The organism is Streptomyces sp. NPDC048171, from assembly GCF_043202655.1.
Lineage (GTDB): Bacteria > Actinomycetota > Actinomycetes > Streptomycetales > Streptomycetaceae > Streptomyces.
Genome location: NZ_JBIDAU010000017.1, coordinates 1 through 56892, shown reverse-complemented (window position 1 = coordinate 56892; position 56892 = coordinate 1). Strand labels below are relative to the sequence as shown.

Annotated in this window: 49 protein-coding genes, 2 pseudogenes and 1 CRISPR repeat array (1 of these 52 only partly in view); of the genes and pseudogenes, 26 read left to right on the top strand and 25 right to left on the bottom strand. The window is 71.0% G+C overall.

What is annotated here, in order from left to right; genetic code table 11:
• The 4 genes from ACGF3J_RS35590 to ACGF3J_RS35575 all read left to right on the top strand — a co-directional run.
• On the top strand, positions 1 to 557 hold the 3' portion of the coding sequence (locus tag ACGF3J_RS35590) for a methyltransferase (protein ID WP_393855668.1). Its footprint begins 472 nt before the window's first position; only the last 557 of its 1029 coding nucleotides appear in the window; its start codon lies beyond the left edge, outside the window; its stop codon occupies positions 555 to 557.
• A gap of 64 nt (positions 558 to 621) precedes the next feature.
• A complete protein-coding gene (locus ACGF3J_RS35585; RefSeq protein ID WP_393855667.1) occupies positions 622 to 1056 on the top strand; it encodes a carboxymuconolactone decarboxylase family protein in 435 nt (144 codons plus the stop codon).
• Positions 1057 to 1072: 16 nt separating this feature from the next.
• Positions 1073 to 1735: a sulfotransferase family protein gene (locus ACGF3J_RS35580; RefSeq protein ID WP_393855666.1), complete on the top strand. Its 663-nt coding sequence runs from the start codon at positions 1073 to 1075 to the stop codon at positions 1733 to 1735.
• 32 nt (positions 1736 to 1767) lie between these two features.
• Positions 1768 to 2361, top strand: coding sequence for a dTDP-4-dehydrorhamnose 3,5-epimerase family protein (locus ACGF3J_RS35575; protein ID WP_393855713.1), 594 nt, complete (start codon positions 1768 to 1770; stop codon positions 2359 to 2361).
• Positions 2362 to 2446: 85 nt separating this feature from the next.
• Here ACGF3J_RS35575 and ACGF3J_RS35570 read toward each other — a convergent pair whose 3' ends face one another.
• Positions 2447 to 3460 carry a Gfo/Idh/MocA family protein gene (locus tag ACGF3J_RS35570; RefSeq protein WP_393855665.1) on the bottom strand — a complete coding sequence of 338 codons (1014 nt, stop codon included), beginning with the start codon at positions 3458 to 3460 and terminating at the stop codon, positions 2447 to 2449.
• A 195-nt stretch (positions 3461 to 3655) separates the two neighbouring features.
• Here ACGF3J_RS35570 and rfbA point away from each other — a divergent pair, with 195 nt between their 5' ends.
• Both rfbA and ACGF3J_RS35560 read left to right on the top strand, forming a co-directional pair.
• Positions 3656 to 4525 (top strand): glucose-1-phosphate thymidylyltransferase RfbA, encoded by an 870-nt coding sequence (gene rfbA, locus ACGF3J_RS35565; protein ID WP_393855664.1) that lies wholly within the window; start codon positions 3656 to 3658, stop codon positions 4523 to 4525.
• A 57-nt stretch (positions 4526 to 4582) separates the two neighbouring features.
• Positions 4583 to 5659: a nucleotide disphospho-sugar-binding domain-containing protein gene (locus tag ACGF3J_RS35560; RefSeq protein WP_393855663.1), complete on the top strand. Its 1077-nt coding sequence runs from the start codon at positions 4583 to 4585 to the stop codon at positions 5657 to 5659.
• 117 nt (positions 5660 to 5776) lie between these two features.
• On the opposite strand, the gene ACGF3J_RS35555 is transcribed toward ACGF3J_RS35560, so the two are convergent.
• Positions 5777 to 6952, bottom strand: a complete 1176-nt coding sequence (locus ACGF3J_RS35555; protein WP_386934166.1) for a glycosyltransferase — start codon at positions 6950 to 6952, stop codon at positions 5777 to 5779.
• A 267-nt stretch (positions 6953 to 7219) separates the two neighbouring features.
• On the opposite strand from ACGF3J_RS35555, the gene ACGF3J_RS35550 reads away from it, so the two are divergent.
• Positions 7220 to 7456: a hypothetical protein gene (locus ACGF3J_RS35550; protein ID WP_237552600.1), complete on the top strand. Its 237-nt coding sequence runs from the start codon at positions 7220 to 7222 to the stop codon at positions 7454 to 7456.
• Positions 7457 to 7531: 75 nt separating this feature from the next.
• Here the strand turns inward: ACGF3J_RS35550 and ACGF3J_RS35545 are convergent, their stop codons facing one another.
• The 11 genes from ACGF3J_RS35545 to ACGF3J_RS35495 all read right to left on the bottom strand — a co-directional run bounded on the left by ACGF3J_RS35545 (position 7532) and on the right by ACGF3J_RS35495 (position 19963).
• Positions 7532 to 9469, bottom strand: coding sequence for a multicopper oxidase family protein (locus tag ACGF3J_RS35545; RefSeq protein WP_393855662.1), 1938 nt, complete (start codon positions 9467 to 9469; stop codon positions 7532 to 7534).
• 72 nt (positions 9470 to 9541) lie between these two features.
• On the bottom strand, positions 9542 to 11320 hold the full coding sequence (locus ACGF3J_RS35540; protein ID WP_393855661.1) for an ABC transporter ATP-binding protein: 1779 nt from the start codon (positions 11318 to 11320) through the stop codon (positions 9542 to 9544).
• Between the two features lie 61 nt (positions 11321 to 11381).
• On the bottom strand, positions 11382 to 11609 hold the full coding sequence (locus tag ACGF3J_RS35535) for a hypothetical protein (protein ID WP_393855660.1): 228 nt from the start codon (positions 11607 to 11609) through the stop codon (positions 11382 to 11384).
• A gap of 4 nt (positions 11610 to 11613) precedes the next feature.
• Positions 11614 to 13116 (bottom strand): FAD/NAD(P)-binding protein, encoded by a 1503-nt coding sequence (locus tag ACGF3J_RS35530; RefSeq protein ID WP_393855659.1) that lies wholly within the window; start codon positions 13114 to 13116, stop codon positions 11614 to 11616.
• A gap of 268 nt (positions 13117 to 13384) precedes the next feature.
• The gene (locus ACGF3J_RS35525) at positions 13385 to 14275 is read right to left on the bottom strand and encodes an ABC transporter permease (protein WP_393855658.1); all 891 of its coding nucleotides are present in this window, start codon (positions 14273 to 14275) and stop codon (positions 13385 to 13387) included.
• On the bottom strand, positions 14262 to 15086 hold the full coding sequence (locus ACGF3J_RS35520; protein WP_393855657.1) for an ABC transporter ATP-binding protein: 825 nt from the start codon (positions 15084 to 15086) through the stop codon (positions 14262 to 14264). Before ACGF3J_RS35520 ends, ACGF3J_RS35525 begins: the two co-directional genes overlap by 14 nt.
• 58 nt (positions 15087 to 15144) lie before the next feature.
• Positions 15145 to 16251 (bottom strand): aliphatic sulfonate ABC transporter substrate-binding protein, encoded by a 1107-nt coding sequence (locus tag ACGF3J_RS35515; protein ID WP_393855656.1) that lies wholly within the window; start codon positions 16249 to 16251, stop codon positions 15145 to 15147.
• A gap of 29 nt (positions 16252 to 16280) precedes the next feature.
• Positions 16281 to 17606 (bottom strand): sulfate adenylyltransferase subunit 1, encoded by a 1326-nt coding sequence (locus tag ACGF3J_RS35510; protein ID WP_393855655.1) that lies wholly within the window; start codon positions 17604 to 17606, stop codon positions 16281 to 16283.
• Positions 17607 to 17608: 2 nt separating this feature from the next.
• On the bottom strand, positions 17609 to 18547 hold the full coding sequence (gene cysD / locus ACGF3J_RS35505) for a sulfate adenylyltransferase subunit CysD (RefSeq protein WP_393855654.1): 939 nt from the start codon (positions 18545 to 18547) through the stop codon (positions 17609 to 17611).
• The gene (gene cysC, locus ACGF3J_RS35500) at positions 18544 to 19134 is read right to left on the bottom strand and encodes an adenylyl-sulfate kinase (protein WP_393855653.1); all 591 of its coding nucleotides are present in this window, start codon (positions 19132 to 19134) and stop codon (positions 18544 to 18546) included. Before cysC ends, cysD begins: the two co-directional genes overlap by 4 nt.
• Before the next feature lie 52 nt (positions 19135 to 19186).
• Positions 19187 to 19963: an alpha/beta fold hydrolase gene (locus ACGF3J_RS35495; protein WP_393855652.1), complete on the bottom strand. Its 777-nt coding sequence runs from the start codon at positions 19961 to 19963 to the stop codon at positions 19187 to 19189.
• Between the two features lie 350 nt (positions 19964 to 20313).
• Here ACGF3J_RS35495 and ACGF3J_RS35490 point away from each other — a divergent pair, with 350 nt between their 5' ends.
• From ACGF3J_RS35490 to ACGF3J_RS35460, 7 genes are all read left to right on the top strand, one after another.
• Positions 20314 to 22281, top strand: coding sequence for a condensation domain-containing protein (locus tag ACGF3J_RS35490; RefSeq protein ID WP_393855651.1), 1968 nt, complete (start codon positions 20314 to 20316; stop codon positions 22279 to 22281).
• Complete coding sequence (locus tag ACGF3J_RS35485) at positions 22278 to 22430, top strand: hypothetical protein (RefSeq protein WP_393855650.1); 153 nt, start codon at positions 22278 to 22280, stop codon at positions 22428 to 22430. Before ACGF3J_RS35490 ends, ACGF3J_RS35485 begins: the two co-directional genes overlap by 4 nt.
• Complete coding sequence (locus tag ACGF3J_RS35480; protein WP_393855649.1) at positions 22430 to 24403, top strand: FAD/NAD(P)-binding protein; 1974 nt, start codon at positions 22430 to 22432, stop codon at positions 24401 to 24403. The genes ACGF3J_RS35485 and ACGF3J_RS35480 overlap by 1 nt, the downstream gene beginning before the upstream one ends.
• Positions 24400 to 25863, top strand: a complete 1464-nt coding sequence (pcaB, locus tag ACGF3J_RS35475; RefSeq protein ID WP_393855648.1) for a 3-carboxy-cis,cis-muconate cycloisomerase — start codon at positions 24400 to 24402, stop codon at positions 25861 to 25863. The genes ACGF3J_RS35480 and pcaB overlap by 4 nt, the downstream gene beginning before the upstream one ends.
• 151 nt (positions 25864 to 26014) lie before the next feature.
• On the top strand, positions 26015 to 26785 hold the full coding sequence (locus ACGF3J_RS35470; protein ID WP_393855647.1) for a thioesterase II family protein: 771 nt from the start codon (positions 26015 to 26017) through the stop codon (positions 26783 to 26785).
• A gap of 10 nt (positions 26786 to 26795) precedes the next feature.
• Positions 26796 to 28061 (top strand): beta-ketoacyl-[acyl-carrier-protein] synthase family protein, encoded by a 1266-nt coding sequence (locus tag ACGF3J_RS35465; protein WP_393855646.1) that lies wholly within the window; start codon positions 26796 to 26798, stop codon positions 28059 to 28061.
• A complete protein-coding gene (locus tag ACGF3J_RS35460) occupies positions 28058 to 29305 on the top strand; it encodes a ketosynthase chain-length factor (protein ID WP_393855645.1) in 1248 nt (415 codons plus the stop codon). The genes ACGF3J_RS35465 and ACGF3J_RS35460 overlap by 4 nt, the downstream gene beginning before the upstream one ends.
• Before the next feature lie 71 nt (positions 29306 to 29376).
• On the opposite strand, the gene ACGF3J_RS35455 is transcribed toward ACGF3J_RS35460, so the two are convergent.
• Entirely contained in the window at positions 29377 to 30795 is a 1419-nt protein-coding gene (locus ACGF3J_RS35455; RefSeq protein ID WP_393855644.1) for a helix-turn-helix domain-containing protein, read from the bottom strand.
• 193 nt (positions 30796 to 30988) lie between these two features.
• On the opposite strand from ACGF3J_RS35455, the gene ACGF3J_RS35450 reads away from it, so the two are divergent.
• Both ACGF3J_RS35450 and ACGF3J_RS35445 read left to right on the top strand, forming a co-directional pair.
• Positions 30989 to 31612 carry a hypothetical protein gene (locus tag ACGF3J_RS35450; RefSeq protein WP_393855643.1) on the top strand — a complete coding sequence of 208 codons (624 nt, stop codon included), beginning with the start codon at positions 30989 to 30991 and terminating at the stop codon, positions 31610 to 31612.
• A 436-nt stretch (positions 31613 to 32048) separates the two neighbouring features.
• Entirely contained in the window at positions 32049 to 32918 is an 870-nt protein-coding gene (locus ACGF3J_RS35445) for an NAD(P)H-binding protein (RefSeq protein ID WP_393855642.1), read from the top strand.
• Positions 32919 to 33531: 613 nt separating this feature from the next.
• Here the strand turns inward: ACGF3J_RS35445 and ACGF3J_RS35440 are convergent.
• From ACGF3J_RS35440 to ACGF3J_RS35420, 5 genes are all read right to left on the bottom strand, one after another.
• Positions 33532 to 34671, bottom strand: a complete 1140-nt coding sequence (locus ACGF3J_RS35440; protein ID WP_393855641.1) for a protein-L-isoaspartate O-methyltransferase — start codon at positions 34669 to 34671, stop codon at positions 33532 to 33534.
• A 21-nt stretch (positions 34672 to 34692) separates the two neighbouring features.
• Positions 34693 to 35556, bottom strand: coding sequence for a radical SAM/SPASM domain-containing protein (locus ACGF3J_RS35435; protein WP_393855640.1), 864 nt, complete (start codon positions 35554 to 35556; stop codon positions 34693 to 34695).
• A 126-nt stretch (positions 35557 to 35682) separates the two neighbouring features.
• The gene (locus tag ACGF3J_RS35430; RefSeq protein ID WP_393855639.1) at positions 35683 to 36126 is read right to left on the bottom strand and encodes an ATP-binding protein; all 444 of its coding nucleotides are present in this window, start codon (positions 36124 to 36126) and stop codon (positions 35683 to 35685) included.
• Between the two features lie 278 nt (positions 36127 to 36404).
• The gene (locus ACGF3J_RS35425; RefSeq protein ID WP_393855638.1) at positions 36405 to 37154 is read right to left on the bottom strand and encodes a hypothetical protein; all 750 of its coding nucleotides are present in this window, start codon (positions 37152 to 37154) and stop codon (positions 36405 to 36407) included.
• Positions 37151 to 37399 carry a DUF6415 family natural product biosynthesis protein gene (locus tag ACGF3J_RS35420; protein WP_393855712.1) on the bottom strand — a complete coding sequence of 83 codons (249 nt, stop codon included), beginning with the start codon at positions 37397 to 37399 and terminating at the stop codon, positions 37151 to 37153. The genes ACGF3J_RS35425 and ACGF3J_RS35420 overlap by 4 nt, the downstream gene beginning before the upstream one ends.
• Here ACGF3J_RS35420 and ACGF3J_RS35415 point away from each other — a divergent pair.
• The gene (locus ACGF3J_RS35415) at positions 37364 to 37510 is read left to right on the top strand and encodes a hypothetical protein (protein WP_393855715.1); all 147 of its coding nucleotides are present in this window, start codon (positions 37364 to 37366) and stop codon (positions 37508 to 37510) included. The genes ACGF3J_RS35420 and ACGF3J_RS35415 overlap by 36 nt on opposite strands.
• A gap of 41 nt (positions 37511 to 37551) precedes the next feature.
• On the opposite strand, the gene ACGF3J_RS35410 is transcribed toward ACGF3J_RS35415, so the two are convergent.
• Together ACGF3J_RS35410 and ACGF3J_RS35405 are read right to left on the bottom strand one after the other, a co-directional pair.
• Positions 37552 to 38067 carry an ATP-binding protein gene (locus ACGF3J_RS35410; RefSeq protein ID WP_393855711.1) on the bottom strand — a complete coding sequence of 172 codons (516 nt, stop codon included), beginning with the start codon at positions 38065 to 38067 and terminating at the stop codon, positions 37552 to 37554.
• 362 nt (positions 38068 to 38429) lie between these two features.
• Positions 38430 to 39617, bottom strand: a complete 1188-nt coding sequence (locus tag ACGF3J_RS35405; RefSeq protein ID WP_393855637.1) for a helix-turn-helix domain-containing protein — start codon at positions 39615 to 39617, stop codon at positions 38430 to 38432.
• 119 nt (positions 39618 to 39736) lie between these two features.
• On the opposite strand from ACGF3J_RS35405, the gene ACGF3J_RS35400 reads away from it, so the two are divergent.
• Complete coding sequence (locus ACGF3J_RS35400) at positions 39737 to 40285, top strand: flavoprotein (protein ID WP_393855636.1); 549 nt, start codon at positions 39737 to 39739, stop codon at positions 40283 to 40285.
• A 72-nt stretch (positions 40286 to 40357) separates the two neighbouring features.
• Here the strand turns inward: ACGF3J_RS35400 and ACGF3J_RS35395 are convergent.
• Positions 40358 to 42019 (bottom strand): annotated as a pseudogene (locus ACGF3J_RS35395) (ISAzo13 family transposase).
• Positions 42020 to 42227: 208 nt separating this feature from the next.
• On the opposite strand from ACGF3J_RS35395, the gene ACGF3J_RS35390 reads away from it, so the two are divergent.
• The 3 genes from ACGF3J_RS35390 to ACGF3J_RS35380 all read left to right on the top strand — a co-directional run bounded on the left by ACGF3J_RS35390 (position 42228) and on the right by ACGF3J_RS35380 (position 43941).
• Positions 42228 to 42758, top strand: coding sequence for a GNAT family N-acetyltransferase (locus ACGF3J_RS35390; protein ID WP_393855635.1), 531 nt, complete (start codon positions 42228 to 42230; stop codon positions 42756 to 42758).
• 393 nt (positions 42759 to 43151) lie between these two features.
• Positions 43152 to 43478, top strand: coding sequence for a DUF4913 domain-containing protein (locus ACGF3J_RS35385; protein WP_393855634.1), 327 nt, complete (start codon positions 43152 to 43154; stop codon positions 43476 to 43478).
• A 229-nt stretch (positions 43479 to 43707) separates the two neighbouring features.
• Complete coding sequence (locus ACGF3J_RS35380) at positions 43708 to 43941, top strand: hypothetical protein (RefSeq protein WP_393855633.1); 234 nt, start codon at positions 43708 to 43710, stop codon at positions 43939 to 43941.
• Between the two features lie 122 nt (positions 43942 to 44063).
• On the opposite strand, the gene ACGF3J_RS35375 is transcribed toward ACGF3J_RS35380, so the two are convergent.
• On the bottom strand, positions 44064 to 45131 hold the full coding sequence (locus tag ACGF3J_RS35375) for a multiprotein-bridging factor 1 family protein (protein WP_393855632.1): 1068 nt from the start codon (positions 45129 to 45131) through the stop codon (positions 44064 to 44066).
• Positions 45132 to 45141: 10 nt separating this feature from the next.
• Positions 45142 to 45426 (bottom strand): hypothetical protein, encoded by a 285-nt coding sequence (locus ACGF3J_RS35370; protein ID WP_393855631.1) that lies wholly within the window; start codon positions 45424 to 45426, stop codon positions 45142 to 45144.
• A 714-nt stretch (positions 45427 to 46140) separates the two neighbouring features.
• Here ACGF3J_RS35370 and ACGF3J_RS35365 point away from each other — a divergent pair.
• From ACGF3J_RS35365 to ACGF3J_RS35355, 3 genes and pseudogenes are all read left to right on the top strand, one after another.
• Complete coding sequence (locus tag ACGF3J_RS35365) at positions 46141 to 46590, top strand: hypothetical protein (RefSeq protein WP_393855630.1); 450 nt, start codon at positions 46141 to 46143, stop codon at positions 46588 to 46590.
• A 10-nt stretch (positions 46591 to 46600) separates the two neighbouring features.
• The gene (locus ACGF3J_RS35360) at positions 46601 to 46798 is read left to right on the top strand and encodes a hypothetical protein (RefSeq protein WP_393855629.1); all 198 of its coding nucleotides are present in this window, start codon (positions 46601 to 46603) and stop codon (positions 46796 to 46798) included.
• A 224-nt stretch (positions 46799 to 47022) separates the two neighbouring features.
• A pseudogene (locus ACGF3J_RS35355) lies at positions 47023 to 47415 on the top strand (transposase family protein); the annotation flags it as partial.
• Positions 47416 to 47434: 19 nt separating this feature from the next.
• On the opposite strand, the gene ACGF3J_RS35350 reads toward ACGF3J_RS35355, so the two are convergent.
• The gene (locus ACGF3J_RS35350) at positions 47435 to 47803 is read right to left on the bottom strand and encodes a hypothetical protein (RefSeq protein ID WP_393855628.1); all 369 of its coding nucleotides are present in this window, start codon (positions 47801 to 47803) and stop codon (positions 47435 to 47437) included.
• A gap of 2316 nt (positions 47804 to 50119) precedes the next feature.
• Positions 50120 to 52822: a CRISPR direct-repeat array (repeat unit 25 nt; unit sequence CGGAACACCCCCGCGTCGGCGGGGA).
• 484 nt (positions 52823 to 53306) lie between these two features.
• Between ACGF3J_RS35350 and ACGF3J_RS35345 the strand changes: the two genes are divergently transcribed.
• Together ACGF3J_RS35345 and casA are read left to right on the top strand one after the other, a co-directional pair.
• Entirely contained in the window at positions 53307 to 56102 is a 2796-nt protein-coding gene (locus ACGF3J_RS35345; protein ID WP_393855627.1) for a CRISPR-associated endonuclease Cas3'', read from the top strand.
• A 65-nt stretch (positions 56103 to 56167) separates the two neighbouring features.
• The coding region (gene casA / locus ACGF3J_RS35340) for a type I-E CRISPR-associated protein Cse1/CasA (RefSeq protein WP_393855626.1) at positions 56168 to 56892 on the top strand (725 nt) is incomplete at its 3' end.

Below are 56892 nucleotides of genomic sequence, written 5' to 3'. Positions count from 1 at the left end.
AGCTGTCGGCGTCGGAGACCGCCCCGATCCTCGACGCGTACGACTTCTCCCGGTTCGGCACCGTCGTGGACGTCATAGCCGGCCGGGGCAACCTCCTGGCGGGCATCCTCCAGCAGGCGCCGGACACCAAGGGCGTGCTGTACGACTCCGAGATCGCGACCGTGGACTCGCCGGCGCTCTTCGAGGAGGCCGAAGTCGCGGACCGGCTCACCATCGAGCACGGCGGCTACCTCGGCAAGCTGCCCTCGGGCGGTGACGCCTACGTGTTCAAGCACATCATCCACGACTTCTCCGAGGCCGACGCCGTCACGGCCCTGCGCAACGCGCGCGAGGCGATCGCCCCCGGCGGCAGGCTGCTCGTCATCGAGTACGCGCTCCCGGAGAACAACGAGAAGCACATCGGCCACACCATCGACCTCTGGCTGATGCTGATGCTGGGCGCCCGCGAGCGCACCCGGGCCGAGTACGGCGAGCTGTTCGCCAAGGCCGGCTTCGAACTCACCAGGGTCGTTCCCACCAGCGCGCCGATCTCGGTCATCGAGGGCATCCCGGTCTGAGGCCGCCGCAAGCAACCGACTCATCCACGCATACCGCACAGGAGAAGACCCGATGACTCCACGGATGGAAAATCCCTCCCTGGTCGTTCCCGGCGCCCTGCAGCCCCTGCTCGACCTGACCGAGGTCATCGGCAAGGTGGGCGTGCCGCAGACCACGCTCGACCTGGTCCGGCTGCGCGTCAGCGAGATCAACGGCCGCGTCTACACGTTCCCGGACAACCCGGAGCAGGCCGCCGGGACGGACCAGCGGCTGCCCCGGGTCGCCGGCTGGCGCACCGAGACCTGCTTCGACGACGCCGAGCGCGCGGCGCTGGAAATGGCCGAGGCCATCACGCTGATGACCGACCCGCAGGACATGGCCTCCGACGAGGTCTGGGAGAAGTCCGCCCAGTACTACACCGACGAGCAGCTCGGTGCGCTGGTCATGCACATCGGCCTGGTCAACTTCTGGAACCGGGTGAACGTCGCCACCCGCCAGGAAGACGCGGCCTGGCGCTGAGAAGGGAGACGGCACCGTGCTGAAACTCGTCAACGCCGGTCTGGGCAGGACCGGCACGACCTCACTGAAGGTGGCCCTGGACCGGCTGGGTCTCGGCCCCTCCTTCCACATGTTCGACATCGTCGGCGACACGGAGCGCCTCCAGCGGTGGGAGCGGATCGTCTGCGACGGCGAGAGCCCCGACTGGGCGGCCGTCTTCGACGGCTACGGCGCCGCGGTGGACGGCCCCTGCGCCGTGTACTACCGGCAGATCGGCGAGGCGTTCCCCGACGCCAGGATGATCCTGACGGTCCGTGACGCCGAGAGCTGGTACCGCAGCACCCACGACACGCTGTACCAGTTCGCCCTGCGCAGCATGGCGAACCCGCCGGAGCCCGGCAGCCCGCAGGCCCGGCTGTTCCGCGTGACCACCACCATGGTCTGGGACGGTCTGTTCGGGGGCCGGTTCTCCGACAAGGACCACGCGATCGAGGTCTACCACCGGCACAACGAGGAGGTCGTGCGCACGCTGGGCGCGGACAACGTCCTCGTCTACGACGTCCAGCAGGGCTGGGAGCCGCTGTGCGACTTCCTGGGGGTCGACGTACCGCCCGAGGAGTTCCCGCGGACCAACGACACCGCGTCCATGCGCCGGCGGGTCGCCCGGGCGGCCGGCGCCGCCGCGGCGGCCACCGGCTGAGCCGGCGAGGAGCCACGGTGCTGATAACGGAAATGACGGTCCCCGGCGCGTACCGCGTCGAGCCCGAACCCCTGAGCGACCGGCGGGGCCACTTCTTCGAGTCCGTGCGGGCCAGCTCCCTGCTGGCCGGCAGCGGCTGGCAGTTCGCGGTCCGCCAGGTCAACTACTCGGTGTCCCGGCGCAACACCCTGCGCGGCATCCACGGCACCAAGGTGCCCCCCGGCCAGGCGAAGTTCGTCACCTGCGTGCGGGGCAGCGCCCTGGACATCGCCGTCGACCTGCGGGTGGGTTCACCGACGTTCGGCCACTACGACGTCACCCACCAGAGCCCGGAGACGGGGACGGCCGTGTACCTGCCCGACGGTGTGGGGCACGCCTTCCTCGCCCTCACCGACGACACGTGCATGAGCTACCTTTGCTCACAGGAGTACGTGCCGGGGACGATGATCGACGTGGACGCCCTCGACCCGGCCCTCGCCCTGCCCTGGGACCTGACCGGGCCGCCGGTCCGCTCCGACAAGGACGCCGCGGCGCCCACGCTCGCCCAGGCGGCGGCCGCGGGACTGCTCCCCACCTGGGAGCAGTGCCCGCCGCGCCGGCTCACCGCGGCTCAGACCGGACGATAGAACGCGCGCGACGGCGGTCGGCGCCCACGGGCGCCGACCGCCGTTCGTCTTCTCCCGGATGCCCGCGCACCTCACGGGCAGCCGCTCACCAAGGCGCCCGGCCGAGGGCGTGCGCGCGGATGCGGGCCATCAGCCCCGCCTGCCGCACCAGGTCGCGGTGGTGCGCCGCCCGCGCCGCGGGGTCGCGCACCGCGTCGTGGAAGGCGGTGAACACGCCGAGGAACTGGTCCGAGGCCGGGGCGAGGAGACGCGTCTCGCGGTCCTTCTGCTCCAGGCGCAGAACCGGACGGGCGCTGTGCGAGGGCGTGAACGCCCATTCCAGGACCAGGCGCCCCTCGCTGCCCCACAGGTCGTACGTCGACCGGTAGCCGTGGGACAGACCGAAGGAACAGTGGGCGGTGACCCCGTCGTCGTCGCCCAGGAGTGCCACCCCGGAGACGTCCACGCCCAGGTCCGCGTCGAACTTCAGGCCGGCTCCCAGGACCCGTGCCGACGGGCCGAGGTACTCCTGGGCCGCACGCACCGGGTAGCAGCCGACCTCCCACAGCGCCCCGCCGCCGAGGTCCGCCTGGTACTTGATCCCCCGCGGGTCGGTCGGCGGAATCCCGAACGCACCGTTGTAGGAGCGCAGTTCACCGATGGCGCCGTCGGCCACCAGGGACCGGGCCTGCTCGTGCTGGGGGTGCCGGAGGAACGCGAAGTTCTCCATGACGACCAGTCCGCGCTCCTCGGCGAGCGCCACGAGGTCCCGGGCACTGTCCTCCGCGGGCACGGCGGGCTTCTCCAGCAGCACGTGCTTCCCCGCCTCCAGCGCCCGCTGCGCCCACTTGGCGTGCTCGCTGTTGGGCAGCGGGACGTAGACCGCGTCGACGCCGGGCAGCTCCAGCAGCCGCTCGTAGCCCTCGACGGCCCGGCACCCCGCGGTGGCCGCGACACCCTCCGCCTTCTCCCGGGAACGGCTCGCCACCGCGGCCAGCCGGAACGGCGACCGGCCGATCGCCGGGAGGGCCCGCCGCACGGCGATGTCGGCGCACCCGATGATGCCGATACCGGCCCTCTGCTCGGATTCGAGATCGGACGCCAGATCTTGGATTTCCACAGGTCCACCTAAACGACGACGAAAATGCGAATGCCTGAACCGGTATGCCGTCAGCCTGAGTAAGCGGGCCCCCGCCTGTCAACAAGAACGCCATTCGGGGCGGTGGTGGTCCGGGAGAGACTTCCGGGCGGACGCCGGCCCCCGATAAAGTGCGGGCACGCCTAATTGGCACGAAGTTACTGAGGAGGCGCCACGGTGAAGGGCATCATCCTGGCCGGCGGCAATGGCACGAGGCTCCATCCGATCACTCTCGGAGTTTCGAAGCAAATGCTCCCGGTCTACGACAAGCCGATGATTTACTACCCGCTGTCCGCACTGATGCTGGCGGGGATCAGAGAAATCGAGATCATCACCACGCCCGAGGACTCGGAGATGTTCCGACGACTGCTGGGCGACGGTTCCTGGCTGGGCATCACCCTGACCTACGCGGAGCAGGACAAGCCCCGGGGGCTCGCCGACGCGTTCCTGGTCTCCGCGGACCACATCGGAGACGACTCCGTGGCCCTGGTGCTGGGCGACAACATCTTCCACGGATACGAGTTCGGCCCCATGCTGCAGAGGGCCGCGCAGGACCTCAAGGGCTGCGTCCTGTTCGGCTACCCGGTGCGCGACCCCGAGCGCTACGGCGTCGGCACCCTCGACGAGCAGGGCAGGCTCGTCGCCCTCGAGGAGAAGCCCGCACATCCGCAGACCAACTTGGCGATCACGGGGCTGTACCTCTACGACAACCAGGTCGTGGACATCGCCCGCCGACTGCGGCCCTCGGAGCGCGGCGAACTGGAGATCACCGACCTCAACCGCGTCTACCTGGAACGCGGCGAGGCCAGGCTCGTCCCGCTCGGCCGCGGTTTCGTCTGGCTCGACACCGGAACGCACGACGCGCTCATGGAGGCCGGGGACTACGTCCAGGTCCTGGAACACCGCCAGGGCGTCCGCATCGCCTGCCTCGAGGAGATCGCCTGGCGCATGGGCTACATCGACCAGGAGTCCTGCTACCGGCTCGGCAGCCGCCTCTCGAACTCCTCCTACGGCCGGTACGTCATGGAGATGGCCAAGGCCGGCTGACCCCCCATCAGATCCCGCGCAGTCCCTGCGCCTCCCAACGGAAGAAGTGCGACAGCCATGAAAATGCTTTTCACCGTCGGAGGCAGCCAGGCGGCAGTCTTCGGCGTCGCCCCGCTCGCCGCCGCCGCCCGCAACGCGGGCCACGAGATCCTGCTGGCGGCCGACGAACCGCTGATGGCGGCCGCACAGTCCGTCGGACTCCCCGCGGTCTGCATCACCCCCGAGCGCATGCGCTACGGCCAGGACGCGATGACGGCCACCGTCCGGATCGACGCCCTGCTGGAACTGACCCGGCAGTGGTCCCCGGACGTGGTCGTCGGCGGCCTCTCCCACGTCCCGCGGGTGCTCGCCGCCCGGCTCAAGGTCCCCTTCGTCCGGCACATCTGGTACATCGCCCCGATGGCACGCCGGGACCGCACGGCGGTGGCCGAACTCCAGCCGCAGCTGGAACGCCTCGGGCTGGCCGAACTCCCGGAGCCCGACCTCTTCGTCGACCTGTGCCCGCCGTCCCTGCGCCCGCCGGGCGCCCCCGCCGGACGGGCGATGCGCTGGGTCCCCCGGGTGAGCCAGCGCCGGGTCGAGCCGTGGATGTACACCCGCCCCGAGGGCCGCCGCCGGGTGCTGATCACCGCGGGCACCCGCAACCTGATGCTCGACACCCCCGGCAGCTCGCTGCGCCGGCTGGTGGACGGGCTGACCGGGACGGGAGCCGAGGTGCTGATCGCGGCGCTGCCCGAGGCCGCCGAGCGCTACGGCGCGGAACTGGGCGACGTGCGCATCGGCTGGATCCCCCTGGACGTCGTCGCCCCCACCTGTGACCTGGCGGTCCACCACGGCGGCGCGACCACCGCGATGACGCTGATCAACGCCGGCGTGCCGCAGCTGATCGTCCCCGACAACGGCTACGGCAAGGCCGTCGCGGAGGCCGTCAGCGGCTTCGGCGCCGCCGTGATGGTCGACCGGCACCGGCCGGAGGCCGGCCAGGACCCGGACGAGGTGACCGTCACGGCCTGCCGGTCGATCCTCGACAACCCGCGGTACGCCGAGCGGACCCGCATCCTCGCCGCGGAGAGCGCCGCGCTGCCCACGCCGGACGAGGTGCTGCGCGACATCGAGGCCCTGGCCGCCCGCTGACCGGCGTCGCCGGCGTCCCGGCCACCGCGCGGGCAACGCGAATCGCCCTGGAACCGGCGGAGAACCTCTCCGCGGTCCCAGGGCGACTCGCGTTGCCTAAGGACGACGCGCCTGCCGTCAGACCAGGGCCTCCAGCTTGGGCACGATCTCGGACGGCGTGGGCAGCGTCGAGATCTCCTTGGCGATGAACTGCGTCCGCTCGGTGTAGCCGGGGTTCTCCAGCAGTTCCCGGCAGGCCGCGGCGATCACTTCGCCCGGCGCCTTGTCGGGCTCCTGGGCCTGCGGCCACAGGGTCTTGCCGGCGCCGAAGCCGGTGATGGCCTTGGCGATGGCCTCCCGGTGGTAGTTCGGCGGGAACTCCGGCGGGTTCTCCGGGATGACCAGCTGCGGCACGCCGTTGGCCATCAGCGTCGTGGCGGTGGTGGCGCCGCCGTGATGGACCGCCAGGTCGCAGGTGGCGGCGGTGACGTCGATCGGGATCCACCCGACGCGGGCGTCGCCCAGCTCGGTGCCGAACCGCTCCACGGCGCCGGGGTTCGCCGCGATCAGTGCCTCGGCACCCAGCTTGTCCAGCTCCTTGACGAGCAGCGGCATGGACCAGCCCGGGTCGCGGAACATCAGGCTGCGGAAGCCGGAGGTGATCACCACCCGCTTGCGGCCCTCGGGGCGGGTGTACATCCAGCGCTCCAGCCGGCGCTGCGGGTTGCTGGGGATCCAGCGCATCGGCTGCGCCGCCGGGTCGTGGACGGGCCGCAGCGACGGGGGCGTCGAGTCGAGCAGCAGGTCGGGCTTGAGCAGCCCGTCGACGCCCAGCCGCTCCATCTCGGGCCGCAGCTCCTCCTCGGCGCCCGGGTCGATACCGGTGAGCGGAATGCCCAGGTACTCGATGTGGCGCACGTACGGGACCTTCAGGTGGGCGGCGAGCAGCATCGCCGCGTAGCTCTGCGAGCTGCCCACGACCACGTCCGGGGTCCAGTCCTTGGCCAGTTCCAGCAGGGACTCGACGCCGGCCAGGCCCATCTTCGCGAAGCCGCGGCCCTGCCCGTGCATCTCCTCGTCGCCCAGCTCCCGGGGGAAGCGCAGCCCCTTGCCCGGGTTGGTGATCCGCATGAAGTGCCGGATCGGGTCCACGGTGAAGCAGAAGGTGGGAAGACCGATGGCCTCCGCGGTCTCCACCCACGGCTCGTGGGCGGCCAGCATGACGTGGTGGCCCGCGTTGCGCGCGGCCGTCGCCAACGGAGCAGCGGCATAGTAGGTGGCCTGGCTGCCTGTGGTGATGAACAGGATTTTCATGGCACTCCGGATGCTTTTCGTGGGACGCGGCCTACAGCATTTGCGAACAGTACCGATGGTCCGCAGGACGGCCTTTTTCTGTCAAACACCGCCAATTGGCAAGCCCGTTCAATCGCGGATTTCCCGCAGTTGAACAGGTAATCTCCGGACGTCGTTGCGCGCCCTTCGCCCGCTGACCATCATGAGATCGGTACGTGTGGCCAGGAAGTCTCAGAAACGGATACCGAAAGTCGGTGGCACATGAACAATCTGATCTACGAAGCCCGGATGGCTCTCCGTGACGTCATGGAAGTGAACATCTACAGCCAGGGAAACGACAAGGTCTACCTGACGGTTTTCCCGGAGCTGGTCTGGGAGGGCACCGAGAAGACGCAGCCGGAAAAGGTCGTCCGGAACGTCATCGGCCGTCTCCACGACATGTCCCTGGACGTCGCCGGCGGCGAGGGGGCCGTCCGGACCCTCCTGGACGCCGGTCCGGTGGAGATCGTCCGCAAGGCTGCCTGACCGCACTGCCGCCAACTCCCGCGGATTCGCCGCACCGAGTGCCCGCGCCGTCCACCGCCGCGGGCACTCCTCGTGTCAGTGGTGGTGGCCGCTCGCGTGCCGGTGGGCGGCCGGGCCGACCACCAGCGGGCGCACCATGTGCTGCTCGTGCTCCAGCATGTGGCAGTGGTGCACGCCCCTGCCGACGACGGGGAACCGCACCGCCACGGTGACCATCTCGCCCGGTGTCCCGTCCGGGCCGGGGACGATCTGGCCGGCCGTGCCCACCCGGACGGTGTCCTTCTCCCCGAGCTCGTGCGCCTCCAGCTGTGCCGCTCCCAGGAACGAGACCGGCCTGGCCGAGCCCCGCACGACCCGGTCGAAGCCGGTCACGTCGTAGTTCTCGCGGGACAGCACGTGGAAGTGGGCCAGGTGGATGTGCATGGGGTGGGGCGAGGCGGCGAGGTTGAGGTACTTCCAGATCTCCACGCCGTGGTGCGCCACGGTGAAGGCGTTGCCGTCGTCGTAGTGCATGGCCGTGCGGCGCAGGGTCGTGACCGTTCCCTCGGCGTCCTCGACCTGGACGATCCCGGCGGACGGCAACGTGATCCCCTCCGCCTCGGACTGCTCCATCTCCTCCATCTCCCACAGCTCGGGCACGTTGGCCGTGCCCGGACCGACCAGCACCACCCACCGGGGCCGGCCGCCGTGCGGCAGGTCGTGGTGCGTGGGCCGCTGGAAGGTGGGCGAGAGGGTCTCGGGCAGCGTGAACCGTCCGGTGGACCCCCGGCCTGCGACGCGGAACTGCATCACGTCGGGTTCCAGCAGGTCGTGGCGGGTGCTGGAATCGCCGGGGGAGACGCCCTCCATCGTGTTGACCAGTTTGACGGACCGGCCGCGCAACGGGCTGAAGTCGACCAGCACGTCGGCGCGCTCGCCGGAGGAGAGGTTGAGCGCTCCCTCGACCGGCAGCGGCCTGTCGATCAGCCCCTGGTCGGTGCCGATCACCTGCAAGGCCCCGGGGACGGGCCGGCCGTCGGCCAGCAGCATCAGCCGGTACATCCGGGAGTTGGCCGTGTTGACGATCCGGAACCGGTACCAGCGCGGCTGAACCTCGAGATAGGGCCAGACCACGCCGTTGACCAGGGTGTACGGGGCGGCGTGGGCCCGCATGAGCTTGGTGCCGACCATCTCCACCTTGTGCACCAGACGCCCGGTGAGGGCCCCCGAGTCGTCCAGGGCGAAGTTGCGGTCGCTGAGCACCAGCGGCACCTCGTGTCTGCCCCGGGGCAGGTCCAGGGCCCGTTCCTCCTCGTTGCGGGAGACGAACAGGCCCGCGAGACCGGCGTACACGCTGAAGCGGCTGACGTGGTGGGTGTGGTCGTGGTACCAGAGGGTCGTGGCGGCCTGGTCGTTCGGGTACGCCGACAACTGCACCTCGCCCGGAGCGACGAGATTCTCCATCCAGCCGTCGTTGCCGCCGCCGGTCAGCATCCCGTGCAGGTGCACGGCGGCCCACGGCTCCAGGCCGGCCACCGCGGCCACATCCTGACAGCCCTGTGTGCCGGGGTAGTTGGACAGCGGGTCCGGCATGGGGGCACCGGGCCGGCCGAACTCCACAGCGGTGACCGGGATGCTCCCGGTCAGACCGTTCTCCCAGGTGACGCGCAGCCGGCGGCCGCGGACCGTCTCGATCGTCGGGCCCGGGTAACTTCCCTCGTACGTCCACATCCGCACCGCGGGCAGTTCCGAGTGCACGGTGACGTCGGCGGTGCGCATGCGCACGGTCAGCGCGTCGTGCCCCCCGCGGTCGCGCGGGCGGAGCACCGGCGGCGTACGCAGCGGGTCCCGGAACTTGGTCAGCAGCAGTCCGTCCGCCGACGGCTCGGGACCGCCGGGCGACGCCGGGTCGGCCGCGGCGAAGACGGACGACGAGGACACGAACGCCCCCAGGCCGGCGACGGCGCTGCCCCTCAGCAGGGTGCGCCGGGCGACTGAGGGCGGGTCCGGTATTTCGGCAGACGCGGTCTCCATGCGCGGATCGTAGGCAATGCCCCCTCCAGATCCGCTCGAGATCCGCTGCACGGCCCCCCGCCCGGCGCCGGCCTACACGACGGCCATCTCGCCGTCCCGGCGCACCAGCGTGGCGTAGTGACCGTCCAGGGCGAGGAGCTCGTCGTGGGTGCCGCGCTCGGCGACCCGGCCGCGCTCCAGGACGAGGATCTCGTCGGCATTGCGTACGGTCGACAGCCGGTGCGCGACCGTGATGGTGGTGCGTCCGGCACTCGCCGCGTCGATGGCCTGCTGGACGGCCCGTTCCGTCTGGGTGTCCAGCGCGCTGGTGGCCTCGTCGAGCACCAGGACGGGCGGATCGCGCAGGATGGCACGGGCGATGGCCAGGCGCTGCTTCTCCCCGCCGGAGAAGCGGTACCCGCGCTCGCCCACCACCGTGTCGTAGCCGTCGGGCAGGGACATCAGGTAGTCGTGGATGTGCGCCACCCGCGCCGCGGCGACCAGCTCCTCGTCACTCGCGTCGGGTTTGGCGAACCGGAGGTTGTCGGCGACCGAGGCGTGGAAGAGATACGTCTCCTGGGACACGACGCCGACGGCGGCGGCGAGCGTGTCGAACGACAGGTCGCGCACGTCGATGCCGTCGATCGTGACGGTGCCGGACGTCGCGTCGTACAGGCGCGGGATGAGGTAGCTCAGGGTCGTCTTGCCCGAGCCGGTCTCACCGACGACGGCGAGGCTGTGCCCGGCGGCGACCGTCACGTCGACGCCGTCCAGCGTCGGCCGCTCGGCGCCCGCGTAGCTGAAGCCGACCCCGCGCAGCCGCACCTCGCCCCGCAGGCTCGCCGGCACCACCGGGTGCTCGGGCTCGGCGACGTCGACGGGCAGGTCGAGGTACTCGAAGATACGCCCGAACAACTCCAGGGAACTCTGGATGTCCAGCCCGATGGTGAGCAGCCGCTGCGCCGGCCGGAACAGGATCTGCTGGAGCGTGGCGAAGGCGACCAGCGCGCCGATGGAGATGGACATGTGGCCGCCGCTGCCGGTCAGGCCCGCCACCCAGTAGATCACCGCGGGCATGGCGGCCATGACGATCCAGATCGTGGACTGGTACCACAGGCCCGCCGTGCTGGCGCGCACCTCGATGTCGGTGAGTTTGCGGGACTGTCCCGCGAAGGCGTCGCTCAGCGAGCGCGAACGGCCCATGGTGTGGCCGAGCATGATGCCGCTGACCGACAGCGACTCCTGGACGTTCGACGACAGGTCGGCGAACTGGCGCTGCCGGGCCCGGGTGAGGCCGCGCAACTCGTCCCCGACATGGCGGCTGACCCAGACGAAGCCGGGCAGGACGACCAGCGACGCGAGCGTGAGCCGCCAGTCGAGCAGGGCCATCGCGGTGACCGTGGTGATGACGGTGGTCACGTCCGACACCAGTGCCGTCGCGGTGGTCGTCACGGTCACCTGCATCCCGCCGATGTCGTTGGCGATCCGCGACTGGACCTCACCGGTGCGGGTCCGGGTGAAGAAGGCCAGCGACATGCGCTGGAGGTGGGAGTAGACGGCGGTGCGCAGGTCGTGCATGACGAGCTGGCCCACCTTGGCGGACAGATAGGTCTGCCACACGTTGAACGAGCTGTTGGCGATCGCGACGACGACCATGCCCAGAGCCAGCAGCGACAGCAGTCCCGTCCTGCCCTGCGGCAGCGCCACGTCGATGATCTCGCGGATCAGGAAGGGGTTGACGAGGGAGACCAGCGAAGATGCGGCGACCAGGAACGCGACGAACAGCAGGCTCTTGCGGTACGGACGGAACAGCTTGAGGATGCGCCGCTTCTGCACGGGAACGTGGGCAGTGGCCGGCCTGGTGCTGGTCACCCTGGTCTCCTTGTCTTCGGGAGGGATCGTGCGCAGGCCGCGGAACGGCCGCGGCCCCCTCTCACAGGTGTCTGGCCGCGGTCGTCCACCGGGCGAACTCCTCCTCCGACAGCGGAGGCAGGCACGGCTGCTCGGTGGGCGCCGTCACGTAACCCGACCAGGGGTGGGGCGGATGCGCCCCGAACCATCCGAACCCCATCCACATGAGGCCCTCGCCGACGTTCCTGCCGATGGTGCGCAGGGCGGATGCGTGCCGTGCCCGCATGACGGTCTCCGTTTCGCCGGTCAACCATTCACCGCCACCTTGATTGACGCATCTCAAGGACCAGCAGGTGATCCGTCGCGTCCCGCTGGAGGAAAGGCAGAGCGCCGTGGAGCGGCGGCGGGGCCCCTCCGGCGTCCCGCGCCGCACGCCGCTCGCGCACGGCCGGCCGGGGCACCCGGCGGGCGGCGAGCGCCTCCAGCACCGCGCCGGCGACCTCGCCGGCCTGCGCCCGGATCTCCGGTACGGCGGTGGTCTCCAGCAGGTTCCCGCGCCGGGCGGCCCCGATCGTCCACAGCCGCGCGGCCGGGGCCCCGGCCGCGGGCACCAGCCGTCCGTCGTCCCGGGTATCGAGGCCGAGGTCGGCCGGGCCGGTCCGGGCATGGCCACGCTCCAGCAGGCCGCGCACCAGGGGGTCGTCCGTGCGGCGCAGGTCCATGCGCGACCCGGTGCAGTTGACGACCGCGCCGGCCCGCAGCTGCCTGCCGTCGCTCAGGACGACGGTCACCGCGTTCTCGTCGGGCACGGCCCGGACCACCTCCGCGGCGGCCACCCGCAGCCGTCCGCAGGCCCGCAACGCACGCAGCGCGACCGCCGTCGCGGGGGCCACGCGGTGGCGGTGCACCTCCCAGGCCCGCAGGTCCTCCTTCAGGAAGCGTCTGCGGTCCTCCGCGGACAGCTGCTGCCACAGGGCCGCCGTCACCGGACGCAGCCCGTCCATCGCCGGCCGCCAGTCCCCGCGGGAACGGCGGCAGGCCGCCAGATACCGCCGCACGCCGCGGCGCAGCGCGTCCAGACCTTGGCTGCCGTCCAGCTCAGGAGGCCGCTGCGCCGTGGCCGCCACGTCCAGGTGCTCCTGGGGCAGGAGCCCGTGCCGGGACACCGCGTGCAGCACCCGGCCGGGGCGGGCCAGGGTGACGGCCACGTCGACCATGGTCAGACCGGTGCCGACGAGCAGCACGTCCTCTTTTCCGGCCACGCCGTCCAGAGCCCCCGGCGCCCAGGGATCGGCGACGAAGCGCTCGGACGCCCTGAGCACCGGACCGGCCCAGGCGTGTTCGGGACCCAGGCCGCCCAGCGCCAGTACGGCGGCGTCCACGCCCAGTTCACCCCCGCCGGCGAGACGCAGCACCGGCCCGGCCGGCCGGTCGCGGACGTCGACGACCCGCTCCCGCACCCGGTGCAGCCGGGCGTGCCGGCTCCCCCGCACGGTCTGCTCGACGACGTCGCTCAGGTAACGCCCGTACTCCTTGCGGGGGGCGAAGTCACCGGGCGTGACGTGCGGGTGCCGGCCGGCGAACCAACGCAGGAAGTGCCCGGGGTCATCGGGGAAGGCGCTCATGCGGGCGGCGGGCACATTGAGCAGGTGACGGGGGTCGGGCGTGCTGTAGGCGACACCTCGGCCCGTGTGCGCGGCAGGGTCGATCAGCCATATCCCGAGGCCGCGCCCGGCCCGTTCGGCACGGCGCATCAGTTGAACCGCCGTCAGGGCCCCCGCCGCGCCGGCGCCCACCACCGCGACACGGCGTGTCATGCCCGCCTCCGCTCGGGCGAGGCGCCGTAGCGCTCGCCGGCCGACGGCTCGGGCGGCCCGGCACATCCCGGGCGACGGCGCGGTGGAGGTGCGCTCCGCCGGGCCGGACCCCCGCCGATCGCTTTCACGTCGGATGCGTGCTGTGCCCGCATGTCGGCCTCCTCGCGCCGGTCAACCGTTGACCGTCACCCTGGGCGAGGCTTCTCGAGAACCGTTCGCCGACCGGTCGAACGCGGCTGGAGCGAACGGGCGGCACGGCACATCGCCGTCAGAACGCGGCCCGCAGGCCGCGGCTGCGCAGGACCCACCGCTCCAGCGGGCTGAAGACGAGCAGGTCGATGGCGATGCCGACGATGAGGATGAGGAGGATGGCTTCGAAGACCATGGCCATGTCGCTGGCGTTGCGGCCGTTCTCCAGCAGCTGCCCCAGGCCCACCCCGAGGTCGGGGAAGGAGGCGATGATCTCGGCGGCCATCAGGGAGCGCCAGGAGAAGGCCCAGCCCTGCTTGAGGCCGGCGACGTAGCCGGGCAGCGCGGCCGGCAGGACGATGTGCCAGGTGCCCTTGAGTCCGGTGGCGCCCAGCGTGCGGCCGGCGCGCAGGAAGAGCGGCGGGACCTGGTCGACGCCGGAGACGAGGCCGTTGGCGATGGAGGGGACCGCGCCGAGCAGGATGACGGCGTACATCATCGAGTTGTTCAGGCCCAGCCAGATGACGGCGGGGGGTACCCAGGCCACGGACGGCAGGGACTGGAGGCCGGACAGGATGGGTCCGATGGCGGCGCGGACGACCTTGACCCGGGCGACCAGCAGCCCGAGAGGGGTGCCGATCACCAGGGCGAGCAGGAAGCCGGAGAGTCCGCGCGAGACGCTGGTCCAGATGTAGCCGAGCAACTCGCCCTCGAGCCAGGCCTGGTGGACGACGTCCCACACGGCGGAGGGCGCGGGCAGCCGGGTCGGGTCGTCGACGATCTTGAAGGAGACCAGTGCCTGCCACATGGCGAGCACCAGCAGGACGGCGACGGCCGGGGGCAGGATCTTCTCCACGAGGGTCTGCCGCAAGGGGATACGGGTCCTGTGCCGGGTCTCCAGGGCGTCGAGGCCCGCTTCCAGGCCGGCGAGGTCGGCGTCACCCTTCAGGGAGGAGTCAGTGCTGGCCATGGCGGCGGATCTCCCCACGGAGTTCTTCGGTGATCTCGACGGACAGCTCCGCCACGGCGGTGTCCTCAATGCGGCGCGGCTGCGGAATGCCCACGGTCCACTGGCGGGCGATGCGGCCGGGGCGGGAGGACAGCAGCACCACGCGCTCGGCGAGGCGGACGGCCTCGCGCACGTTGTGGGTGACGAACAGGACGGACAGCTGGGTCTCGCGCCAGATGCGGGTCAGTTCGTCGTGCAGGACGTCGCGGGTGATGGCGTCCAGCGCCGCGAACGGCTCGTCCATCAGCAGGAGTTTGCTCTCCTGGGCCAGTGCCCGGGCGAGCGCGACGCGCTGGCGCATGCCGCCGGACAGCTCGTGCACCCGCTTGCCGTGCGCGCCCTTGAGCCGGACGAGTTCGAGCAGTTCCTCCGCCTTCTCGCGGCGCTCTGTCTTGGGCACGCCGCGCAGTTTGAGGGCGAGTTCGATGTTCTTGCCCGCGGTGAGCCAGGGGAAGAGGGCGTGCTCCTGGAACATCAGGGCGGGGCGTCCGTCGGTGGTGATCTCGCCGGTGCTGGGCCGGTCCAGGCCCGCCACCAGGTTGAGCAGGGTGGACTTGCCGCAGCCGGAGGCCCCCAGGAGGGTGACGAACTCGCCGGGCGCGACATCGAGGGTGATGTCGTCCAGCACGAGCTGCTGCCCGGCGGGGCCCGCGAACGACTTCGAGACGTGCTCGATACGGGCGGCGTACGCGGTGGCCGCGGTCTTCCCGGCGGTGGTGGCTGCACCGGCCCGGGTGTCCTCGGCGACGGGCGGGGTCGTGGTCGTGGCCATGGTCGGTCGAACCTCCTGGTCCCTGGTCCTGGTCCCTGGGCGTGATCGGCCGGGCTGCCTAGGGTCGGCGGCCGAGTCCGGCGTCGTCGACGGTGGGCTTGCCCTTGGCCTTGAGGACCTTGTTGAGCAGCGTGAGGTCGTAGATGCCGCCCAGGTCGGGCTGGTCGAGCAGGCCGGCCTTGACGGCGTGTTCGGCCTGGGCGTCGAGGGTGGCGGCCAGGGGGTCGTCGGTGAGCTGGATCGACTTCCACGCCGGGTCGAGGACGTCGGCGGGCAGGGCCTTGCCGGTGTCCTTCTCCAGCTGCTTGTTGGCGGCGGCCTTCGCCTCGTCCGGGTTGGCCTTGATCCACTCGTTGGTGTCGACCGATGCCTTCAGCACCGCCTCGACGGCCTTCGGGTGCTCTTTGAGGAACTTCTGCGACACGATGATGTTCGTGATCACGAACTTCCCGTCGGGCCACAGCGCCGACTCGTCCAGCAGCACCTTGCCGCCCTCGGCGACCAGCTTCGACGCGGTCGGCTCGGGCACCCAGGCACCGTCGAGGGAACCGGACTTGTAGGCGTCCGGGGTGACCTTGTTGTCGCTGCGCACGACGGTCACGTCGCCCTTGCCGGACTGCGCGTCGGTCTTCCAGCCCTGCTCGGCGATCCAGTGGAGGAAGGCGACGTCCTGGGTGTTGCCGAGCTGCGGGGTGGCGATGCGCTTGCCCTTGACGTCCTTCAGCGACTTGATCTTGTCGGGGTTGACCACGAGCTTCACGCCGCCGGAGGCGGAGCCGCCGATGATCCGCAGGTTCTTGCCGCCGGACTTGGTGTAGCCGTTGATGGCGGGGGAGGGGCCGATCCAGCCGATGTCGATGGAGCCGGAGTTCAGCGCCTCGATCTCGGAGGGGCCCGCGTTGAAGGTGGCGTACTTGGCCTCGGTGCCACCCAGGGCTTTTTGGAAGAAGCCCTTCTGGTTGCCGACCAGCGGCGTGGCGTGGGTGACGTTGCCGAAGTAGCCGATGCGGACGGAGTCCAGACCGTCGGTCTTCTCGGCACCGGCGGCGACCTTGGCCCCGTCGTCCTTCTCGGCCTGGGAGCCGTACCCGCAGCCGGCGAGGGCCAGCAGCGGCAGGGCGGCCAGGACCGCGACGGTGCGGCGCAGGGCGGTGGTGGCAGGCACGGGAGGTGTTCCTCTCGTCGGTCCGGCGCTCACGGTCGGCCGATGCGTGTGGCGAAGGATTCGCCGGTCATGCCGGCGGTGAGGGTGGTGCCGTCGTTGGGGTCGATGAGGATGAAGGAGCCGGTGCGGCGGGAGTCGGCGTAGGAGTCCGCGGGCAGGGGCTCGGCGGTGCGGATGGTCACCCGGCCGATGTCGTTGGCGGCGAGCTGTCCGGGGTGCGGGTGCAGGGACAGGTCATCGAGGGTGAGCCGGGCCGGGATGTCCTTCACGATCGCCTTGACGGTGCGGGTGCCGTGCTTGAGCAGGACCCGGTGGCCGACGGTGAGCGGCGCGTCGGCGACATGGCAGACGGTGGCCTCGACATCCTGGGAGGTGGCCGGGGCGTCCTTGCGCGGCACGATCAGATCACCGCGGGAGACGTCGATGTCGTCCTCCAGCAGCAGCGTCACCGACTGCGGCGTCCACGCCTCCTGGACCGGCACGCCGAGCAGGTCGATCCCGGACACCTTCGAGGTCCGCCCGGAGGGCAGGACGGTGATCTCGTCGCCGACGCGGAAGGTGCCCGCGGCGATTTGACCGGCGTAACCGCGGTAGTCGGGGTGTTCGGCGCTCTGCGGGCGGATCACGTACTGCACGGGCAGCCGGGCGTGGCAGTGGGCGAGGTCGTGGCTGACCGGCACGGTCTCCAGGTGCTCCAGCACGGTGGGTCCGCCGTACCAGTCCATGACCGCCGACGGCTCGACCACGTTGTCCCCGGCGAGTGCGGAGATGGGGATGGCGGTGACCTCGGGGACGCCCAGCTCGGTGGCGTAGGCGGTGAACTCCTCGGCGATCGCGGCGAACACGGGCTCGCGGTAGTCGACCAGGTCCATCTTGTTCACGGCCAGGACGACGTGCGGCACCCGCAGCAGAGCGGCGATCGCCGCATGCCGGCGGGTCTGCTCCACGACCCCGTTGCGGGCGTCGACCAGGATGACGGTCAGTTCGGCGGTGGAGGCGCCGGTGACCATGTTCCGCGTGTATTGCACGTGTCCGGGCGTGTCGGCGAGGATGAACCGGCGCCTGGGGGTGGCGAAGTAGCGGTAGGCGACGTCGATGGTGATGCCCTGCTCACGTTCGGCACGCAGGCCGTCGGTGAGCAGCGCGAGGTCGGGGGCGTCCTGGCCGCGGCTCGCGGAGGCCCGCTCGACGGCCTCCAGCTGGTCGGTGAGGACCGACTTGGAGTCGTGCAGGAGGCGTCCGACGAGGGTGGATTTGCCGTCGTCGACGGAGCCGGCGGTGGCGAACCGCAGCAGCGTGGTCTCGGACAGCTGCCAGATGGACAGGGCTCCGGTGGGTTCGGTGGTGCTGGTCATGTCTAGAAGTACCCCTCGCGCTTGCGGTCTTCCATCGCGGCTTCGGACATCTTGTCGTCGGCACGCGTCGCGCCGCGCTCGGTGAGCCGGGTGACGGCAATCTCGGCGATGACCTTCTCGATGCTGTCGGCATCCGAGTCGACGGCGCCGGTGCAGGACATGTCGCCGACGGTGCGGTAGCGCACCAGCCGCTTCTCCACGGCTTCACCGGCCTTGGGCCCGCCCCACTCGCCGGCGGTCAGCCACATGCCCGAGCGGGCGAAGACCTCGCGCTCGTGGGCGTAGTAGATGGCGGGCAGTTCGATGTTCTCGCGGGCGATGTACTGCCACACGTCCAGCTCGGTCCAGTTGGACAGCGGGAAGACCCGGACGTGCTCACCCGGGGCGTGGCGGCCGTTGTACAGGTTCCACAGCTCGGGACGCTGACGGCGCGGGTCCCACTGGGAGAACTCGTCGCGCAGCGAGAACACCCGCTCCTTGGCCCGCGCCTTCTCCTCGTCGCGGCGCCCGCCGCCGAAGACGGCGTCGAACCTCTCCGCCTGGATCTTCTCGGTCAGCGGGAGGGTCTGCAGCGGATTGCGCGTCCCGTCTGGGCGCTCCCTGAGCACTCCCCGGTCGATGTAGTCCTGCACGGAGGCGACGTGCAGCCGCAGCCCGTGCTTCTCGACGGTGCGGTCGCGGTAGTCGAGGACCTCGGGGAAGTTGTGCCCGGTGTCCACGTGCAGCAGCGTGAACGGCACCGCCGCGGGCGCGAACGCCTTCAGCGCGAGGTGCAGCATGAGGATGGAGTCCTTGCCGCCGGAGAACAGGATCACCGGCCGCTCGAACTCACCCGCCACCTCACGGAAGATGTGCACCGCCTCCGACTCGAGGCTGTCGAGGTGGGGGAGTACCGCAAGGTCCTCGGGCACCGCCTCACGGGGTTGCGCCGCTACGGTCATGCCAGGCCCCTCTCGGTCAGAAAGGTGTGCAGTTCGGCGGCGGTGTCGGCCACCGTCCTGTCCTGTGTCCGGATCCGCAGCTCCGGCGTCCCGGGCACCTCGTACGGGTCGTCGACGCCGGTCAGCCCGGAGATCTCACCGGCGGCCTGCTTGGCGTACAGGCCCTTCACGTCGCGCACCGAGCACACCTCGACCGGGGTGGCCACGTGCACCTCCACATACGGGGTGCCGTTCGCCTCGTGCCGCTCGCGGACCGCGTCCCGGCTCTCCGCGTACGGGGCGATCACCGGGACCAGCGCCATGACGCCGTTGCGGGCGAGGAGTTCGGCGACGAAGCCGATGCGCTGCACGTTGGTGTGCCGGTCCGCGCGGCCGAAGCCGAGGCCCGCGGAGAGGAATTGGCGGATCTCGTCGCCGTCGAGGACCTCGACGCGGCGGCCGCTGACGTGCAGCCGCCGGGCGAGGGCACGGGCGAGGGTGGACTTGCCCGCGCTGGGCAGCCCGGTCAGCCATACGGTGGCGCCGCCCGCACCGGCGGCTGCCCCGGCGGGGCCGGTCCTCGTGGCCCGGGGGTGAGCTGTGGTCACGGTGGAGCCCTCCTGGACGGGGGATGGCGTGGGGGAGCGAGCCGAACGGTGCTCAGGCCGTGGCGAACTCGGCGAGGGTCCGGCCCAGGACGTCCATGTCGATCCGGTGCCAGGAGCCGGGCAGTTCCAGCGACCGGCCGGCGGGCAGGGCGGCCGCGGTGGCCCGTGCCGCCGCACGCAGCCACTCGCTGGTGCCGGAGCTGTTGAGGACGAGGGTCTGCGTGGTGTACCCGGCGAGCCGGCCGGCCGGGACGGTGCAGTCGCCGCAGATCGCCACGTCGTAGGCGAGGGTGTGGGCGTTCGCCTCGTTGACCGCCCAGATCGGTCCCCTGCGCCACTCGGCGACGGTGTCCGGGGTCAGGCCCAGGAAGCTGCCCAGGTAGTACTCGACCGCCTCCTGGCGCCGGTCCTCCTCCATGAGGACACGCAGCGTCTTGGCGACGTTCCACGGCGGCTTCGGGAAGCCGTCGACCCGGTAGAAGGGCTCGTGCAGCGCGAGCCTGGAGATGGCCGTCCCGGCGAGCGCCGCCTCGACGGCCAGGTTCGCGCCCGAGGAACCGGCGAACACCACCGCCGAGCCGCCCGCCTCCTGGATCACGGCCTGGAGGTCCTCGATCTCGCGGGCCACGTCGTAGTGGGGGCTGTCGCCGCTCTCGCCGCGGCCGCGGCGGTCGTAGACGTAGGTGGTGCAGTGCGGCGCCAGTTCGGGGACGAGCGCGTCGAAGATGGTGTGGTCGCGGAAGGAGCCGTTGAGGAGCACGATCGGTGGTCCGTCGCCGGCCTTCTCGTAAGCGATCGTCGTGCCGTCCCGGGAAACGACCTTGCGCATCACGCACTCCTCACGCCGAAACGGAGGTGCTCTCACCTCCCCGTCTGGCGGCATCCTCGGCCGCCGCGCTGGACCACGGGTCGAGGACCGGTCGCAGAGCCCCTGCGCCGCGCTCGTCCCCCACCGGCCGTGCCCCGCCCGTCCGCCGCCCGGCCCCTCCTGCCCCCGCCCGCACCAGCGGCCCGCGAGCCGCGCCACAGCCGGAGTCCACCCGGCCGCCCTGTCATGACAGTGGCGAAGTAAGGCGCGGCGGCAGCCGTCAGCGGCGCGACAGCCCCTGGGGCGGCACCGGCGGCGACAGCGGGCCGGGCCCGTCGTCCCGTCCTGCCGCCGAACACCGGGAGACCGACATGAGCGACCGGGTCGCACTCGGCCGGGTGCACGCCGCGCTCGTCTCCCTGCCCGGGGTGCGGGACGCGGCCGTCGGCCTGGCCGGACACGGCCCGGACGGCCGGCGGATCGTCGCCCACGTGGTGACGGGCACGGCGCCGGCCGACCTGCGGGCCGCCCTGGCGGCGAGACTCCCCGCCCACCTGGTCCCCGCCCGCTTGTACCGCGTGCCGCACATCCCCCTGCGCGCCGACGGCAGCACCGACCGGCCCGCCCTGGCGGAACTGACCTCACCACAGACCGAGCGCGGGCGTGAGCCCGAGCCCGATCCGGGCTCCGGTCGTGATCCGGGGTCCGAGCCCGATCCGGGCTCCGGTCGTGATCCGGGGTCCGAGCCCGATCCGGGCTCCGGGCGTGATCCGGTGCCGTCGTGTGCGCCCGAGCCGGACCCGGTGCCGCCGCGCGATCCGCAGCAGCTGCCGGCCACCGTCCCGACGCGCCCGGGGGAGTCCCGCCACCACCCCCCGGGCCGGCCCTCGGGCCATCCCCCGGACCACCCCGCCCCCACCCCTCACCCTCCACCGGCCACCCTGCCGCTCACCCCCCACCAGCACACCCTCCTCCTGGACGCCCTCGCCCACCCCGACCCCGGCCGGCACGTGGAGCAACTGCACTGGCGCTGGCGCGGCCCCCTGGACACCGAACGGTTCACCGCCGCCTGGCAGTCGGTGGCCGACCGGGAGACCGTCCTGCGCGCCGCCTTCGACTGGGAGAACGGACCACGCCTGCTCCTGCACGAACACGCCGGCATCGAAGTCGTCCGGCACCCGGCCGGTTCCGTCGGCTTCCAGCACCTGGGCACACGCGACCGCACACGCGGCTTCGACCTGCGCCGCCCGGCCCTGCTGCGCCTGAACCTCCTCGACGAGCGGGCCCCCGCCGGTGCCGGCCACCACCCGGGCGAGCGGGTGCTGCTCACCTTCCACCACGCCATGCTGGACGGCTGGAGCGTGGCGGTCCTGCTCCAGGAGTTCTACCGCGCCTACCTCGCCGGCGGCCGCCTGCCCGGCGGCGAACGGCGGCCCGACATCCGCGACTACGCGCGCTGGCTCGCCCGCCAGGACACCGCCCCCGCCCGTGACTTCTGGTCCCGCGCCATCACCCCGGGCACCGCCCTGGTGCTGCCCGGCGTGCCGGGACCGGCCACCGGTCTGAACGGGACCGGCCGCAGCGAGGCCCGCCTCGGCGCCGCCCAGGCCGGCCGGCTGCGCGCCTGGGCGGCGTCCTGCGCGGCCACCGAGGCCGGCGCGCTGCAGGCGGCGTGGGCCCTGCTGCTGTACCGGGCGGCGGACGCCGCCGGGCCCGCCACGGTGCGCTTCGGCGTCACCGTTCCCGGCCGCGGCATCGCCCTCGACTCCGTCGAACGGCTGCCCGGCCTGCTCACCAACACGTTGCCCGTGACCGTGCGGGTCGACCCGGCCGCGCCCGTCACCCGGCTGCTGGCCCAACTGCGCGACGCGGCCCTGGACATCGCCTCCTACGAGTGGGTCTCGCTCGGCCAGGTCCACCGGTGGAGCGGGTGCCGCGCGGACGAGGAACTCGCGCAGAGCGTCATCGCCGTCGAGGCCCTGCGGCCCGGCCGCGACGACCTGCGCTCCGCCCTCGCCGCCCAGGGCATCAGCGTCACCCCGCCCCGCCCGGCCGGCGCCCGGACCCTGTTCCCGGTCACGCTGTCCGCCCACCGCGGCACCGACGACGGCCTCGTCCTGACCGCCGTGCACGACCGCTCCCGGCTCGCCGACGCCGACGCGTCGCGTCTGGTCGGCCAGTGCGCCCGGCTGCTGCGCGAACTGCCCCGTCTGGGAGGCGGCACGGGCGGCGTGGCCGCCGCGCTCGCCGCCCTGGCCGGTCAGCCGCGGGTGCGGATGGCCCAGGCGCCCACCGCGCCCGCTTCAAGTGAACCGACCCGAGGAGAGCCCCGGCCATGACCACCCACCGTCGGCGCCGCACCCCGGCAGGCGCCCCCGACCACCCCACCACCGGCCGGACACCCACCCCCGCACCCACCCCCGCAACCACCCCCGTTCCCGGCCCCGGATCCGAGGACGCGTCCGTGCCCGGATCCAAGGACGCGTGATGGACACGCAGCACCTGCGGATCGCCGTCGTGGGCGCCGGCCCCCGCGGCCTGTCCGTACTGGAACGGATCTGCGCCAACGAACGCGCCGCCCCCTCACCCCGCCGGGTCACCGTCCACCTCGTGGACCCCGCCCCGCCCGGCGCCGGACAGGTCTGGCGCACGGACCAGTCGCGGCTGCTGCTGATGAACACCGTCGCCTCCCAGGTGACGGTCTTCACCGACGACACGGTCACGATGGAGGGACCGGTGGATCCCGGCCCTGACCTGTACGAATGGGCCCGCTCCGAGGTCCTGGCGGCGCCCCCCGGCCGGTTCGGCGAGGCCGTGTACGCCGAGGCGCGAACCCTGCGCCCCGACACCTACCCCACGCGCGCCTTCTACGGCAGCTACCTGGAGGACGCCTACCGGCGCGTCAAGGAGCGGCTGCCCGCCAACTGCCGCATCGTCGAGCACCGCACCCGCGCCGTGGCGCTGCGCGACGAGACCGGCGCACCCGGCGGCCCCCAGGTCCTCACCCTCGCGGACGGAACCCGGCTGCGCGCCCTCGACGCCGTGGTCCTCGCCCAGGGCCACCTCCCGCGGCGACCGACCGCCGAGGAATCCGCCTGGACCCGCGCGGCGGCGCGGCACGGCCTCACGTACGTCATGCCCGCCAACCCCGCCGACCTGGACCTCGACACGATCCCACCGGGCCGGACCGTGCTGATGCGGGGACTGGGACTCAACTTCTTCGACGGGATGGCACTGCTCACCGTCGGCCGGGGCGGGCGGTTCGTCCGCCGCTCCGGACGCACGGTCTACCTGCCCTCGGGCCAAGAGCCGCGCATCTGGGCCGGCTCCCGGCGCGGTGTCCCCCATCATGCGCGCGGCGAGAACCAGAAGGGACCCAGCGGCCGCCACGAACCCCGGCTGCTGACCACCGGCGCCATCGACCGGCTGCGGCGCCGACGGCTGGCAGGGGAACCGGTCCGCTTCCGCACCCACCTGTGGCCACTGATCGCCCGCGAGGTGGAGAGCGTCTACTACGAGACGCTGCTGCGCACGCAGGGCCGCGCCCGTGAGGCGGCGGAGTTCGTACCGGCCTACCTCGCCGCCACCACCGCGCAGGACCGCGCACACGTCCTGGACTCCTACGGCGTCGAACCCGGCGGACGGTGGGACTGGGACCTGATCCAACGACCCACCCGGGGAAGGCACTTCGCCGGCCGGGCCGAGTTCCGGCACTGGCTCCTCGGCCACCTGGCCGAGGACGTACGCCAGGCACGGGCCGGCAACGTCGACGGACCGCTGAAGGCCGCGCTCGACGTCCTGCGGGACCTGCGCAACGAAGTCCGCCTCGCGGTCGACCACGGCGGCCTGGACGGCGACTCCCACCGCGACGAGCTGACCGGCTGGTACACCCCCCTCAACGCCTTCCTCTCCATAGGCCCTCCCGTCTCCCGCATCGAGGAGCTGCACGCGCTGGTCGAGGCCGGAGTCGTACGGCTCCTGGGACCCGGCACCCGGATCGCTCTGAGCATCCGGGAGGACCGGGCCGCGTTCGTGGCCACGGCCGACCACGTCACCGCGGAGCCCGTCCGAGCACGGACACTGATCGAGGCCCGGCTGCCGGAACCCGACCTGCGCCGTACCGCCGACCCCCTGCTGCGCTGCCTGCTCACCACCGGCCAGGCGGTGCCCTACCGGATCGAAGGCACCAACGGGGCCTACGAGTCGGGCGGCCTCGCGGTCACCCGACGCCCGTACCGCATGGTGGACGCCCGCGGCCGGGCCCACCCGCGCCGGTTCGCCTACGGCGTCCCCACCGAGGCCGTGCACTGGGTGACGGCCGCCGGAATCCGGCCGGGTGTCGACTCCGTGATCCTCGGCGACTCCGACGCCATGGCCCGCGCCGTGCTGCGCCTCACCCCCGCCCGGCCCATCGTCCCCCTTCCGCAACGCCCGGCCGACCTGCTGGAGATGACGACATGACGCAGCGGACGACCCCGACGCCCCCCTTCGACGGCGGCCCGGACGCCGGACTGTTCTCTCCCGTGCGGGCCGGCACGCCCGTGGAGGAAGCCGTCTGTGAATCGGCGTGGCTCCAGGCCATGCTGGACGCCGAGGCGGCACTCGCGCGCGCCCAGGCGACCCTGGGCACCGTGCCCGGCTTCGCGGCCCGCGCCATCACCCGCGCCGCCCGCGCGGAACGGTTCGACCCGCGCGCACTGGCGCTGCAGGCCCGGGAGACCGCCAACCCCGTCGTGGGCCTCGTGCGTGCCCTGACCGAAGCGGTGGCGGCCGAGGACCGGCAGGCCGCCGAGTACGTCCACCGCGGCTCCACCAGCCAGGACGTCCTGGACACCGGCACGATGCTGGTGTGCCGGCGGGCGCTGGACCTGATCCGCGCGGACCTGGACCGCACGGCCGCCGCACTGGCCGCCCTCGCGGACCGGCACCGGGCGACCGCCATGGCCGGCCGCACCCTCACCCTGCACGCGGTCCCCACCACGTTCGGCCTCAAGGCGGCCGGCTGGCACCGGCTGGTCCAGGACGCCGCCGACCGGATCGGGACCGCACGCCGCGGCCTGCCGGTCTCCCTCGGCGGGGCAGCCGGCACCCTCGCCGGATACCTGGAGTTCGCCGGCCCGCAGGCCGGCGCGGAAGGCCCGGACACCTACCGGGAAAGGCTGGTGGCCGCGTTCGCCGACGAGACTGGACTGGCCCGCCCCGACCTGCCCTGGCACGCGCTGCGCACCCCGGTCGCGGACACCGCCGCGGCCCTCGCCTTCACCACCGGCGCCCTCGGCAAACTCGCCGCCGACGTACAGGTCCTGTCCCGCACGGAGATCGCCGAGGTCGCCGAGCCCGCGGTCACGGGACGGGGCGGATCCTCCGCCATGCCGCACAAGCGCAACCCCGTCCTGTCCACCCTGATCCGCAGCGCGGCCCTGCAGGTGCCCCTGCTGACCGCGGGCCTCACCCAGTGCCTGGTGACCGAGGACGAACGCTCCGCCGGGGTCTGGCACGCCGAGTGGCTGCTGCTGCGCGAGGCGCTGCGGCTGGCCGGCGGAGCCGCGCGGACCGCCCGGGAACTGGCCGAGGGCCTGACCCCGGACCCCGGACGCATGCTGCACAACCTCAAACTGACCGGAAGCCAGGTGGTCAGTGAACGCCTGGCCGCCGTGCTCGCCCCCAGCCTCGGCCGGGCCCGCGCGAAGGACCTGATGGCCCGGGCCTCGCTCGCCGCCGACCGGCAGCAACGCCCGCTGCTGGACGTGCTGCGCACCCTGCCGGACGTCACCGCCCACCACACCGAGGAAGAACTCGAACGACTGCTCGACCCCACCGCCTACGTGGGCGACGCACCGGCCCTGGCCGCCCGTGCGCTCCCCAGGCCCCCGTCCCCGAGCACCCCGTCCCTCCCCTTCACCTCGACGTGCGCGGTGTGACCCCGGCGACGGGACGCCGCGGCGGGCCGGCCCTCACCGGCCACCAGGGTGCGGTCCGCACGTGGCCGATTCGAGTCGTCCTCCAGGTACGTCGGCGAGGCTCGGGACAACCGATGCGCCATCACCACGGCGGCCGAGGAGGTGCGACACCATGCGGGACGACCCACCGGTCACGCTCTACTGCTTCGCACACGCCGGCGCCGGCGTCTCCGGGTTCGCGCACTGGCGCACCGGCACCGGCCCCGGGGTGACCGTCGTGCCCGTACTGCTGCCCGGACGGGGTGCCCGGCGCCGCGAGGCCCGTGCGACCTCACGCGATCAACTGCTCGACGCACTCCTCGGCCCGCTCGCCCGCCAGGCCGCCGACGGCCGCCCCTACGCGCTGTACGGGCACAGCCTGGGCGGAGTCGTGGCCCACACCCTCGCCCGCGCGCTCATCGACCGCGGGCTGCCCGCCCCCGCTCTCCTCGTGGTCGGCGCCAGCCCCCCGCCCCACTCCGCGACCCTGCGCCAGGACGACATCACCGACGAACGGCTGCTGCGGTTCGCGGATGACCTCGGAGCAGCGCCGGACGGCCCCCTCGCCACGCCCGGCAGCCTCTGGTACCGCTCCGTGCTGCCCGTCCTGCGCGACGACCTCCTGCTCGCCGCGGCCCTGCGCACCGCCGCGCTCACCGAGGCGGCACACACCCCCCTCCCCGTGCCCGTCCTGGCCGTCGACGGCCAGGACGACCCCGTCGTCGGCGCGGCCGCGCTGGACGGCTGGGCGCGCTGGACCACCGAGCGGTTCGTCCGGCGCACCGTCCCCGGCGACCACTTCTTCGTCCGCGGCCCGCACGCACCCCGACTGATCGGACGCGCCTGCCGCGTGGTGCGGCGCACCCGGCGCGTACCTGGGCTCATAACTGGAGGACAACTGTGAGGGACAACCGATGAGGCGGGTCGTCATCACCGGCATCGGGGTCGTGGCCCCGGGCGGCGTGGGCACCCGCGCGTTCTGGAACACGCTGACCGCGGGCCGCACCGCCACGCGCGGCATCACACTGTTCGACGCGAGCACCTTCCGCTCGCGCATCGCCGCCGAAGCGGACTTCGACCCCGCCGCACACGGATTCGGCCCCGCCGAGACGGCCCGCCTGGACCGCGCCGCCCAGTTCGCCCTCGCCAGCGCCCGCGAGGCGGTCGACGACAGCGGACTGTCCGGTGCCCTGGACCCGGTCCGCACCGGCGTCACGCTCGGCAGCGCCGTCGGCTGCACCACCGGCCTGGACACCGAGTACGGCGTGGTCAGCGAAGGGGGCAGCACCTGGGAGGTCGACCACACCCGCGCCGTCGCGCACCTCTTCGACTACTTCGTACCCAGCTCCATGGCCGCCGAGGTGGCCGTCACCGTCGGCGCCCAGGGCCCGGTCTCCCTGGTCTCCACCGGCTGCACCTCCGGCATCGACTCCGTCTGCCACGCCGTCGACCTGATCCGCGAGGGCAGCGCCGACGTCATGGTGACCGGCGCCACCGAGGCACCCATCTCCCCGATCACCGTGGCCTGTTTCGACGCCATCAAGGCCACCAGCCCCCGCAACGACACCCCACAGACCGCCTCGCGCCCCTTCGACCGCTCCCGCAACGGCTTCGTCCTGGGTGAGGGATCGGCCGTCCTGGTCCTGGAGGAGTTCGAGCACGCCCGCCGCCGCGGCGCCCACATCTACGCCGAGATCGCGGGCTTCGCCGGCCGCAGCAACGCCTACCACATGACCGGCCTGAAGTCCGACGGCGCAGAGATGGCCGAGGCGATCCGCGCGGCACTCGACGAAGCCCGCCTGAACCCCACCGCCGTCGACTACGTCAACGCCCACGGCTCCGGCACCAAGCAGAACGACCGCCACGAGACCGCGGCCTTCAAACGCAGCCTCGGCGACCACGCCTACCGAGTCCCGGTCAGCTCCATCAAATCCATGATCGGCCACTCCCTCGGCGCGATCGGCTCACTCGAGATCGCCGCCAGCGCCCTGGCCATCGAGCACAACACCGTGCCCCCCACCGCCAACCTGCACGAGGCCGACCCGGCCTGCGACCTCGACTACACCCCGCTGACCGCGCGCGAACAGCGCACGGACACCGTCCTCAGCGTCGGCAGCGGATTCGGCGGCTTCCAGAGCGCCATCGTCCTGACCCGGCCGCGACTTCAGGAGGCGGCATGACCACGGCCACCCTCGACCGACCCGCCCGGCGCGCCTCCACCGGCGCCTCCACCGGCTCCGTCGTCACCGGCATCGGCGTCACGGCCCCCAACGGGCTGGGCACCGAGGCCTGGTGGGCGGCCACCCTGCGCGGCGAGAGCGGCATCCGCCCGCTCACCCGCTTCGACGCCTCCCGCTACCCCGTGCGCATCGCGGGCGAGATCCCCGGCTTCGTCGACGCCGACCACCTGCCCAGCCTCCTGCTGTCGCAGACCGACCGCGTCACCCGCCTGTCCCTGACCGCCGCCAAGGAAGCCCTCGACGACTGCGGCAGCGACCCCGCCACCCTGCCCGACTACGGCGCCGGCGTCGTCACCGCCTCCTCCGCCGGCGGCTTCGAGTTCGGCCAGCGCGAACTGCAGGCCCTGTGGTCCAAGGGCGGCCAGTACGTCAGCGCCTACCAGTCCTTCGCCTGGTTCTACGCCGTCAACACCGGCCAGATCTCCATCCGCCACCAACTGCGCGGCTCCAGCGGCGTCGTCGTCGCCGAACAGGCCGGCGGCCTCGACGCCCTCGCCCACGCCCGCCGCCAGATCCGCAAAGGCGCCCGCCTGATGGTCACCGGCGGCGTCGACTCCGCCCTGTGCCCCTGGGGCTGGGCCGCCCACCTGGCCACCGGCCACCTCAGCACCGCCACCGACCCCGCCCGCGCCTACCGGCCCTTCGACGCCCGCGCCGACGGCCACGTCGTCGGCGAGGGCGGCGCCCTGTTCGTCCTGGAGAACGCCCCCGCCGCCCGCGAACGCGACGCCTGCGTCTACGGCGCGTTCACCGGCTACGCCGCCACCTTCGACGGCCCCGGCACCCCACGCCTGGCCGACGCCGCCCGCCTGGCCCTCACCGACGCCGGCCTGGACGCCGCCGACATCGGCGTCGTCTTCGCCGACGCCGCCGGCACCCGCGCCGCCGACCGCGCCGAAGCCCAGGCCCTCGCCGCCCTGTTCGGCCCCCGCGGCGTCCCCGTCACCGCACCCAAGACGATGACCGGCCGCCTCCTGGCCGGCGGCGCCACCCTCGACACCGCCGCCGCCCTGCTCACCCTGCGCGACCAGATCATCCCGCCCACCACCGCCACCACCCGGCCCGCCGCCGACTGCCCCGTCGACCTCGTCACCGCCCCCCGCGAGACCCGCGTCCGCCACGCCCTCGTCCTCGCCCGCGGCCGGGGCGGCTTCAACTCGGCGGCCGTCCTGAGCGCCGTCTGAGCAAACCGGCCGCCGGAACGACATCCCCCGCGTTCCGGCGGCCTCCACCCCGCACCCGCACGTCGGATCCCTCAGCTGTAGGGACCCCACCGGCGCTCCAGGGTGTCGTACATGTACCGGGGCAGGCCCTCGATGCCGCTGGTGCGGAACGGGCGCCCGCCGTCGTCGACGCGCACCGTGCCCGTACGGCCCTGGGAGGACCAGTCCAGCTCCAGATACCAACGGCAGTCGCACGAAACGGCCTCGGCCGTCACCAGCAGCACCTCGGGATCCTTCGCCGACACGCGGTAGGGCATCCGCACGGCCGGAATGGGAGTGCCCGAATCGCTGCCGGCGACAGCGCGGGCGATCGGGCGGTCCTTGTCCAGGTCCACGGCGAAATACCGCGGGGTGATCGAGCCCCCGCAGCCCTGGTCCATGGCATAGGCATGGCCCTCGACCGGCGCCGCACGGCCCACCACACGCACCCGCAGCGCCTCCAGCACCACGGCCGTCTCGCTGCGCCCCTGCACCGACAACTGCACGAGCGTCTCGCCCCCGTGCACCGCGCCCTGCGCCGCCGCCCACGGCGCCGCGTCCTGCGGGGCCGGGGGAGGAGGCACCCGGCCCGGCGGCTTGGCGATGACATAGTCGTGGCCACAACCCAGCTTCCACGCCTGGGAATTGACGGACCAGGCGAACGGCAGCCCGCCGGCATCCTGAGCGCCGCCGGACGGCGCGGACGACGCCGTGCCGGGCGCAGGAGAGTTGTCCGGCTCCTTGCGCGGGGAGGGCGATGCCGAAGGCCGCCCGGATGCGGGGGTGGCGCTCGGCCCGGGTGAGCCGCCCCGCCGCTCAGGCGCCCCGGCCTTTGCCGGCCCGGACACCGTGGGACGGCCGGCCCGGACAGGGCCGTCGGCGGACGCCCGCTGCCCGTCCGGCAGCGCAGGCAGCGCCGACAGCATCCCGAACAGCGCACCGGCCGAGGCCAGCCCCACCACGACACGCCTGCGCCGATACCAGGGCCGCCCCGGCAGCAGAGGCGAGGGCGAGGGCGGGGGCGGGGGCGCGCCGGCCGGCGACGCCCCCTCCGGCACCGGGGCGCCCTCCACCGCCGCATCCGCTCCGCCCGCCGCACCCTGCACGGCCTCCGCCGCCCCCGTCGCCTCCGCCGCCGCCTCCGCCGCACGAGGCCGGCGCCGCTCGGCCACCGCCAGAAGCCAGCAGCGATGGAGCTCCACACGCTCCCGGGGCGTCGCCCCGCACAGCGCCGCGAACCGCTCCACGGGAGCGAAGTCCAGCGGCACCGCGTCACCCGCGCAGTAGCGGTGCAACGTCGAGGTGTTCATCCCCAGACGACGCGCCAGCGACCCGTAACTGCGGTCCGTGCGCTCCTTCAACGCCCGCAGCAGCGCCGCGAACTGCGCCACCTCACCGCCGCTGCCGCCGCCGTCGTGTGCCGACACAGGTTCCCCCGTCCTCGTACGCCCCGCCCGGCCCAACACGGGCATCCCAGGCACCCCAAGTACCTGCACGTCAGACGGGCTGGGATGGTTCCACCCCGCCCGATCGGCCGCCGGCTGTTGCGCCCGGCCGCCCCGGCCGCGGATGCTCTTGGTGCCGCACCGACCAGGCCCTCACCGGCCGGCCCGCCGGCCTCGCCGCGGCACCCACGCCCACCCACCCACCCACGGGGGAACAGCCATGCCCGTCCGCAACCGGACCAGCGCCCTGACCGCACTCACCGCCGCCGTCCTCGCCGCAGGCACGGTCCTCACCGCACCGCCCGCCGGCGCCGCACCCAGGACACCCGCACCCGCCTTCCTGTCGGCCTCCCAGCTCCCGCCCCACCCGACCTCGTCCTGGACCGCCGGCCCCGTCACCGACGGCTTCCCGGAACAGCTGGGCCTGTGCGTCAGCACGGAGGGCGTCCCCTCCTACGACTACCGCCACCGGCAGTTCCACACCGACCTCGACACCGGCGCCGTCCAGCTCACCGTCGTGACGGGCACACCCGCCCAGGCCAAAGCGCTGGCCAAGCACTACGACGACCTGATCCGCACCTGCGCCGACCGCATCGAGGACACCACCCCCGACACCGAGGCCGAAGGCCGCGACTACGGCACCCTGCCCGTCGAGGAAGGCGCCCGCGTCCGCGGCCTGCACACCGAAACGTCCTGGGGCGCCACCGACATCGCCCTCCTGTCGGTCGGCCGGGACGGCAGGACCGTCACCGTCGTGCAGTGGGCACAGATGGGCAACTTCACCCACGCCCCCGTGACCGCCTTCAAGAAGACCACCACCACAGCCGTCAACAAGCTGCACTGACCGGCCGCCCCACAGGACCCGGGGCCGACCTCCCGCCACGGGGGTCGGGAGGACGGCCCCGTCCCCTCTGCTGCGCTGCGGCCGGCACGACCGTGTCCACCACGGGCCAGTGCTCGCGAAGGCAGCGGACCTCGTCACCCGCGCAGCCGAGGAGGTAGTGAACACTGCATACGGGTGTGCGGGATGGCCGCGGCGGCCCTTTCGACGGGGGCTGCGCTGCTTCGCGGATGCCGAGTACGAGCCTTGGCGTGGGAGGGCTGGGGCCAGTAACGTAACGCCTGCTCTATAACCGGCAGGCAGCTGCACTCGGAACTGACCACGGGGCGTGCGGACTTGCCGCAGCGTGCGGTGACCCTATGACGCCTGCCGGTGCCCGCACTGGCCGACCCCCGGGGCGGCGGAGGCGCGATCTCGACACGGAGCGGGGAAAACGAGCATGACCGCACACTCCGCACGGCGGCTCCTGGTGGTCTGCGGGGCCAGCGGAACGGTCGGCCGGCGCGTGGCCGGGATGCTGAGCGAGCACCACACGGTGCGCTCGCTCTCGCGGGACCCCGCCCGGGCGGGAGCCCGCGAAGTCGCCGGAGAACCGATGGCGACGGACTTCGCCGACCGCAGGTCGGTCGCCCGCGCGCTCGAGGGCGCGGACACCGTACTGATCATCACCAGTGACCCCACCCACCCGGAACACGACGAACACCTCGTCACAGCGGCGCAGCGACAGGGCGTCCGGCGGCTGGTGAAACTCTCCGCGCTCGCGGTCGAGGACCCCCACGCACAGGACTTCCTGACGAACTGGCAGCGCGGCTGCGAGGACCTGGTGCGCGCCAGCGGCCTGGAGTGGACTCTCCTGCGGGCCCGCGCCTTCATGTCGAACACCCTCGCCTGGACGGCTTCCGTGCGGGAGGAGGACACGGTGCGCGCACTGTACGGCTCGGCGCGCAACGCCTGCGTCGACCCGGGGGACGTCGCGCAGGTGGCCGCGCGGGCCATGACCGAGCCGGGGCACGCGGGGCGCAGCTACGCGCTGACGGGGCCCGAACCGCTGTCCGCGCGCGAGCAGACCCGGCAGCTCGCTTCCCTGCTCGGACGGCCGCTGCGGTTCGAGGAGCTGACCATCGAAGAGGCGATGGACGCGTGGCGCGCGAAGTATCCCGAGGTGATGGTGCGGGCCATGGCCGACAGCGCGAAGCGCCAGAGTGCCGGTGCCAAGCAGCAGACCGCCGGCGACGTGCAGGAGATCCTCGGCCGGCCGGCGCGCGGCTACCGGTCCTGGGCCTCGGCACACGTGCGCTGCTTCAGATGATTCCACTCCTTGAGCGCGGCGTACAGGACCGTATCGCCCGGATCCGTCGAACTTCGTGTCCACGGGGGCGTTGCCGTACGCCTTCTCCAGGGGGCGTTCGGGACGAAGAGGTGGCGGGGTACGGTCCGCATGGCCTCCTCCACCCGGGGCGTGCGCACGCACCCGGTCACGACCAGATGGTCGATCAATGGGCGCCCAGACGGTCGGCGGAAGGGGCCTCGATGGTGTCGCTGTTCACCCCGTTGACCGTAGTGCTCGGCGCCCCCTCAGTTCGGGCGGACGTGGCGTTGTTGCTCGTTCCCATGACTACCTCTTTCGCGAGTGTCAACAAGGGGGCGCTGGTCCTGCAGAGGGGTGTCCGGGGGGTTGATCAGGTCGGTGGTGAGGCCCGCGTGAGCGAGAGCCCTGGCTGCTTGCTCGCCGGAGGTGAGGGAACTGGGCCGCTCGGGGGAGTTGCCTCCGCGCAGGACACCGATCCGTAAGGTGGTGGATGTCCGGCACCGTTGCTGCTGTCACGTCGTTCCCCTTTGAACGCGAAAGCGGTGGTGGACCGGTGCGGCGGCTGCTTCTTGGCAGGGGTTGGTCGTCGTGCCGGCGTCGTGTGGTGGAGGGCCTACAGCGTGGCCGTCCATGATCCGCGGGCCAGGGTGGTGGTCCCGTCGGGGTCGATGGTGACGCTGGCGCCGTACAGGGGCAGGGCGCCTTCCCGGTTGAGGCGGTTGCGGATCCGTTCCAGGTTTTCCCACAGCCGTCGTGGGCCGCTCTGATGCACGGTCGGCGCCTTGAGGTGCCCGGCTGCCGTGGCGCGGGCCCATGAACCGTCGGGGTGCAGCAGCCATACCGTGCGGGTGTCGCCGTCCTCCTGCTTGCGGTACTCGATACCGGGGATCTGCAGCTCGAGCATCGACATGACGTCCCAGGCGTCGGGCGGGTAGAGCAGCGGGTAGCGGCTGGTGCTGATGTCCTGTCCGTCGTCTTCGGCGGCGCCTTCCCACAGGTCGTCGGCCGGCTGCGGGTAGTCGTCGCTGTGCCGGGTGCGCATGAATCCGGCACGGTTCCATTCGATGCGGCCCACGGCCCCGCCGTCGGCGGTCTTGTCGGCGGTGAGAATCAGACCGGTGCCGGCGATCGTGGTCACAAGCCGCCCGCCGGTGCCCAGCGCCTTCAGCCAGGAGGCAGGCACGGAGCGCACCGACACGGTGGAAACGATGCGGTCGAACGTCCCGGGCAGGAGGGGGCCGGTGATGTCGCAGACCTCCAACCGGGGAGATTCTCCGAAGAGCAGGAGACGTTCTTCGGCGAGCCTGACGAGGTGCTCGTCGATGTCGATGCTCGTGACGAGGTCGCTGTCGAGTCGCATGCAGGCCAGGGCTGTGCCGTAGCCTGATCCGGTCGTGACGAGGACCTGGTTGCCGTCGTCGATCATGGCGTGCCGGTACATCTGGACGACGAGGCTGGGCAGCGTCGACGACGAGGTCGGCGTACCGCTGTCGAGGACCTCGTCGATTCCGACGGTGTCGGCATGGTGGGCGCCGACCCGTGTCACGAGGGTCTTGTCCTGGTACGCCTCCTGTAGCCAGATGCCGGGGTCTTCGAGGCCGGTGCGCAGGCGCCACACGCCACCGTCCGGCTCCCACCATCGGGGCACGAACTGGTGCCGGGGCACACTGGCCACGGCCGTATGCCAGCGTGATTCCGGCCGGGCGACCTGGTGGGCCAGGCGCCGGGCGTGCGGCAGCCAGTTCACGGTCATCGTGTCTTCGCCCCTCTCGTCCTAGTAGGCAGGATCACAGGCCGGCGTGTTCGCCGGGTCGCAGTCGTTGGAGTCGGCCGGGGTGCAGCCGGCCGTCGGCACGGGCCGCCGGGGGATCCTCGCTGCGGTGTCCGCCCAGGGCTGCCCGCTGAAGACGTTGGCCAGTCCGTCCGTCTTCGCGTTCCCTGTCCTGAGGAAGCGGCCTAGGACGCACGGTGTGACCGTGCCGTCCGGCATGACCGCGGCCCGGCCCTTAGCGCACTGGCCGCACAGGTCCGCGGTGCTGGGGACGTGGACCTCGCCCCGGCCGACGCTGCGGACACGGTCGACGTTCACGGTGCGCACGCCGAGCGCGAGCAGCTCCTCGCGGGCCTGCGCGGTGCGCTGCCCGTCGAACACTTCGACGATGCCCACCTGCAGCGGGATGTGCCTTTGTATGGCCTGGACGATGTTCGCGCGGGTCGCTGCGTGGGAGCCCCTGCGGCCGGTCACCCGCTCGTGTTCCTCGGCGAGGTCGCTGTAGTAGGACGTCGCCAGGGACACCTTCGGGTGTGCGAACAGCGCCCAGTGCTCCAGCTTCACGCGGTACAGGTTGCTGTAGACCTGCACACCGAGCCCGACGGCAAGGGCCCGGTGCACCAGGGCCTCGAAGCTGGGGTGCATGGTCGGCTCACCGCCGATGAACTGCACCTTCTCCACGCCGATGTTGGCGGCTTCGCTGATGAGCAGCTTCCAGTCGTCGGTGGTCATGCTGCCGTGTCCCTCGGTGGGGCCGGCGTTGGCGTAGCACAGGGACGGACAGGTGAGCTGGCACTTACCGGTGATCTCCAGCTCGAGGAAGTCCGGTACCGCCGGGCGGGTCGGGGACTCGGGAACGAACGTCATGGTGCCTCTCCTTGGTCGGGTGCTGCTGAGTGCCGGCGCGTGCGGGACTTGGCCGTCGGGGGAGTGCGAGCCGGGGCTTGCCTCGCGCCGGAGCTGGCACCGGCGCGAAGGCGGGAGCGGCGGTGGTCACGGGGGCGGGGGCTCGGCGGTCATGGTGGCGCGTACGGTTTTCCCGCCGCACTGGGGGGTGAGGAACCAGCTGAGGTGGGCGCCGTATTGCCTGACGTGCCACAGGCTGCGCCCTGAGCGGCTGTTGACGGCGTCGGTGAAGTGTTCGAAGGCGGGGTGTGGGTCGGCGACGTCGATGATGAGTTCGTGGGCTTCGGTGACCCGGAGCCAGGCGCGGATCTCGCGGAGGCAGCCTGTCGTTTCGGGGGTGTGGCCGTGCTGGACGGCGTTGTCGACGAGGTGGCCCAAGACGTCGGTCGCAGCGTTCACGTTGCCGGGCCAGCCCAGCACGGTGAGCAGAGTGCGGCCCATGATGCGTGCCATGGCCATCGCGCCGGTGTCTGCGGGCAGCTTCAGGGTGACGGTGCGTACGACCGGTGCGGTCACCTCTGGGGCCTTCACGTGTGGAACTCCTCTAAACGGAACGGGGGGGGGAGGGGGCTGGAGGTGGTGCTGGGAAATCGCGTCCTTGGGGCGGTAGTTGGGGTGGGGCGGGTCCGTGCAGAGGTGGAGTCGGGGGAACTCCGCGGACCCGCCCCTGTTCACCGGCCGCCTGTCCTTCGCATGGCCGGCCGGTGAGTCTTTGAGGCCCTGCGCCGCGACGCGCATGGGCGCTGAGGAGCAGCAACGCCTGGATCCTGGGTCGAGACGGCGGCGGTGCCGACCTGGTCGGCAGGGCTTCAGCGATGAGCCGCCGGGTCACGGGCCGAACCTTGTGCAGAGTGGTCGGCCAGTTCCTGCAAAAGTTCGTTCATGTCGAGGACGCGGAACGAGCTGAGGCGCCGGATGAGCTGGGAGGCGAGCAGGGTGGGCAGGTTGGGGTGGGCGAAGGGCAGGGCATGGTCGGGTTGCGCGACGACTCGCACCTGCGCTTGTGCGTTCAGGCCGTAGAGGACGCCGTGCACCCCGTACAGGGGCGCACTCCGGGCCAGGAACACCATGGGGTTCTTCTCCAGATGTGGGCAGAGCGCGGCCGCGGCACGGGCATGCCTGGCGCACACCGGCGGCTGGTTGGTGAGAATCTCGGCCCGGGTGGGGTCTTCGTCCCGGGGGCCGGTGAGGAAGATGAAGCCAAGCGGGGTGCGGGCGGGTCGCGCGCAGACCTGGCAGTGCAGTGCCTGCATGGTGAGCATCTGCCGGTAGGGGTGCATGAGCTTCCACTGCGGGACTCCGGTCGGCATCTGCCGCTCGTCCACCGGATTGAAGCCGCACCGCGCCCACAGGATGCCGCGCAGGGGCCGGTCTCGGGGGTCCTCGTCGCCGTAGTACAGCCGGGGCCCGGCCGCATGCTGGTGGATGAGGAGGTTGTCCGGCGCCGCTTCCTCGCCCTCGCGCTGGGTGATGAAGGGAACCAGGCCCTGATCGGACGCGGCATGCACGGTGCGGTTCTTCTCTCTCGTCGTGCCCAAGGCGAGCGGGGGAGTCCTCATGCCGCCTCCCTGAGACATCCGAGGACCGTCAAGCGCTCCAGGAGTTCGTTGACGGCCCAGGCCAGCCGCCGCAGTTGGCCCACCGTCGGCACCCGAGCGACTGACGCCTGCTCAGCGCACACAGCCCGGGCCTGGCGGACCAGTCGCTCCGCCTCAAGATCTTCCTGGCCGGCCTCGGTGGCAACAGCGATGTCCGACAGCCGGGCCAGATGCCCACTGAGGCGCACCGCAAGGTCAGCGAGCAGGTCCCGGTGCGGGAGGACGTCGTCCAGTACTGCGCCGACGTCGTCGAGGACTGCCTCGCCGTCGTAGGGGGTCCACCGCCGCAGCTTCGTCAGGACGCCGGCCAGCTCTGACGGCCCCAGCGGCGCAGACCATGAGGGGGCGGTTAAGACAGTCACGGCTGCCCCTGCGGCGGAAGCGGCAGACAGCACCACGTCTCCGCGCCGGCCTCGCTGGTTCCCCAGCTGCCGCCGTTCTCCTTCGCCACGGCGTCGACGAGCAGCAGACCCCGACCAGACTCCGCGGCGGGCCCGGGGCGCCGGGGTACAGCGGGAGTCGGCATGCCGTCTCGCACCCGCACCCGCAACGCCCCGTCGGCCACGGTGATGACCAGACTGATTTCTGTGGTGCCGCTGTGCTGGAGGGCGTTGGTCAGCAACTCAGAGACGATCAGCATCACGTCATCCGTCATCGCCTCCAGCCCGCAGTAGCGAAGCCTTGCAGCCGCAATCCGCCGCATAGTCCCCACCTGACACGCGTCCTCAGAGCGCGGAGGTAACCCGTTGCTCAGAGTGGCGACCTCGAAGCGCGCATGCACCACATCCCGCCCGCAGTCGGGGACCTTCGGTGAAGTCTGTGCGACGTCCTCCAGGTCAGGCGGTCGGCAAGACGCGAGGGTCGGATTGGACATCTCATCGCGGGTGGCGTTCACCTCGTCACCGCCCTGGTCCCAGCGCCCTGACCCTTGGCGATTGCGCCGCCTCGATTGGCCCGGCAAAGGTGCAGGGTCGTCCTGGCGCTGGGCTTTCTACGAGCTGTACCGTTCCTCACGTCGACGCTCCTTCGCAGCGTTGGCCGGCCCCGGAGCCGTTCGCGCGGCTGCCGGGGCGCCCAGTGTGAGACTGCGCGGGCGCGGTCTGCGAAGACCTGCTTTTCGTAAGGCTCAGCCGGAGTCATCGCACCGCCCTCGCACCGTCGTTCACTTGGTGTGAGTTCAGCCTGACTCTCTGAGAAGGGCGGAACGCTCACGTTTTGTGAGCGTTGTGAGCGACCCTAGAGACCGACCCAAGCGGCCAAGTGGTTGAGTGAATCCGGCGTGTGGCGGGACAAATGCACAAGGCCCGTGATCGTCTCGCGAGCCGCCGGGTGGTACCGGGTGGGCTCCGGCGCCAGTCTCCGGGCTTCCACCAGCGACTTCAACGCACCTTCGGTGTGGCCAGTCTCCATCTCAGTCCGAGCCTTATCGATCAGGAAGTGCGCCCGACGGGACGTAGCGAGCTGCGTCGGCAATTTGATCTTCCGGGCCTGCTTAAGCGCGTTGTCGTACTGCCTCATCTCGACAGCGGCGGACATCTTGTGCAGGGCTACGTTGGCTGGCCCGAAGCTGAGCCAATGCACGTCCGATGCGTCGCCGATCTGCTCCGCGATCCGACGAGCCTCTGATATGTGCAGGTTCACTGACGTCTCGTCCGCCGCCCGTGCGGAAAGCACCGCCGCACCCAGGTGCAGCTGGCCAGCGACCGCCAAGGTCTCCCGAGTCTCGCCGGCCTGCCCGACGATTCCATGACCGGCCGCGATGAGGCGCTGGCCAATGCAGTACTCGCCCTCCCGGAAGTAGACCAGGGCCCGCATGTACTGGCGGACGGCGGCCAGGCAGGGATCGGAGGCGCGTTGCGCAGCCCAGTCCATGCGGCCCAACGCCACTGCAGACAGGTCGTAGTACCCGAGCTTGACGCTGATGTCGTGCGCCGTGCGGTAGGTGGAAGCCAGCGCCTGCCACAGTTGGGCGGACGGGGACGACCAGGCGGCGTGGGTGAGTTCCGCGATCAAGTCCGGCAGCTTCTGTGCGGCGTTGCGTAGGCGCGTAGCTCGTACCTCTTGACAAATGTGGTCTGCGCTGGCGATGAGGCAGTCATCGGTCCGAACGCTGATCAGAGCCGGGTTTGGACCCAAGTCGTACAGGTCTAACGCCTCGCGGATCGGGCGTACGAGTTCGGCAAGCCGATCACGCTGCAATTCGGTCACGTACGGCTGGCCCGTCAGCACCGTTACGTCGATTTTTAGGGAATGGGCGACAGCAGCCACAAAGTCGGCCGTCGCCGGGCGAGCGCCGCATTCCACCTGGTTGAGCAGACTGTAGGAGTACGGCAGCAGCTGTGCGAGCTGGCGTTGCGTCAGCCTGGCCAGTCTGCGTTGCTCCTTGATGCGGGCGCCCGTGTGGCCTTCGTCCAGTGTGGGCATACTGGTCTCCGTTCTAAGCAGCCACTTGGAACAGTACCTGCGCTCCAAGGCGCCGGCGCCTCCGTCCGCTCTCGACTCGTAAGCATAAGGGGGCGGTTGCGTGTGGTCAGATGGATCGCATGATGACAGAAGCCCCTGTGCTATACCTGTTCGGTTCCGCAGCTCCGCCAGTGTTCGATGTGGCTGCCGTCATCCAGGATGGGCAATTCCGCGGTTTCGACGTCTGCCTCGGCCTCACCCCAACCGCCGCACGCTGGCTCCAGCCGCAATTGTCGGAACTGGAGCGCCTGACAGGGCACCCGGTGCGCAGTGAGTACAAGATGCCCGGCGAGCCGGACGTGTGGCCGAAGGCTGACGTCATCGCCGTCGCCCCGGCCACCTTCAACACGGTGAACGCGTGGTCCCTGGGCTTGACCCACGACTTCGTGGTGGGCGTCGTTGCTGAGGGCATTGGCAAACAGATCCCCACGGTGACCATGCCGTGCGTCAACGCCGCCTACGTCAAGCATCGCCAGTTCGAGAGGAGCGTCGGCGAGTTGCGAGAGATGGGCGTGCGCGTCTTGTACGGCGAGGGCGGCTTCCAGCCGAACCAGCCTGGCCAAGGCCAACCCAAGGAGTATCCCTGGCACCTGGTCCTCGACGCCGTACAGGAGATCGCTGGGGGCTGATGCGGGGCCCTCGCCAATACAGTCGACTGCGTTCGCCACGGCTGCTCCCCTCCGCTAAGTGCTTGCAGAGAATCAACATGCTGGTTTGATCTCCGTGGGGCTGCTGTTGGCGAGGAACGCGGTGACGTCAGCAGGTGTCCGGAACCTGGCTGCCGAGGGTGGAATCGTGTAGCCGTGCTCGGCCAGCAGGGGCTGGACTTGGCGGACGGCCCTGGTGAGGGTGCTGCCGTTGACCCCGAAGAGCTGGGCGAGCAGGTCTTGGGTGACGAGTTTGCGCAGCTAGAGCACGGTGGCCAGGACTCTGTCGGCAGTGGTCAGCTTGTCCTTGGCCCCAGCTCCCCGAGCGCGGATGCGTTCGCCTCCTCGCTGCCAGAGCCGTTCCTGCTCACGTAACACGTCCAGTGTCTGGGCCAGTTGGTCGACGAGTTCGGTCATCGCCGGCTCGGGCATGCCGGTCAGCTCCGGATTGCGCAGAGACTCGGTGCAGGGCTGCAGGGCTGCAGGGCTGCAGGGCTGCAGGGACGGGCCGTCGGCTGACTGCGAGTCCTTGGCTCCGCTGGTGGTGTCGCGAGGTTGAGGGTGGAGGGTGTAGTTCCAGTCGCCATGGAAGCGGTGCCGGTGCATGCGCAGAGCGTCGATATCACCGTCGGTGACCTTGATGCCGGTGTCGTAGGTGCCAGGGTCCAGCTCCGCGTGGACGGTCAGCCCGGTGCGGGTGGTGGTCGCCGCGATGCTGTTCACGATGACGTCGTGGCTGGTCAGCGGGCGGCCGCGCCAGTTCATGGAGATGTGGGAGAACGGCCGGTGCTCGATCTTGTTCCATCTCGAGGTGACCGGCGGCATGTGGCAGACGGTGATGGCCAGGCCCGTCTCGGCGGCCAGGGCGGCGAGTTCCGTCTTCCCGGCGCGGGTGCGGTAGCCGTTGGAGCCACCGGCGTCCGCGGTGATCAGCAGTCGTGTAGCTGCCGGGTAGTCGTGGCGGCCTCGGGCCTGCCATCAGCGGCGGATGGAGGCGACGGCGAACGAGGCGGTGTCGTGATCCGTGCCGACGATGACCCAGCCGGTGTTCGCGGCGATGTCGTAGATGCCGTAGGGGATCGCCTTGCCCGGTCCCTGCCGGTCCAGGAAGTCTTGCGTTTTGACCAGGACTGGCTCACCGGCCGGGCGCCACTGGTGGCCCGCGTTCCTGTAATCGCTGACGAGTTCCTTCTTCTTCGCATCCACGCTGATCATCGGCTGGCCGGCGCCCATGTGCTGCCTGGCCTGCTCGTTGATGTAGCGGAACTGGGCATCACGGTCGGGGTGCTGCTTGCCTTCGATGGTCTTGGCGCCGGCCTGCAGGCTGAAGCCCTCCTCACGCAGTAGGTCTGCGACCGTGTCCGCGCCCACCCGATGCCCCTGCCGGGTGAGCTCGGCCGCCAGGCTCCTGGTCGACTTCACCGTCCAACGCGGCGGCGACATCGGATCGCCCCGTTCGTCAGGTTCCACCAGTGCCAGCAGCGCGGGCCGCAAACCCGGATCAAGATCCGCGGACTTCTTCCGGCCACCGCCGGCCTGCGTACCCGGCCCAAAGGCTCCTCGCCGGCCTCCAACTCGTCCACGCCCTTGCGGACCGTCGTTTCGCTGACCTGGGCCGCCCGCGCCACCGCCCGGATACCACCGTGGCCCAGGATCCGGGCTTCCGGCCCCCATCATCAGCCGCCGCTGCCGTTCGTCGAGGTGCGGGAACAACATCTAGAACTGCACAGCGAGTTGGCCGCGAACCTTGTCGGAGACGCTCATACCACAACAACGAGCCGCATCGCGGGAAGCAACACCTTGATTCTCTGCAAGTCCTAACGGAGTCCTATTAGCGACTACTACCGCGGCTTGATCACCCTTGCGCCAGATGGGCACTCGCACGAGAGTGGGGAGACCGCTACCGAGCCGAATGGAGGCGAGCTTGAGCGCCGCTGATCTGGCCGTCCGCCGCTACGGTCACGACGACCTCGCGCGGATCCGCCAGGCACTGATCGACGTGCATGCCGACGCCTATGGCGACGCCATGAATGAGGAGTTCAACCAGCGTTTCCCCTGGTTCGTAGATCACTGGGGTGGCCACCCTGATTTCGCCTGTGTCATCGCCTTCGACGGTAACGAGCCAGTGGCATTTGCCTACGGCGCTCCGGCGAAACCGGGTCGCGAATGGTGGCGCGAGCACCTGACGCCCGCGCCTGAGAAGAGCCGGACGTTTTCGTTCTCCGAGCTGGCCGTGCGCACGACGTGGCGCAAGACTGGAACTGCCGAGCGGGTAAGCCGGGTGTTGCTAGATAGCCGAGGTGAAGACCTCGTAGTACTGCTTGTCGATCTTGAACACTCAAAGGTGCAACACACGTACGAGGCGTGGGGCTTTCGGCAAGTTGGGGATCGCCAGCCGTTTCCAGACTCCCCGGTCTATGCTGTAATGCTCGCCGAACTGCCCCTCTCGAGCTGATCCGTCGGATCGATCGACTCACGTTGCAAGGTGTGGCGAAGCGATCAGAGCAGGTCTGCTGGCTTTGACCCCGCCGAGATCCGCGCCATGCGCAAGGGCACGGCCCTGCTCATGTCCACCGGCATGCCGGTCGCCCAGATCAGCCTCCGCCCCTGGTACGCGGAGCAGGCGATGGCGCACATCGGCCCGCAGATGAGGAGCAGGCCATCACGAAACGCGCGGTCGCCGCGTACGAGGAGCGGAAGGCGGCACGGTGACCGATGAACCCGACGACGTGCCCCAGATGGACGTGCCGGCCGGCATGTTCCAGGACATCGAAGACCTCAAGGCGAAGGTCGAGAAGCTCACTGCCCAGGATAAGGAGCTGACCGGGGACGAGGCGGGGAGCCGGGCGTGGCATCCGTCGGCGGGCAGCAGCTGGCCAGCGGGGAGGCCGCCGCCGACTTGGCAGGCGGGGAAGAGGACTGGCAGTACCCGCCGTTCATCCTGCTGTTGGATCCGCCGGGGTACGACGACGAGCTGCGGGCGCTGATCGAGTGGGTGGAGGGCGTGCTGGTGCCCGGCTACCTCGCCGAGCCGTCGGCCGACGCCCGCTGGTGCCACCTGTGGTTCGAGCACCCCGTCGCCGTGGCCCGCCTGCACGCGGGCTGGCTGGCCTGGCAGGAACTCACCGACCCCGCCCCTTGCGGCTACGCCGGACCTAGCGCCTGGCACCCGTGACCACCTGGACCCGGTCATGCGTGAGCTGCGCGCGCCCGCCGGATCACTCACGGGCTGTACCAAAGGCGAGCACCAAATCGGGCACCGCCAGCCCAGCCCGGTGCCCAGCGCCTGACAGCATGAGGACACGTGATCAAGGAGGGCACCCGCGCTGTGAACCGCTTCTCCGCGAGGGACTCCCGGCGCAGCGCCGTCGGTCGTCGGCCGCAGCCGCGCGAGGGAGGCAGGTGTGGATGACCTCCCGACCGTGCGCGCGCAGGAGTACGAGGAGACGTTCAACGAGCTGCTCCAGGCGGCCAGCCGTCTCGACAGACTGCGCCGTCTGGAAGGCGGCGGAGTCGACGCCCACGGCACCGCGGCCATGCACGCGGTCGAGTTCACCGCCGCCATCCTGTGGCCCGTGACCCACAAGGCACGCCGCCGCCAGACTTCCGGCACGACACGGCATGGCAGGTCAAGCTGATCGCCAACTGGCGAGAGGCCGCCCTGGGACTCGGCGAGTTCACCCCCGAGCGCCCGCGGCTTCACGTCGTCCGGGATCACCTGCGATGAACGTACTGGGGCCCGGACGACGTGCATGGCCTCCTACGAGCGGTTGTTGTTCGACCGCCGGAGAGCTTCAGTCACAGCCTGAGGCGCGGCAGACGGACGATCCGCCAGCAGATCCCGATAGAGACACTCCTCCGTCTCACGGAAGAACCGCAGCTGTCGTGGTGGGATGTAGCGCTGAAGGTGCACCAGGTACCTTGCGGTCCTCGCGTCCAGGACGGGCTTCTTGCTCCCGTGCAGCACCTCGTTGCACACGTGCGTTCCGGAACCGCCTGGATGCTCCCGGACGTACATGTACGGCATGTCTTCCACTGGGGCCGCGTCCCAGCGGGCGACCTTTCGAGTGTGAGGCGACTCCCGAGAGACGGTTTTGACCTGGGCAAGGGTCGCCGTGAGGCGTTCCACTAGCTCGGCAACCGAGATGGCCGAACCTGTGGCCTGTGTGTGAGCGCTGACGTAGGCCGCCTGAGCGTCGGCATCATCCTTTAGGGCCGTGAAGCCGGACTGGAGATCAGAAGGGACACCCCTGACCTTGAACCAGGCACGGAACCACGGTTCCAGCGCCTTCCCCGTGATGCCGCACACCCGGAGGTAGGCGGCGTACTGCCGGAAGTCCCTGGGGACGGCGTGCGCGGTGGAGATGACGTGGGCCGTGGATCGCGGCACCTGCCCCCTCGACGCCTTCTCCACCGACCGGGTGGAGGGGCGCCCCGAACAGGCCCAGACGTCCCGCAGTGCTCCCGACAGGTCACCCTCGTCACGGACGTACTGCGGCTTTGGCAGCACATTCGAGCGGCGCGCAGCCATACGGGACCGATCGAATGCCCTGGCTGCCTTGGTCCACAGGTCCACGATCTTCAACCCGCGATCGTCAGCCGGCTGCGGGTCCAGCATGATGCACATGAGCACGTACTGGATCACCACGGCGACGGCCGGCAGATGCTTTCCGCTGGCCGCTCGCTTCAGGGTCGCAGCCGAGTAGCACGACTCCTTGGCGAGTTCCGTGTACGTCAGGCCTGCCTGCCGACGCATCGAGCGCAGGTACTCGGCGAGGTCGCCGAGTTCTGGGATGTTGTGGTCGACGGGGGCTTCTGGGCGTGCCACAGCTCCCCCTTCAGTTTCCCGAGCCGGGAGCCAGTACGGCGTTCAGCAGGCGCCGGACGGCCCGTCGCCGCGAGCGGCTGTGGCTGCCGGCGGCGAGCATCACGGGAACGCTGACGCCCCCCGCGACGGTCAAGAGCACGACTGTGTCCTGGACGCTGGTCTGGGCGACCAGGCGCAGCACGACCGCCGCGGTGAGGAAGCCGAGGATCACCAGCGCCTGCGGCATGCCGAATCCCTGCGCCACGGGCGGCGCAGCATGGGGGCCGTCGCCCGATGCGTTCTTCTTGATGGCCATGATCGTTCCTGTCCGAGGCGGCGGCTCCCGAAGGGGCCGCCGCCTCCTTGCTGCTGACATGTAGTCGAATCGGGGGATCGCGGGACACCTCTGCGAAGCGCCCCGGATGCGATCGATGATCCGAGCGGTCCTTGCGGTCACGGACCGTTGGCGTACAGTCCGTTGGGTCGACGTGGGGACCACCACATCCAACGATTCCAGGAACAGCGGCCGTTTCACTAACGGCCGATGCGTTGGCTCAGAGACCGTCCCACTTGAAGTTGACGCCCGCGAGAGCCGTGAGCTGCGGCCCCGCTCGCCGTCAAGGGGTTGGCTCACGGAGTGTCCAGCTTTTGGGCGGGACCTTCCCACCCAACTGGGTACACCATGAATCTGTCGCCAGCGACTCCGTGTAAACGGGCTCGCCGAGCGGTGCCCTGTATTGCTGCTGACACTCAATCCGGGGACTCACCGGGCCGCGATTGGCGCGCGGCTCAACGAAATAAGGGCTGATGACCGCCGCTTGGCAGCGGCGTCCTCAGCCCGGATGCGTCGGTGACGCGAAGGTTGATTCGAGACCCCGCGTCACCGTTTGGGAGGCCCGCACCGCCATGGTGCGGGCCTCCAGCCGTTTCTCGCAGCTGCCGGCTGCGGCCGCGGCGGGACTCGATGCCGGTGCCGGGCCGGGAATCGGTGCTGGGGCCCGACGTCGGGGGAGTACCGCCCGGAGGCCGCGTGACGGTGGTCGACCGGCTTCGTGCCGCCGCGGCGCTCGGCCGGGCGGGCAGGGTGGAGCCCGGCTCGCTGACCGCCCGCTGGGCCGGCGGTGCGCAGGGCGTGGCGCTGCTGCTGCTCCCATTCCCGCTGGTCTGGAGCGAGCGTTGCGCGTCGGGCGAGTTCACCGAGAAGCCGGCCGGTGGCTGCTTCCTGCCGCAGCACCTTGCCCGGCACCTGGGCGACTTGGACGCCGCGCAGCGGGTGTTCTGGTTCACCCAAACCCACACTGGCCGGCCGGGCGCACGCAGCATGCGGCCCAGTCCCCTCAGTCGTCTCCTGCGCCGCCAGCAGACGCAACCGGACACCGGTGACACCGTCGCCCGATCCGTTCAGTCGATGTTCAGCGGCGACTGGTGCATGGAAGACGACCTTCGGGCGTTCCTCCTGAGCCTGCTCGTCACACGATGAGGAGGGCATCATGCCGTTCACCGTCACAGGCGCGTTCGATGACGGGGCGACCTACAGCGTGCAGGTCACCGGGCGGGCCGACCGCCCGGCGATCGGGTCGCACCGCGCCACCGCGACGGCAGAACGCTGGGACGGCCGATGGATGATTACCGAGGTGAACACCCAGGGTGGCTCGGGGTGGACATGGAAGGGATGGAGCGCCCTCTGAGCGCTGTCCTTCCGGTCACTGTGGAGGGTAAGGGCACTTCGGACGACCTGGTGGGGGCTGCCCACGCGTCCGGGTCGCCGCACCTGTCCCGTCCCGTCGCGGGCCCGTCCGGGTCCGGAGGACGCCCCGAGCGGCTCGGGCGGAGGGAAGTCCGGAGGACGCCCGACGGGCGAGGACCTCCGGATCGATCGCGGGCTGCGCGGGCGCCGGCTCACCGTCCGGGACACTCGACAAATCTGCAGGTCGTCATCGACGCCAACAGCCGCCTGGTCGTGGCCGTCGGCGAGCCACTGCCCGGCAGCCGCAACGACTGCCGGGCTTTCACCGAGTCGGGTGTCGACATCGCCTGCCGAGGCGTTCCGGTGGTCGCCGATGGCGGCTACCAAGGCACCGGCCTGCTCATTCCTCACCGCCGACGACGCGGTCAGAAAGCCCTGAGCCCGCAACAGGAAGCCGAGAACAAGGTGCACCGCAAGGCCCGCGCTCGCGTCGAGCATGCCCTGTCCCGCCTGAAGAACTGGAAAGTCCTGCGGGACTGCCGCCTCAAGGGCGATGGCGTTCACCAAGCCATGCTCGGCATCGCCCGACTACACAACCTGGCTCTCACCGGTCGGTGATCGTCTCAGCCGACTGCTGTCAGGTGCCGTGAGACGGTGGTTCGATGGCCAGAACTGGGAGGCCGAGCTCTTGGGGCCACCCAGGTCGCCATCGACTGAGCCATTCATCGAAGTCTTCCCGCAAGAACTGGCGATCTACTGGTTTCAGCCGAACCTGGGGCCGTTCATCGACCCACCAGACCTCAAACTCAGTCTCGGTGCCCTCAGCCGGCCACTGAGCGGCATCCTCCGGCAGCAACAGCACGTCGACGAAGCCCCTGACGGCAAGCCCGATGTCAACGAAGACGCCGATCGTGCCCGGCCTCGGTATCTGGACCACCCTTCCGGAAACACGCTGCCCGAAGTGCAGTCGACGACGTATCTCCTCCCACTCCACCATGCTCACCATCAGGTCATCTTCCCGGGTGCCGACCTCATACGGGACAACCTTTAGGCTCCGAATACCCGCAGGAGGACGAGCAGTCCGGCCACGCTGGCCGCCCACTCGTCGGAAGACCCACGCGTCGGCCGGGGGGACGACACGGCGACGGACACGTTCAGCGGCGACGACGGAACACCCTGCGTCGGCGGGAGGAGTTCGTGGCGAGCTGGTCGCGCCGCGCGATGACCGGAACACCCCCGCGTTGGCGGGGAGGACGTGAAGACGTGCAGCGACGATTCTCGCTCCTGCGGAACGCCCACGCGTCGGCAGGGAGGACTTCGTCGGTGCGGGTGGGGCCAGCCGGGGCGACGGAGCACCCCCGCGTCGGCCGGGAGGAGGCCAGCGCACAGGGCGGCATTAGGCCGGAGGGCGGAGCACCCCCGCGTCGGCGGGGAAGACGGGGGTGGTGGTCTCAGTCATGCGCGGGTCTCCGGAACATCCCCGCGTCGGCGGGGAGGACCGGGCGATACCGCCCGTCTCAACGAACCGCCCCGGAACACCCCCGCGTCGGCAGGGAGGCCCCGCGAACTCGTCGAACCTCTCCTTCCAGTCCGGAACACTCCTGCGTCGGCAGGGAGCACCGCGCCAAGCGGTGCCGACAGCGCTTCGTGGGTGGAGCACCCCGCGTCGGCGGGAAGGATTTCGACTACCTGTTCGTTGACGAGATCCACAATGGAAGACCCCTGCGTCGGCAGGGAGGACATCGTCCACTCGAAGCCCGCGACCTCGTCCTGCGGAACACCCCCGCGTCCGCGGGGAAAAACGAAGGCGTCTACATCCAGCACTGGCTGGACGACGGATCACCCCCGCGTCGGCGGGAAGGACCCCTACGTCGAGATCGCCCGTCGGCTCGACGGCGGAGCACCCCCGCGTCAGCGGGGAGGACTGGGGGACGGGGGCCCGGCCGGGTCGCGTCAACGGAACACCCCCGCGTCGGCGGGAAGGACCGGCCCCGCGACTCCATGACCGACACCCAAGGCGGAACACCCCCGCGTCGGCGGGGAGGACAAGGCGGCCACCAGGGCCGCCAGGATGATCAGCAGAACACCCCCGCGTCAACAGGGAGGGCCTCGTGAGCGACGGCGCACCCGTACATCACGCCGGAACACCCCCGCGTTGGCGGGGAGGACAAGCCGGGCTGGAGCATGCCGCCGTTGTCGTACGGAGGACTCCCGCGTCGGCGGGGAGGGCATTGCTGAGCTCGACCTACGCCGCGTCGTCTCCGGAACACCCCCGTGGCGCCAGGGAGGACGAGGTGGTCTTCCCGTGGTGGTCGCGAAACCTCGGAACACCCCCGCGTCGGCGGGGAGGACTCCGTGTGGTGTCCGCAGTCCACCATCGCGATGCGCGGAACACACCCGTGTCGGCGGGGAGGACTGGTCGCGAATGGCGCCCTGCCACTGCCTGACCGGAGCACCCCCGCATTGGCGAGGAAGGCTCCGAGCCGGGCACCCCCGAGTACAGGATCGTCGGAACCCCCCCCGCGTCGGCGGGGAGGACGACGACGGCTGGGCCATCCACGACTACCTCGACGGAAGACCCCTGCGTCGGCGGGGAAGATCAGCGTCGGCCACGAGGACCATCCTGTCTGATCGGTGCATCCGGGTGTCGGCCGGCAACTTGGCGTTCCTGTACATCGTGCTCCCCACCGTCGGAGCACCCCCGCGCGGTATGGAGGACGGGGTGTACTCCGAAACGGCCTGGGTCGTGTGCGGATCACCCCCTCGTCGGCGGGGAGGAGTTGTGGCACCCCTCGAACCCGACATGCCAGGGCGGAACACCCCCGCGTTGGCGGGGAGGACAGCCACCACCGGTACGTGCTGCCGTCGCCGACCGGGGAGAACGGCGGCGGTCATCGAGCGCTTCTGCATGGTCACGGAACACCCGCGTCGGCGGGGAGGACGGAGCCTGGCTCCTTACCGCAGCCACCACCGCCGGAACACCCCGCGTCGGCGGGGACGACCAGAGGTGCTGCAGCAGGATCAGCGCGGCCAGCGGAACACCCCCGCGTTGGCGAGGAGGGCGACGCGTCGCCGTACTGGCCTCAGCCGCAGAACGGAACACCCCTGCGTCGGCAGGGAGGACGCGCAGCGCCGGAAATGGCACATCCGCGACCTCGGAACACCCTGCGTCAGCAGGGAGGACCTCCCGCCCCACCTCAGCCCTGAAGTGGAACTTCCTCGCCTCGGCGGGGAGGACGAGTCCGTACGGCAGACCTGGGGCGACCGGAAGGGAACACCCCCCGGGACGACGGCATTACCACCAGAGCCTGATGGACGGAGCACCCCGCGTCGGCGGGGAGAACCGCTGCTCAGCAATGTCATCGACCGCGTCTCCCGGAGCACCCCCGCGTCGGCGGGGAAGACACGCCGTCCGGCGGCACCCCTGACGGCATCACCGGAAGACCCCCGCGTCGGCGGGGAGGGCACCTACCGGGCCGGTGCGCGGATGGCCGTGCACGGAACACCCTCGCGTCGGCGGGGAGGACGCTCTGCTTCAGCGCGTCCGTGGTCCGCTCCGGAACACCCCCCCCGCGTCGGCGGGGAGGACGAGGCAAACCGCTTGCCGGCCACTCAGCAGAGCGGAACACCCCCACGTCGGCAGGGAGGACACCTACCGCGCCGCGAACGGTCGGCACTGCGGTGGGTCACCCCCGCGTTGGCGGGGAGGGCGACCGCTACTTCACCATGGTGCAGCCCTCGGCCGGACCACCACCCACGTCGCGGGGAGGACGGCAATGTCGACCTCTCCGACTTCCAGCGCCGCGGAACACCCCCCGTCGGTGGTGAGGACCTAACCACCGAAGCGGAGCTCAAAGACTGGATCGGAACACCCCCGCGTCGGCGGGGAGGACGCGATGGGCTCTGCCCGGAGGCGTTTGCCCTGCGGAACACCCCCGCGTCGGCGGGGAGGACGCGGCTCTGTGGGGAGTTCTGCACTCGATCGACGGAACACCCCCGCGTCGGCGGGGAGGACGTGATGGTGAAGCGGTGGTGGACGGCACCGTCCGGAACACCCCCGCGTCGGCGGGGAGGACGTAGGCCGGGGACGCCGCCTCACGTTCCGGGCCGGAACATCCCCGCGTCGGCGGGGAGGACCTGGTGCTGATCCTCGCGGAGGCGTACTACGGCGGAACACCCCCGCGTCGGCGGGGAGGGCCCCTCCTCCACAAGCGGAGCCGAGGCAGGTACCGGAACACCCCCGCGTCGGCGGGGAGGACGCTGGCACGGGCGTCGTCACCGACGTGCTCGTCGGAACACCCCCGCGTCGGCGGGGAGGACGTCTGGGGTTGCTCGTCCCCACGCTCGATGACCGGAACACCCCTGCGTCGGCGGGGAGGACGGCCCGGCCCACGGCCCGGCCGCCGCTCCTGTCGGAACACCCCCGCGACGGCGGGGAGGACGCCTTCAGCTCGTCTCGTTCCTTCGAAACAGCCGGAACACCCCCGCGTCGGCGGGGAGGACCTTGAGCCCGGACTGCACGACGAGCTGCGGCTCGGAACACCCCCGCGTCGGCGGGGAAGACTGGTGCTCTCGGCATCGTCCGTCCCGGAAGGTCGGAACACCTCCGCGTGGGCGGGGAAGACTTAGAGACGCACGGCACCCCCGACGTCATCGGCGGAACACCCCCGCGTCGGCGGGGAAGACTTCAGGAGTTCGGGGAGGTGGTCCTCCAGGAACGGAACACCCCCGCGTCGGCGGGGACAACGTCGTCTCGACGACGTTCAGCCGCCACACCTTCGGAGCACCCCGCGTCGGTCGAGGGAGACGGTGTCCTGGAGGCCATCACGACGGTCTGCGCCAGAACACCCCCGCGTCTGCGGGGAAGACCGACGAATCCGGTCCGGTCGTCCGCACTATGGCGCACCCCCGCGTTGGCGAGGAAGACCCGTCCGCGTCCGAGCCGCTCCAGCCTTGCGCCGGAGCACCCCCGCGTCGGCGGGGAGGACTTCACCTCCGTCTTCCAGGAGTGGCGAGACAACGGAACACCCCCGCGTCGGCGGGAGGACGGCCTGGCCTACGTGACCAGGGCATCGCCGCCGGGACACCCCCGCGTCGGCGGGGAGGGCGCGGCCCCGTTCCCCACCTCCCTGGTGGGCGCCGGGACACCCCCGCGTCGGCGGGGAGGGCCAAGACCGAACACTTTCCCTCCTGAGCTGGGACGGAACACCCCGTGTCGGTCGGCGGGGAGGACGCGTGCATGGCACGCTCCTGCTCCAGGAGAACCGGAGCACCCCCGCTCGGCGGGGAGGACGGCCGGGCACCCTCGTGCCCAACCGCACCTACACCGGATCCCCCCTGGTTGGCGGGAAGGACGCTGCGCGAGCCAGTCCAGCCACCCGGTGTCCGGAGCACCCCCGCGTCGGCGGGGAGGACAACGTCACCGTGTAGCCGCCTGTCGCGCCGAGTGGAACACCCTCGCATCGGCGGGGAGGACTCGACCAGGTACCAGGCGACCTCCGGGGAGAGCGGAACACTCCCGCGTCGGCGGGGAGGACTGCGCCGGGGTGCAGACCATGACCGCGCTCGGCGGAACACCCCAGCGTCGGCGGGGAGGACCGTACACGGCGAGCACCGTGCTCCCGTCCAGCCGGAACACTCCCGCGTCGGCAGGGAGGACCTCACCCAGAGCGGCCTCACGTTCCCTCTCGTCGGAAACCCCCGCGTCGGCGGGGAGGACCGGCAGACCCTCACCACCCAGCTCACCTCGATCGGAACACCCCCGCGTCGGCGGGGGAGACTGGTCCACGATGCGGGGCACGCGGGTGCTCGGCGAAACACCCCCGCGTCGGCGGGGAGGACACGGGATGAGTGCGCTGCGGAAGATGCTGAATCGGAACACCCTCGCGTCGGCGGGGAGGACGCCCGCCTTGATGTTGCGGAACACGGTGGCGGCCGGAGCACCCCGGCGACGGCTGGGAGGACCGCCAGCGCCGGTTGTCCTTGTCGCCGGTCGTCGGAACATCCCCGCGTCGGCGGGGAGGGCATCCCGGTTCCGGGGGTCGACAGCGCCGGCACCGGAACATCGCTGGTAGCAGGGCATCTCGTCCTGTGGTGTATCCCTGTGACGCGGAGACGTGTTCAGCCAGTGGGGGTTGTCGGCAAATGAGGGGTGACGGACCCCTTTGGGGTCCGTCACCGTTGGCTCAGATGAGCCAGCTGACGAGTTCGGTGATCAGGGCGCGGATGACCGCGGTGACCACTACGCGTGAGGTCTCGAGGAGTACCTCGCGGCGCAGGACGAACTTGTGCAGGAACCGGGACATTGCATCTCCAGAGCGCAGACTGAGCCGAGGGTGACGCTCATCCCTCGAGAGGGTCGTGCGTTCTGCTCGGCGTTGCCGTCGCCTGGAAATTCAATGCGGTTCCGCGCACCTCCCCGGGAGGCGTGCAGCGGTATGTACTCTACGGCGGAAACCCGTTGGCGGGACGGTGCTTGAGGCTTTTACCCCCCGTCGGCCTTCAACGAGATGAAGCAGGATGAACGGGGAGCTGCGCCGGGGTTTCTGCCGCGGCCCTTCGAGATGCGTCTGCACTGGATCCGTGACGAGGAGCAGCTCATGTCCCTGGATTCCCGCCTGTGGGGCAAGGCTGCCGGGCTGGGCAAGAATCCCGCCGGGGCTCACCACACGCATCCTTTGATCTGTCATCTGCTGGATACGGCAGCTGTCGCGCAGGTCGTCTGGGATGAGTTGCTGACCTCGCGCCAGCGGAGCATGGTGGCCGGGGCGCTGCAGGTTGCGGACGGGGAGGCGCGGGCGCTCGCGGCGTTCTGGGCGGGACTGCACGACATCGGGAAGATCAGTGTGCCGTTCCAGCTGCACCGCAACGGCCCGAAGTACGCGGACGGGCAGCTGCTGGCGCAGGAGCTGGGCGCTGAACACGGGTACGGGTTCGCGGCCGGTGCCGCGCAGGATGGGCAGTCGCATGAGGCGGCGGCGCACTGGTGGCTGGCGGGGGTCTTCGAGGAGATCGGCTATCCGTCGTCGAAGCGGCGTCCGCAGTCTCGGCTCAGTCACGCGGTGGCCCAGATGCTCGGTGGGCACGGCGGCCGCTTCCACCCGGTCGTCTACGCCAAGGACTACCGGTGCCCTGTCGCCCGTCACCCTGGTCTGGGCGCGGGCAGGTGGGAGGAGCAGCGGCGGGTTCACTTCGAGGAGGTGCGCCGGGTGACGGGGGCGGTATCGGTTCCGCAAGGGCGGATGACGCCGGGCGCGGCTGTCGTCTTGACGGGGCTGGTGACCCTGTCGGACTGGCTGGCCAGTATCGACGAAGAGATTCGGGCCAGGCTCAGGGAGGAGGGATGGGCCGGCACGAGGGACGACTTGGACGCCTACTGGCCAGTTGCCCGGGCGGCGGCTCTGCGTCTGGTGGAGCAGAGCGACCTGGCCGGGACGGGGTTCGCCCGGCCAGAGCCGGTCCAGTGCGCGGGTGAGACCAGCCTTGCGGACAGTGTGGAAGCCCAGTTGCCTGATCTTGTGTCCGCGCACGGGCCGGGCTTGGTGGTGGTGACGGCTCCGGCGTCACAGGAGCGCACGCAGGCGGCTCTTCGTGCGGCAGCGGTCCTCGGGCATGCGGTGGACGCGCGCGGTCTGTTCTATGCGCTGCCGACCGGTTCGGCGGCCGACAGCCACATGGCGCAGCTGCACGCTTTTGCTGAGCAGGCCCTGACGGGCCCCTGGCGCTCGCTCCTGCTGCACAGCTCGTCGCGGTTGAAGCCGGCGGAAGCCGCGCAGCAGTGGGTGCATGCCCACGCTTCCGGCGACGTGAGTGCGGAGCCTGGTGAGGAGTGGGTTGTGGCAGCGAACAGCTGGCTCAATTCCCATCACCGCGCTCTCCTGGCGGCACTGGGCACGGGGACGGTGGACGAACTTCTCCAGGCGGTCATGCCGGTGCAGTTCAACGTGATGCGGCTCTTTGCCTTCTCCGGCAAGGTCGTCGTGGTGGATGAGGCCCATGCCCGCGGCGCCTGGGGTCAGAAGCTGATGCTCCGGTTCCTGGAGTGGGCCGCTGCGCTGCAGATTCCCGTTGTCCTGGCTGCGATGTCTGCGGACAAGTCGGTGGACGCGATGCTGGCGGCCTATCGCCGTGGTGCTGGAGGCGGCAAGGAGGCGATGGTGCAGCCTCGCCGGCCGCCGGCGTGGTCGTTCGTGGACGCACAGTCCGCAACGGGGCACCTGCCCCGTCAGCCCGCAGGAACCGTTGATGCTGCCACGCTCAGCATCGAGGTCGTTGATGGTGCGCCGTACGACGAGATCCAGGCAGCGCTTGCCCCCTTGGCCGAAGCCGGCAAGGGCCGGGCTGTCATCTACCGGCCGACGCCTGTGGAAGCCATCTCTACGTTCCGTCAGCTCTCGCAGGACCTGCCCGGCCTTGAGGTGACCCTGGTTCATGAGCAGATGCGCAACAAGGACCGGTGGCGGCGTCTCGCGGCCTGCCGGAGCACGTTCTCTCCCCACGGTGGCGTCAGCGGTCCTTCCGTGCTGGTGACGACGCCGATGCTGGAACACGTCAGGGGTCTGCGCTTCGACTTCGTCGTTTCGGGGCCGGCGCCGCTCGCGAGCCTGCTGACCCGTGCGGGACAGAGCTCAGGGGGCCGGCCGCGGCTCGTGGTGCTCCGAGCGGACAGCACCTCCGAGCTGGACGACGTTGCGCTGGTGCGGCGTACTGGACTGGTCTTGGGGGCCGGCCGGACGGTTTCCCTGCCGGAGGACGTGCCCGCGTTGTTGGACGAGGTGTACGCCGATGAGCTCGTCGACAGGCTGGGGGAGGCTGCGGGGCGTGAGCTCCAGCAGCTCGACAACCGGCGGACGGTCCGGGAGCGAAGGGCCACGGGTACTGTGGGCTGGCTGCAGGTGCCGGGGCCGTGGGAACTCGATGGCGACCTCGGACTGCTGAGCCGCGACCACCCTGGTATGGAGCCCGGGCTGCTTCCTTCCGTGCTCGGCGAGGACCTGGTGCATGTGGTGTGCCTGTACCCGGGGTCTCTCCTGGAAGAGGGGGTCTTCGAGGAGAAGCTTGCGTTCGAGTCCAAGCGCAAGCGCAGACCGAGGCCGGGCCAGCTCGTCCCCTACCTGATCCCCGTACCGCAGCGGCTCGTCGACGGCGTGAAGGGCGATGCAAACACGGTCTGGCGCGGCATGGCCGCCCTCAAGAGCGTCCTCCGGCTGAACATGACCCTGGAAGACGGTACGTGGGCGCGAACCGGTGAGAGGCACCGATTCCATGTAAGTGAACTCGGCCTGATGGTCGACCGGTTGCCTTAACGACCTACATTCTCCCCTGTTGTCCTTCTAGTATTCGGTGACGCGCAACGAGGGGGGAGGGGCGCGTGACCACGTCTGTGTCCAATTTGATCGACCAGCCCTGGATTCCGGTCGCTTGGGTGGAGGGGCAGTCAGGCCCACCCGAAGTGGGGCTCAGGGAGCTGTTTGTGCATGCCCGAGAGATCCGCACTCTGCTGATCCCGGAGGCTCCGGCTCTCTCGGCGCTGCTGCGCTTGCTGTATGCGCTGACCGCCCGGATCACCGCTCTGGACGAGGCTGGACCCGGAAGCTGGGGCGACCGGCGCGAACAGCTCCTCGAAGAGGGGCTTGTCGAGCAAAGCATCGACCTGCCTGACGGCCGCAAAGCCGGCATCGACGGCTACTTCGGTCAGTGGAGCCACCGCTTCGACCTGTTCGACGTTGACCGTCCGTGGCTGCAGGACCCTCGCCTCCCGGACCAGTGCGACCAGAACAAGACGGCCGGCGTGCACAAACTGGTCATGAGCCGGGCAGCAGGCAACAACCACTCCTGGTTCGAGCACTGGAGCCACGACAGTCCCATATCTCCCGATCTCTCGCAGACGGCATTATCGCTGCTCACCTGGCACTACTGGGGAGACCCCGGCGCCCTTTCCAGACGTGCGGTCGGACAGGTGAGCAGCCACTACGCGAAAGCTTCACCCCTGCGAGCCGCGCTGTCGTACCACCCTCAGTGCGACAACCTGCTCCTGACGCTGCTGGCCGGCCTCACACCGCCGGACGGCGACGTCAGCCGGCACACGGACCTGTG

Excerpts from the sequence above, each read along its gene's own strand:
- ACGF3J_RS35350 (WP_393855628.1), bottom strand. The coding sequence starts at position 47,803 with ATGGTGAGCATGGTGGAGTGGGAGGAGATACGTCGTCGACTGCACTTC.
- ACGF3J_RS35455 (WP_393855644.1), bottom strand. The coding sequence starts at position 30,795 with ATGCCCGTGTTGGGCCGGGCGGGGCGTACGAGGACGGGGGAACCTGTG.
- ACGF3J_RS35525 (WP_393855658.1), bottom strand. The coding sequence starts at position 14,275 with ATGGCCAGCACTGACTCCTCCCTGAAGGGTGACGCCGACCTCGCCGGC.
- ACGF3J_RS35485 (WP_393855650.1), top strand. The coding sequence starts at position 22,278 with ATGACCACCCACCGTCGGCGCCGCACCCCGGCAGGCGCCCCCGACCAC.
- ACGF3J_RS35585 (WP_393855667.1), top strand. The coding sequence starts at position 622 with ATGGAAAATCCCTCCCTGGTCGTTCCCGGCGCCCTGCAGCCCCTGCTC.
- ACGF3J_RS35460 (WP_393855645.1), top strand. The coding sequence starts at position 28,058 with ATGACCACGGCCACCCTCGACCGACCCGCCCGGCGCGCCTCCACCGGC.
- ACGF3J_RS35530 (WP_393855659.1), bottom strand. The coding sequence starts at position 13,116 with ATGACACGCCGTGTCGCGGTGGTGGGCGCCGGCGCGGCGGGGGCCCTG.
- ACGF3J_RS35545 (WP_393855662.1), bottom strand. The coding sequence starts at position 9,469 with ATGGAGACCGCGTCTGCCGAAATACCGGACCCGCCCTCAGTCGCCCGG.
- ACGF3J_RS35410 (WP_393855711.1), bottom strand. The coding sequence starts at position 38,067 with ATGTCCAATCCGACCCTCGCGTCTTGCCGACCGCCTGACCTGGAGGAC.
- ACGF3J_RS35405 (WP_393855637.1), bottom strand. The coding sequence starts at position 39,617 with ATGCCCACACTGGACGAAGGCCACACGGGCGCCCGCATCAAGGAGCAA.
- ACGF3J_RS35435 (WP_393855640.1), bottom strand. The coding sequence starts at position 35,556 with ATGACGTTCGTTCCCGAGTCCCCGACCCGCCCGGCGGTACCGGACTTC.
- ACGF3J_RS35370 (WP_393855631.1), bottom strand. The coding sequence starts at position 45,426 with ATGGCCATCAAGAAGAACGCATCGGGCGACGGCCCCCATGCTGCGCCG.
- ACGF3J_RS35425 (WP_393855638.1), bottom strand. The coding sequence starts at position 37,154 with ATGAGGACTCCCCCGCTCGCCTTGGGCACGACGAGAGAGAAGAACCGC.
- ACGF3J_RS35495 (WP_393855652.1), bottom strand. The coding sequence starts at position 19,963 with ATGCGCAAGGTCGTTTCCCGGGACGGCACGACGATCGCTTACGAGAAG.
- ACGF3J_RS35415 (WP_393855715.1), top strand. The coding sequence starts at position 37,364 with ATGCCCACTGAGGCGCACCGCAAGGTCAGCGAGCAGGTCCCGGTGCGG.
- ACGF3J_RS35345 (WP_393855627.1), top strand. The coding sequence starts at position 53,307 with ATGAAGCAGGATGAACGGGGAGCTGCGCCGGGGTTTCTGCCGCGGCCC.
- ACGF3J_RS35575 (WP_393855713.1), top strand. The coding sequence starts at position 1,768 with ATGACGGTCCCCGGCGCGTACCGCGTCGAGCCCGAACCCCTGAGCGAC.
- pcaB (WP_393855648.1), top strand. The coding sequence starts at position 24,400 with ATGACGCAGCGGACGACCCCGACGCCCCCCTTCGACGGCGGCCCGGAC.
- ACGF3J_RS35510 (WP_393855655.1), bottom strand. The coding sequence starts at position 17,606 with ATGACCAGCACCACCGAACCCACCGGAGCCCTGTCCATCTGGCAGCTG.
- ACGF3J_RS35470 (WP_393855647.1), top strand. The coding sequence starts at position 26,015 with ATGCGGGACGACCCACCGGTCACGCTCTACTGCTTCGCACACGCCGGC.
- ACGF3J_RS35480 (WP_393855649.1), top strand. The coding sequence starts at position 22,430 with ATGGACACGCAGCACCTGCGGATCGCCGTCGTGGGCGCCGGCCCCCGC.
- cysD (WP_393855654.1), bottom strand. The coding sequence starts at position 18,547 with ATGACCGTAGCGGCGCAACCCCGTGAGGCGGTGCCCGAGGACCTTGCG.
- ACGF3J_RS35400 (WP_393855636.1), top strand. The coding sequence starts at position 39,737 with ATGATGACAGAAGCCCCTGTGCTATACCTGTTCGGTTCCGCAGCTCCG.
- ACGF3J_RS35550 (WP_237552600.1), top strand. The coding sequence starts at position 7,220 with ATGGCTCTCCGTGACGTCATGGAAGTGAACATCTACAGCCAGGGAAAC.
- ACGF3J_RS35555 (WP_386934166.1), bottom strand. The coding sequence starts at position 6,952 with ATGAAAATCCTGTTCATCACCACAGGCAGCCAGGCCACCTACTATGCC.
- ACGF3J_RS35440 (WP_393855641.1), bottom strand. The coding sequence starts at position 34,671 with ATGACCGTGAACTGGCTGCCGCACGCCCGGCGCCTGGCCCACCAGGTC.
- ACGF3J_RS35490 (WP_393855651.1), top strand. The coding sequence starts at position 20,314 with ATGAGCGACCGGGTCGCACTCGGCCGGGTGCACGCCGCGCTCGTCTCC.
- ACGF3J_RS35445 (WP_393855642.1), top strand. The coding sequence starts at position 32,049 with ATGACCGCACACTCCGCACGGCGGCTCCTGGTGGTCTGCGGGGCCAGC.
- ACGF3J_RS35360 (WP_393855629.1), top strand. The coding sequence starts at position 46,601 with ATGCCGTTCACCGTCACAGGCGCGTTCGATGACGGGGCGACCTACAGC.
- ACGF3J_RS35450 (WP_393855643.1), top strand. The coding sequence starts at position 30,989 with ATGCCCGTCCGCAACCGGACCAGCGCCCTGACCGCACTCACCGCCGCC.
- ACGF3J_RS35465 (WP_393855646.1), top strand. The coding sequence starts at position 26,796 with ATGAGGCGGGTCGTCATCACCGGCATCGGGGTCGTGGCCCCGGGCGGC.
- ACGF3J_RS35520 (WP_393855657.1), bottom strand. The coding sequence starts at position 15,086 with ATGGCCACGACCACGACCCCGCCCGTCGCCGAGGACACCCGGGCCGGT.
- ACGF3J_RS35560 (WP_393855663.1), top strand. The coding sequence starts at position 4,583 with ATGAAAATGCTTTTCACCGTCGGAGGCAGCCAGGCGGCAGTCTTCGGC.